55 protein-coding genes and 1 tRNA gene (2 of these 56 cut by a window edge) are annotated in these 57,671 nt (G+C 35.4%); 37 read left to right on the forward strand and 19 right to left on the reverse strand.

What is annotated here, in order from left to right:
- The 11 genes from C7D53_RS19945 to C7D53_RS19990 form a co-directional block, all read left to right on the forward strand.
- Positions 1-369, forward strand: the end of a protein-coding gene (locus tag C7D53_RS19945) for an enoyl-CoA hydratase/isomerase family protein (protein ID WP_106918154.1). 432 nt of this gene lie to the left of the window's left edge; the window shows 369 of its 801 coding nt (coding positions 433-801); its start codon lies beyond the left edge, outside the window; the stop codon is at positions 367-369.
- An 80-nt stretch (positions 370-449) separates the two neighbouring features.
- Positions 450-1,583, forward strand: coding sequence for a 3-hydroxyacyl-CoA dehydrogenase NAD-binding domain-containing protein (locus C7D53_RS19950; RefSeq protein WP_106918155.1), 1,134 nt, complete (start codon positions 450-452; stop codon positions 1,581-1,583).
- Positions 1,584-1,677: 94 nt separating this feature from the next.
- Positions 1,678-1,995: a hypothetical protein gene (locus C7D53_RS19955; RefSeq protein WP_106918156.1), complete on the forward strand. Its 318-nt coding sequence runs from the start codon at positions 1,678-1,680 to the stop codon at positions 1,993-1,995.
- A gap of 5 nt (positions 1,996-2,000) precedes the next feature.
- Positions 2,001-2,414, forward strand: a complete 414-nt coding sequence (locus C7D53_RS19960; RefSeq protein ID WP_106918157.1) for a PaaI family thioesterase — start codon at positions 2,001-2,003, stop codon at positions 2,412-2,414.
- A gap of 110 nt (positions 2,415-2,524) precedes the next feature.
- Positions 2,525-3,730: a 3-oxoadipyl-CoA thiolase gene (pcaF, locus tag C7D53_RS19965; protein ID WP_106918158.1), complete on the forward strand. Its 1,206-nt coding sequence runs from the start codon at positions 2,525-2,527 to the stop codon at positions 3,728-3,730.
- Between the two features lie 102 nt (positions 3,731-3,832).
- Positions 3,833-4,426 (forward strand): acyltransferase, encoded by a 594-nt coding sequence (locus C7D53_RS19970; protein ID WP_106918159.1) that lies wholly within the window; start codon positions 3,833-3,835, stop codon positions 4,424-4,426.
- Positions 4,427-4,443: 17 nt separating this feature from the next.
- A complete protein-coding gene (locus C7D53_RS19975) occupies positions 4,444-5,271 on the forward strand; it encodes an alpha/beta hydrolase (protein WP_106918160.1) in 828 nt (275 codons plus the stop codon).
- Positions 5,272-5,395: 124 nt separating this feature from the next.
- On the forward strand, positions 5,396-7,891 hold the full coding sequence (gene paaZ / locus C7D53_RS19980) for a phenylacetic acid degradation bifunctional protein PaaZ (protein WP_106918161.1): 2,496 nt from the start codon (positions 5,396-5,398) through the stop codon (positions 7,889-7,891).
- A 180-nt stretch (positions 7,892-8,071) separates the two neighbouring features.
- Entirely contained in the window at positions 8,072-8,233 is a 162-nt protein-coding gene (locus C7D53_RS21060; RefSeq protein WP_162926233.1) for a bacteriocin-like protein, read from the forward strand.
- Between the two features lie 157 nt (positions 8,234-8,390).
- On the forward strand, positions 8,391-9,170 hold the full coding sequence (locus C7D53_RS19985; protein ID WP_106918162.1) for a DUF4241 domain-containing protein: 780 nt from the start codon (positions 8,391-8,393) through the stop codon (positions 9,168-9,170).
- Between the two features lie 10 nt (positions 9,171-9,180).
- Positions 9,181-9,885, forward strand: a complete 705-nt coding sequence (locus C7D53_RS19990) for an SMUG2 DNA glycosylase family protein (protein WP_106918163.1) — start codon at positions 9,181-9,183, stop codon at positions 9,883-9,885.
- Between the two features lie 66 nt (positions 9,886-9,951).
- Here the strand turns inward: C7D53_RS19990 and C7D53_RS19995 are convergent, their stop codons facing one another.
- Both C7D53_RS19995 and C7D53_RS20000 read right to left on the reverse strand, forming a co-directional pair.
- Entirely contained in the window at positions 9,952-10,773 is an 822-nt protein-coding gene (locus tag C7D53_RS19995; protein ID WP_106918164.1) for a T9SS type A sorting domain-containing protein, read from the reverse strand.
- A gap of 42 nt (positions 10,774-10,815) precedes the next feature.
- On the reverse strand, positions 10,816-11,364 hold the full coding sequence (locus tag C7D53_RS20000) for a phage tail protein (protein ID WP_106918165.1): 549 nt from the start codon (positions 11,362-11,364) through the stop codon (positions 10,816-10,818).
- Positions 11,365-11,623: 259 nt separating this feature from the next.
- On the opposite strand from C7D53_RS20000, the gene C7D53_RS20005 reads away from it, so the two are divergent.
- The 9 genes from C7D53_RS20005 to C7D53_RS20045 all read left to right on the forward strand — a co-directional run bounded on the left by C7D53_RS20005 (position 11,624) and on the right by C7D53_RS20045 (position 17,461).
- Complete coding sequence (locus C7D53_RS20005) at positions 11,624-12,388, forward strand: enoyl-CoA hydratase/isomerase family protein (RefSeq protein WP_106918166.1); 765 nt, start codon at positions 11,624-11,626, stop codon at positions 12,386-12,388.
- Positions 12,389-12,583: 195 nt separating this feature from the next.
- Positions 12,584-13,201 (forward strand): hypothetical protein, encoded by a 618-nt coding sequence (locus C7D53_RS20010; protein ID WP_106918167.1) that lies wholly within the window; start codon positions 12,584-12,586, stop codon positions 13,199-13,201.
- 72 nt (positions 13,202-13,273) lie between these two features.
- Complete coding sequence (locus C7D53_RS20015; protein ID WP_106918168.1) at positions 13,274-13,564, forward strand: winged helix-turn-helix domain-containing protein; 291 nt, start codon at positions 13,274-13,276, stop codon at positions 13,562-13,564.
- Between the two features lie 63 nt (positions 13,565-13,627).
- Complete coding sequence (locus tag C7D53_RS20020) at positions 13,628-13,918, forward strand: hypothetical protein (RefSeq protein ID WP_106918169.1); 291 nt, start codon at positions 13,628-13,630, stop codon at positions 13,916-13,918.
- A 67-nt stretch (positions 13,919-13,985) separates the two neighbouring features.
- Entirely contained in the window at positions 13,986-14,471 is a 486-nt protein-coding gene (locus C7D53_RS20025; protein ID WP_106918170.1) for a Coq4 family protein, read from the forward strand.
- Positions 14,472-14,478: 7 nt separating this feature from the next.
- On the forward strand, positions 14,479-14,772 hold the full coding sequence (locus C7D53_RS20030; RefSeq protein ID WP_162926234.1) for a hypothetical protein: 294 nt from the start codon (positions 14,479-14,481) through the stop codon (positions 14,770-14,772).
- A gap of 19 nt (positions 14,773-14,791) precedes the next feature.
- Positions 14,792-16,162 carry a DUF4153 domain-containing protein gene (locus C7D53_RS20035; RefSeq protein ID WP_106918172.1) on the forward strand — a complete coding sequence of 457 codons (1,371 nt, stop codon included), beginning with the start codon at positions 14,792-14,794 and terminating at the stop codon, positions 16,160-16,162.
- Positions 16,163-16,351: 189 nt separating this feature from the next.
- Positions 16,352-16,891: a hypothetical protein gene (locus C7D53_RS20040; protein WP_106918173.1), complete on the forward strand. Its 540-nt coding sequence runs from the start codon at positions 16,352-16,354 to the stop codon at positions 16,889-16,891.
- Positions 16,892-16,948: 57 nt separating this feature from the next.
- Positions 16,949-17,461 (forward strand): hypothetical protein, encoded by a 513-nt coding sequence (locus C7D53_RS20045; protein ID WP_106918174.1) that lies wholly within the window; start codon positions 16,949-16,951, stop codon positions 17,459-17,461.
- Positions 17,462-17,520: 59 nt separating this feature from the next.
- Here C7D53_RS20045 and C7D53_RS20050 read toward each other — a convergent pair whose 3' ends face one another.
- From C7D53_RS20050 to C7D53_RS20065, 4 genes are all read right to left on the reverse strand, one after another.
- Positions 17,521-19,173 carry a S8/S53 family peptidase gene (locus tag C7D53_RS20050; protein ID WP_162926235.1) on the reverse strand — a complete coding sequence of 551 codons (1,653 nt, stop codon included), beginning with the start codon at positions 19,171-19,173 and terminating at the stop codon, positions 17,521-17,523.
- Between the two features lie 238 nt (positions 19,174-19,411).
- Complete coding sequence (locus tag C7D53_RS20055) at positions 19,412-20,008, reverse strand: hypothetical protein (RefSeq protein WP_106918176.1); 597 nt, start codon at positions 20,006-20,008, stop codon at positions 19,412-19,414.
- Between the two features lie 11 nt (positions 20,009-20,019).
- Complete coding sequence (dtd, locus tag C7D53_RS20060) at positions 20,020-20,469, reverse strand: D-aminoacyl-tRNA deacylase (RefSeq protein WP_106918177.1); 450 nt, start codon at positions 20,467-20,469, stop codon at positions 20,020-20,022.
- 1 nt (position 20,470) lies between these two features.
- The gene (locus C7D53_RS20065) at positions 20,471-20,926 is read right to left on the reverse strand and encodes a hypothetical protein (RefSeq protein ID WP_106918178.1); all 456 of its coding nucleotides are present in this window, start codon (positions 20,924-20,926) and stop codon (positions 20,471-20,473) included.
- Between the two features lie 110 nt (positions 20,927-21,036).
- On the opposite strand from C7D53_RS20065, the gene greA reads away from it, so the two are divergent.
- The 7 genes from greA to C7D53_RS20100 all read left to right on the forward strand — a co-directional run bounded on the left by greA (position 21,037) and on the right by C7D53_RS20100 (position 26,969).
- Complete coding sequence (gene greA / locus C7D53_RS20070; protein ID WP_076357258.1) at positions 21,037-21,507, forward strand: transcription elongation factor GreA; 471 nt, start codon at positions 21,037-21,039, stop codon at positions 21,505-21,507.
- 56 nt (positions 21,508-21,563) lie between these two features.
- Positions 21,564-21,953, forward strand: coding sequence for an HIT family protein (locus tag C7D53_RS20075; protein WP_106918179.1), 390 nt, complete (start codon positions 21,564-21,566; stop codon positions 21,951-21,953).
- Between the two features lie 69 nt (positions 21,954-22,022).
- Positions 22,023-23,210, forward strand: a complete 1,188-nt coding sequence (clpX, locus tag C7D53_RS20080) for an ATP-dependent Clp protease ATP-binding subunit ClpX (RefSeq protein ID WP_106918180.1) — start codon at positions 22,023-22,025, stop codon at positions 23,208-23,210.
- A gap of 74 nt (positions 23,211-23,284) precedes the next feature.
- Positions 23,285-25,261, forward strand: coding sequence for a T9SS type A sorting domain-containing protein (locus C7D53_RS20085; RefSeq protein WP_106918181.1), 1,977 nt, complete (start codon positions 23,285-23,287; stop codon positions 25,259-25,261).
- Positions 25,262-25,269: 8 nt separating this feature from the next.
- Positions 25,270-25,494: a signal peptidase gene (locus tag C7D53_RS20090; RefSeq protein ID WP_106918182.1), complete on the forward strand. Its 225-nt coding sequence runs from the start codon at positions 25,270-25,272 to the stop codon at positions 25,492-25,494.
- 61 nt (positions 25,495-25,555) lie between these two features.
- A complete protein-coding gene (locus tag C7D53_RS20095; protein ID WP_106918183.1) occupies positions 25,556-26,848 on the forward strand; it encodes a TlpA family protein disulfide reductase in 1,293 nt (430 codons plus the stop codon).
- 47 nt (positions 26,849-26,895) lie between these two features.
- Positions 26,896-26,969, forward strand: a tRNA-Met gene (locus C7D53_RS20100).
- Between the two features lie 330 nt (positions 26,970-27,299).
- Here C7D53_RS20100 and C7D53_RS20105 read toward each other — a convergent pair.
- The 9 genes from C7D53_RS20105 to C7D53_RS20145 form a co-directional block, all read right to left on the reverse strand.
- Positions 27,300-28,598 (reverse strand): HlyD family secretion protein, encoded by a 1,299-nt coding sequence (locus C7D53_RS20105; protein WP_106918184.1) that lies wholly within the window; start codon positions 28,596-28,598, stop codon positions 27,300-27,302.
- A gap of 61 nt (positions 28,599-28,659) precedes the next feature.
- The gene (locus C7D53_RS20110) at positions 28,660-30,852 is read right to left on the reverse strand and encodes a peptidase domain-containing ABC transporter (protein ID WP_106918185.1); all 2,193 of its coding nucleotides are present in this window, start codon (positions 30,850-30,852) and stop codon (positions 28,660-28,662) included.
- Between the two features lie 82 nt (positions 30,853-30,934).
- Entirely contained in the window at positions 30,935-31,099 is a 165-nt protein-coding gene (locus tag C7D53_RS21065) for a bacteriocin-like protein (protein WP_162926236.1), read from the reverse strand.
- A gap of 101 nt (positions 31,100-31,200) precedes the next feature.
- Positions 31,201-32,709, reverse strand: a complete 1,509-nt coding sequence (locus C7D53_RS20115; protein ID WP_106918186.1) for a thioredoxin domain-containing protein — start codon at positions 32,707-32,709, stop codon at positions 31,201-31,203.
- Positions 32,710-33,041: 332 nt separating this feature from the next.
- Positions 33,042-34,157, reverse strand: a complete 1,116-nt coding sequence (gene gwsS, locus C7D53_RS20120; RefSeq protein ID WP_228422452.1) for a grasp-with-spasm system SPASM domain peptide maturase — start codon at positions 34,155-34,157, stop codon at positions 33,042-33,044.
- Between the two features lie 157 nt (positions 34,158-34,314).
- The gene (gene gwsG, locus C7D53_RS20130) at positions 34,315-35,217 is read right to left on the reverse strand and encodes a grasp-with-spasm system ATP-grasp peptide maturase (protein ID WP_106918189.1); all 903 of its coding nucleotides are present in this window, start codon (positions 35,215-35,217) and stop codon (positions 34,315-34,317) included.
- Positions 35,214-36,110, reverse strand: coding sequence for a hypothetical protein (locus C7D53_RS20135; RefSeq protein WP_106918190.1), 897 nt, complete (start codon positions 36,108-36,110; stop codon positions 35,214-35,216). Before C7D53_RS20135 ends, gwsG begins: the two co-directional genes overlap by 4 nt.
- Before the next feature lie 118 nt (positions 36,111-36,228).
- Complete coding sequence (locus tag C7D53_RS20140; RefSeq protein ID WP_106918191.1) at positions 36,229-36,429, reverse strand: TIGR04139 family peptide modification target; 201 nt, start codon at positions 36,427-36,429, stop codon at positions 36,229-36,231.
- A 229-nt stretch (positions 36,430-36,658) separates the two neighbouring features.
- Positions 36,659-38,455, reverse strand: a complete 1,797-nt coding sequence (locus C7D53_RS20145) for a helix-turn-helix domain-containing protein (protein ID WP_106918192.1) — start codon at positions 38,453-38,455, stop codon at positions 36,659-36,661.
- A 206-nt stretch (positions 38,456-38,661) separates the two neighbouring features.
- Between C7D53_RS20145 and C7D53_RS21070 the strand changes: the two genes are divergently transcribed.
- From C7D53_RS21070 to C7D53_RS20160, 4 genes are read left to right on the forward strand one after another with little or no spacing between them, the layout of a single operon-like run.
- Positions 38,662-38,835 carry a hypothetical protein gene (locus C7D53_RS21070; protein WP_162926237.1) on the forward strand — a complete coding sequence of 58 codons (174 nt, stop codon included), beginning with the start codon at positions 38,662-38,664 and terminating at the stop codon, positions 38,833-38,835.
- A gap of 14 nt (positions 38,836-38,849) precedes the next feature.
- Positions 38,850-41,030, forward strand: coding sequence for a prolyl oligopeptidase family serine peptidase (locus tag C7D53_RS20150; protein WP_106918193.1), 2,181 nt, complete (start codon positions 38,850-38,852; stop codon positions 41,028-41,030).
- A gap of 1 nt (position 41,031) precedes the next feature.
- Positions 41,032-43,221 carry a lantibiotic dehydratase family protein gene (locus C7D53_RS20155; protein WP_106918194.1) on the forward strand — a complete coding sequence of 730 codons (2,190 nt, stop codon included), beginning with the start codon at positions 41,032-41,034 and terminating at the stop codon, positions 43,219-43,221.
- Positions 43,218-44,066 (forward strand): thiopeptide-type bacteriocin biosynthesis protein, encoded by an 849-nt coding sequence (locus C7D53_RS20160; protein ID WP_228422454.1) that lies wholly within the window; start codon positions 43,218-43,220, stop codon positions 44,064-44,066. Before C7D53_RS20155 ends, C7D53_RS20160 begins: the two co-directional genes overlap by 4 nt.
- A 584-nt stretch (positions 44,067-44,650) precedes the next feature.
- Here C7D53_RS20160 and C7D53_RS20165 read toward each other — a convergent pair.
- From C7D53_RS20165 to C7D53_RS20180, 4 genes are all read right to left on the reverse strand, one after another.
- Positions 44,651-45,610 (reverse strand): DUF3810 domain-containing protein, encoded by a 960-nt coding sequence (locus C7D53_RS20165; protein ID WP_228422456.1) that lies wholly within the window; start codon positions 45,608-45,610, stop codon positions 44,651-44,653.
- Between the two features lie 91 nt (positions 45,611-45,701).
- The gene (locus C7D53_RS20170; protein ID WP_106918196.1) at positions 45,702-47,471 is read right to left on the reverse strand and encodes an MFS transporter; all 1,770 of its coding nucleotides are present in this window, start codon (positions 47,469-47,471) and stop codon (positions 45,702-45,704) included.
- A gap of 40 nt (positions 47,472-47,511) precedes the next feature.
- Positions 47,512-48,240 carry a lysophospholipid acyltransferase family protein gene (locus C7D53_RS20175; protein ID WP_106918197.1) on the reverse strand — a complete coding sequence of 243 codons (729 nt, stop codon included), beginning with the start codon at positions 48,238-48,240 and terminating at the stop codon, positions 47,512-47,514.
- Between the two features lie 3 nt (positions 48,241-48,243).
- On the reverse strand, positions 48,244-48,702 hold the full coding sequence (locus C7D53_RS20180; protein WP_106918198.1) for a GtrA family protein: 459 nt from the start codon (positions 48,700-48,702) through the stop codon (positions 48,244-48,246).
- A 363-nt stretch (positions 48,703-49,065) separates the two neighbouring features.
- Here C7D53_RS20180 and C7D53_RS20185 point away from each other — a divergent pair, with 363 nt between their 5' ends.
- From C7D53_RS20185 to sov, 6 genes are all read left to right on the forward strand, one after another.
- Entirely contained in the window at positions 49,066-49,329 is a 264-nt protein-coding gene (locus C7D53_RS20185) for a hypothetical protein (RefSeq protein ID WP_106918199.1), read from the forward strand.
- Positions 49,330-49,414: 85 nt separating this feature from the next.
- Positions 49,415-50,266: an ATPase gene (locus C7D53_RS20190; protein WP_106918200.1), complete on the forward strand. Its 852-nt coding sequence runs from the start codon at positions 49,415-49,417 to the stop codon at positions 50,264-50,266.
- Between the two features lie 15 nt (positions 50,267-50,281).
- A complete protein-coding gene (locus C7D53_RS20195) occupies positions 50,282-52,567 on the forward strand; it encodes an NADP-dependent malic enzyme (RefSeq protein ID WP_106918201.1) in 2,286 nt (761 codons plus the stop codon).
- Positions 52,568-52,753: 186 nt separating this feature from the next.
- On the forward strand, positions 52,754-53,356 hold the full coding sequence (locus tag C7D53_RS20200; protein ID WP_162926238.1) for a hypothetical protein: 603 nt from the start codon (positions 52,754-52,756) through the stop codon (positions 53,354-53,356).
- Between the two features lie 265 nt (positions 53,357-53,621).
- Entirely contained in the window at positions 53,622-54,206 is a 585-nt protein-coding gene (gene ruvA / locus C7D53_RS20205) for a Holliday junction branch migration protein RuvA (RefSeq protein WP_106918203.1), read from the forward strand.
- 57 nt (positions 54,207-54,263) lie between these two features.
- A protein-coding gene (gene sov / locus C7D53_RS20210; RefSeq protein ID WP_106918204.1) for a T9SS outer membrane translocon Sov/SprA crosses the window boundary here: on the forward strand, positions 54,264-57,671 show its beginning. The gene runs 3,654 nt beyond the window's last position; 3,408 of the gene's 7,062 nt are visible here — the first part of the coding sequence; its start codon is at positions 54,264-54,266; the stop codon falls past the right edge of the window.

Genomic DNA, 57,671 nt, shown 5'->3' on the forward strand with positions numbered 1-57,671 from the left:
TTAATTCCGGATACAGGAGGAACTTACTTCTTACCGAAACTCTTAGGTAGACAATTGGCGAATTATTTAGCTTTCACCGGTAAAAAATTATCTGCTGAAGAGTCTAAATCTTACGGTCTTGTAGCTGAGGTTTTCACTGAAGAAGAATTTGGGCCAAAATCAATGGAAATCCTTGAAAAAATGGCAAACATGCCAACGGCAGCCCTTAAGCTGACCAAAAAAGCTTTTGCTCAATCTTATACAAACACATTGAAAGAGCAGTTGGAACTTGAGGGAGACCTGCAACAAGAAGCTGCCGAAACAGAAGACTTCCTGGAGGGAGTAAATGCCTTTTTACAGAAAAGAAAACCTAATTATAAAGGAAAATAAAAATTTGTACAATGTAGAAAGTAAAATGTATAATGTACAGTTAAATACTTTTTACATTGTACATTTTACATTGTACAAAAATGAAGAATATTGGAATTATTGGGGCAGGGACCATGGGCGTTGGTATTGCTCAGGTAGCTGCAACAGCAGGATGCAAAGTTGTTTTATTTGACGCTAATGCTCCACAAATTGATAAAGCACTTTCAGGCTTAGAGAAAACACTTCAAAAACTTGTCGAAAAAGACAAAATTTCTCAGGAAAAAGCTACAGAGATCAGAAACAATATTGCTAAAGGTTCAACCCTGCAGGATTTAAAAGATTCTGATCTGGTTATTGAAGCAATCATTGAAAATAAAGACATCAAAACCAAGGTTTTTACAGAACTTGAAACCTATGTTTCTGAAAATTGTATCATTGGTTCCAATACATCATCCATTTCTATCACCTCTCTTGGTGCAGAATTAAAGAAACCCGAGCGTTTCATCGGAATTCACTTCTTCAATCCGGCTCCGTTGATGCCATTAGTGGAAGTAATCCCTTCTTTATTAACAGAAAAAACATTAGCAGAAAAAATCTACAACCTCATGAAAGATTGGGGGAAAACACCTGTTATTGCTAAGGATATTCCCGGATTTATTGTCAACAGAATTGCCCGCCCTTATTATGGTGAGGGATTAAGAATTGTTGAAGAAAATATAGCAACACCGGAACAGGTAGATGAAGCAATGAAAACCCTTGGAAACTTCAAAATGGGGCCTTTTGAATTAATGGACCTTATTGGAGTTGATGTTAACTTTGCAGTAACCACCACTGTTTACAAAGATTATTTCTACGATCCGAAATACAAGCCTTCCCTATTGCAGCAGAGAATGTCTGAAGCGAAACTTCACGGAAGGAAAACAGGAAGAGGATTTTACGATTATAGTGAGGGATCGGTAAAACCGGAAGCTCAAAAAGATGATGCCCTTTATCAGCAGATTTTTTTAAGAATCATTTCAATGTTGATTAATGAAGCGGTAGAAGCTAAAAGATTAGGCGTTGCAAACGATGATGATATCGAATTGGCAATGCAGAAAGGTGTAAATTATCCAAAAGGATTATTAAGCTGGGGGAAAGAAATCGGATATTCAAAAATTTCCGAAACACTACAGAATCTTTACGAAGAATATCAGGAAGAAAGATACAGACAAAGCCCTTTACTTCGTAAACTATAAAATGGATCAATGTATCAGTTTGCCAATACCGTGGCTATGTTAGCTTATCAAAGTGTTGTATTGGTCAACTGTTAGATTGTTAAATTCAAAAATAATGAATATAGAAGAATTCAGGGATGAATTGGAACTAAGGCTTTCCATAGAAAAGCAGTATTTAATTCAGGAGCTTCCTTCCATTGATGATTATCAGGAAAAGCTTGAAATACTGGGAACGTTTAATGAGAAGTACAGATTGCTGATCAAGAGACTGGCAGATGAAAATGGTATTGATCTTAATGCTCCCTATGAAGCCGAAAATAACCCTGTGAGTTCCGAAACTCATCTTTCATATGAACAAATAATTCTTGGTAAAACCATGAATATCTATGATCGGTTAGTTGACGAATTATATGAAGAAATATCAAACGCATAATAGAAATGAATCCAAGACAAGTTGCAGATTATATGTTCAATCAGGATTATTTTTCCCAATGGATGAATATCAAAATGATTGAAGTAAAAGAAAATTATTGCCTGATAGAAATGCCCATCAAAAAGGACATGATCAATGGGCTTAAAACAGTTCACGGAGGGGTTACGTTTGCTTTTGCAGATTCTGCCCTGGCATTTTCCTCCAATAATACTGGAGACGCAGCTGTAGCCTTGAACTGTATCATCAATTTTACCAAGGCAGGAAAAGAGGGTGATGTATTCAGAGCAGAAAGTATTTTAGTAAATGATACAAGAAAAACAGCTGTTTATGACATTAAAATCACCAATCAAAATAATGATCTGATTGCAAAATTTGTCGGGACAGTTTATAAAATTGGAAAGAAAGTAACAGAGCTTTAAGCGCATTGCAGCTAAAGAAATATTAAGTACAAGTTTAAATAAAAATCAATAACCAATATGACAATGTATCAATAATTGTTACACTGTTAAATTGCTACATCAAAATAATTATGAACAACGTATACATCATAGACTATGTAAGAACTCCTATTTCAAAACTACAGGGAGGATTATCAGAAGTAAGAGCAGATGATTTGGCTGCCATTGTTATCAAAGAAGTGGTGGCAAGAAACCCTGAAGTTCCTGTAGAGGAAATTGAAGATGTTATTTTCGGATGTGCAAACCAAGCAGGTGAAGATAACAGAAACGTTGCCAGAATGGGACTTTTATTGGCTGGGCTTCCTTACAAAATTGGAGGAGAAACGGTAAACAGACTTTGTGCTTCAGGAATGTCTGCTGTGGCTAATGCATTCCGTTCCATTGCATCAGGAGAGGGCGAAATTTACATTGCCGGTGGAGTAGAACACATGACGCGTTCTCCTTACGTAATGTCAAAACCAAGCGCAGCTTTCGGAAGAGACAGTCAGATGTATGATACAACTTTCGGATGGCGTTTTGTTAATCCGAAGATGAAAGAAATGTATGGCGTTGATGGGATGGGTGAAACAGCAGAAAACCTGGCTGATATGCATCAGATAAACAGAGAAGATCAGGATAAATTTGCCCTGTGGTCTCAGCAGAAAGCAACAAAAGCTCAGGAAAGCGGAAGACTGGCCGAAGAAATTGTAAAAGTTGAAATTCCACAAAGGAAAGGAGAACCTATCATTTTTGAAAAAGACGAATTTATTAAGCCAACCTCATCTATCGAGGGATTAGGAAAACTTCGTCCGGCTTTCAGAAAAGAAGGAACAGTAACTGCCGGAAATGCTTCAGGAATGAATGACGGTGCTGCCGCTTTAATTTTAGCAAGCGAAGAAGCTGTAAAAAAATATGGATTGAAACCAAAAGCTAAAATTTTAGGATCTTCCGTAGCAGGAGTAGAACCTAGAATTATGGGAATAGGACCTGTAGAAGCTACACAAAAACTTTTAAAAAGATTAAACCTTTCCCTGGATGATATAGATGTTATCGAATTAAACGAAGCCTTTGCTGCACAAGCTTTAGCTGTAACAAGAAGCTTAGGTTTACAGGATGATGACGCAAGAATAAATCCAAATGGCGGAGCTATTGCCATTGGCCATCCACTAGGAGTTTCCGGAGCGAGAATTATTGGTTCAGCGGCGATGGAGCTTCAGAAGCAAGATAAAAAATATGCATTGTGTACCCTTTGTATCGGTGTAGGACAGGGATACGCAATGGTTATTGAAAAAGTATAACTTTTTAAATAATGTAACAATGTAACAGTTTACCAATATAACAATATTGAATCTATTGCTAGACTGCTACATTGTTAAATTGGTATATTAAATTTAAATTTTATGAACATCTACTCATACCACGGGATTCGTCCCATTATAAAGAAATCTGCCTACATTCATCCACAGGCAGTTATTATCGGAAATGTGGAAATTGGTGAAGAAGTCTATATCGGCCCGAATGCCGTTATCCGTGGAGACTGGGGAAAAATTATCATTAAAGACGGAGCCAACGTTCAGGAAAATTGTACCCTGCATGTTTTTCCTAATATAGAAACAATCCTTGAAGAATCTGCACATATTGGCCACGGAGCGATCATTCACTCCGGTCACATCGGAAAAAATTGCTTAATCGGAATGAATTCTGTGGTGATGGACAAAGCCTACATTGGTGACGAAAGCATTGTTGGTGCATTGGCTTTTGTGCCTGCCAACTTTAGATGTGAACCCAGAAAACTGATTGTAGGAAGCCCTGCAAAAGTCATCCGTGATGTATCCGATGAAATGATCCATTGGAAAACTGAGGGAACAAAGCTATATCAGGAATTGGCGAGAGAAGGAAAAGAAGCCATACTTCCTTGTGAACCATTTACAGAATATGTACAGCAAATTCCTACGAAAGTGGTGGATTACAGCATCTGGGATGATATTAAATAATAACTATAAAATTAAACATGATCAAGAAAGTTTTCATATTATGCAGTATTCTGTTTGCTGTTAACTTTACAGTGTCTGCACAGACAGAAACAACGAAACCACTTACCATTGGTGAGGTAAGGACATTAAAATCCAAGGTTTTAAATGAAGAAAGAACATTGAATATTTATCTTCCTCAAGGGTTTGATAAAACTAAATCCTATCCCATTATTTATCTTCTGGACGGAAGTGTGAATGAAGATTTTATCCACGTTTCAGGATTGGTACAGTTCTTTAATCAGATGTATTCAATGCCGGCAACAATTGTGGTGGGAATTGCAAATATAGACAGAAAAAGAGATTTTACTTTTCACACAGATTTGAAGGATCTACAAAAAGATTACCCTACAACAGGGCATTCTGACAAGTTCATCACCTTTCTTGAAAAAGAATTAAAACCCTACATAGAAACTCAGTTTAAAACAACAGATAAATATTTGTTTGGTCAATCATTGGGTGGGCTTCTGGCAACTGAAATTCTACTGAAAAAGCCTGAAATGTTCAATAACTATTTTATCATCAGTCCAAGTTTATGGTGGGATGATGAAAGTTTATTAAAACAAGCTCCTCAATTACTTTCAAAATCTCCGGATACTAAAAAATTCGTTTATGTTTCTGTAGGAAAAGGAGAGCATCCGGTAATGGTAAAAGATGCCGAAGCCTGGTATGATGTTCTTAAAAAATCCAATAAGAAAAACTGGACAATTGAATATAAAATGATGGAAACTGACAATCATGCAACTATTCTTCACAGAAGTTTATACGAAGGATTGGTGAAGATGTTTCCATATCAGGAACCGAAATAAATGTAACAATATAACAATGTGAAAATCTAACAATTATATTATATGATGTTATTCGGAACGAAGTAAGAGTCTCATTAGTAAAATGTTAAATGATACATTGATAAATTAAAGTATAAAATATTTTATGGAAAAACTAAAAAACTATATCTACGGACAATGGGTAGAGGGAACCGGAGCCGGAATTCCTTTATACAATGCCGTAACAGGAGAACAGGTAGCAGTTTCCGATACAGAGGGACTAAACTTTGAACAGGCTCTAGATTATGGTAGGACTGTAGGATACAAAAACCTTTCTTCAATGACGTTTTATGATCGTGGAGAAATGCTGAAAAAGGTAGCGCTTTACCTACTGGAAAGAAAGAAAAAATACTACGAATTATCTTATAAAACAGGGGCTACACATGTTGATTCATGGGTGGATATTGAAGGAGGTTTCGGAACTTTCTTTACCTATTCAGGGTTAGCAAAGAGAATGCTTCCTAATACCCCGTTTTGGGTAGATGGAGATACTCAGAAGATTTCTGCAAACGGAACCCATTTGGGAACTCACATTTTAACACCAAGTGAAGGCGTTTCTGTACAGATCAACGCCTACAACTTTCCTGTTTGGGGAATGTTGGAAAAGTTATCCACATCCTTATTGGCAGGGGTGCCATCTATTGTAAAGCCATCACCTTTTGGTTCTTACCTTACCAATGTGGTATTTCAGGATATGATTGAAAGTGGAGTATTACCTGAAGGTGCTGTACAATTGGTATGCGGAGAACCTGGAAATATTCTGGATTATGTTCAGGATGGAGACTCTGTTTTGTTTACAGGTTCTGCAACTACAGGGAGAAAACTAAAATCTCTACCATCCGTTGCCGGGAATGCTGTTCGTTTCAATATGGAAGCAGACTCTCTGAACTGTTCAATCCTTGGATTAGAAGCCAAGCCGGGAACCCCTGAATTTGATTTATTCATCAAGGAAGTACGTAACGAAATGACCACAAAAGCCGGTCAGAAATGTACAGCCATCAGAAGAATTATTGTTCCGGAACATTTCATTGGTGATGTTCAGAGTGCTTTATCGAAAGCTTTAGACCAAACAAAAATAGGAAACCCATTAAGCAGAGAAACAAGAATGGGATCTTTGGTGGGAAGACAGCAATATGAAGAGGTTTTAAGAAAAGTAAACATTCTAAAATCAGAAACAGAGCTTGTATATGATGGGAAACATGAACTTGTAGATGCATCCTATGAAAACGGAGCATTTATGAGTCCGAAATTATTCCTGAATGATAAGCCTTTCGAAAAAAATATCTCTCACGATGTAGAAGCTTTCGGGCCGGTATCTACATTAATGCCTTATAAAGATGCTGAAGAAGCCGCTGCACTGGCAAAAAGAGGAAAAGGAAGTTTGGTAGGATCCATTATTTCTCATGACGAAAACTTTATTGCAGAAACATCATGGAAAATGGCCTCCCAACACGGAAGAATCTTTGTATTGAACAGAGATAACGCCAAAGAAAGTACAGGACATGGTTCACCACTTCCTACATTAATGCACGGAGGACCTGGTAGAGCCGGGGGCGGAGAAGAAATGGGCGGTTTAAGCGGTCTGCACTTCTTCCTACAAAAAACAGCCATTCAGGGGTCTCCGGATGTACTGAAGGCAATTACCAAAATCTATCAGCAAGGAGCGGAGAAGAAATTCTCAGACAAGCATCCTTTCCAAAAATACTTTGAAGAAGTTGCAGTAGGTGATTCTCTGGAAACAGCAGGAAGAACGGTTACTGATGCAGATATTGTGAACTTCTCCAATGTTTCATGGGATCATTTCTACGCCCATACTGATGCTACAAGCTTAACTGGGACGATCTTTGATAAAACGGTTGCTCACGGATACTTCATTCTTTCAGCAGCGGCAGGATTATTTGTTTCTGGTAAAAAAGGACCTGTTATTGCTAATTATGGATTGGAAGAATGTAGTTTCTTCAAACCGGTATATGCAGGCGATACCATTACGGTTTATCTGACAGCAAAAGAAAAAATCAACAGAGGGGTAAAAGGAAGAAATATCCCGTCAGGAGTTGTAAAATGGCTGGTTGAAGTTGTAAACCAAAGAGATGAGGTTGTTTGTGTAGCTACCATCTTAACATTGGTTGCAAAGCAATCTCCTTTCATTGATCTGAATGTGAAGAATGTTCAAAAGATCTTAAACGGATTAACGGAAAAGACTCCTGCATTATGGGGTAAAATGTCTCCACAGCAAATGATCGAACACCTTGAACAAGGAGTACTGGTAAGCTTAGGAGAACCGGAAGCAGAGAAATGCTTTACTCCGGAAGAGAATGTTGAAAAATACCAGGATTCCCTTTACAACCACAGAAAAATGCCGAAAGACTTTACCGCTCCGTTTTTGCCTCAGGATGGCTCACTTCCGGAACCTACACACAAGAATCTGGACGCAGCAAAACAAGCATTTATTGATAATCTGAAAAGATTTGTGGTGTATTATAAAGAAAACCCACAGGCAGAACACCTGAACTTTGTTTTTGGAAAACTGAACAAAGAAATGTGGGAGCTGATGCACAAAAAGCATTTTACCCATCATTTTGAACAGTTTGGATTGATTTAATTCAAAATAAAAATAGAAGAAAGCAGCATTTTAGAAATAACTTGCTGTTTTTTTATTTGATAAAACTCCAAATTTCTTTATATCAGTTGATTATGAATGTTTTAATAAAAAAAATAGTAACTTTAATAGGCGAAATCCGAAAAGCATATAGAGTAGGAGAGAATATCAAAACTGATTACTATGAAAAACTTAAAAAAACTTACAAGAAACGAATTGAGATCTCTTAAAGGAGCCGGTCCAATCTGGTCTTGTTCTCCTCATTCCTGCCCTCCGGGAGTATGTTGTATCCCCGGAAGATGGCCAGACCTAGCAGCGGCATGTGTTATATGTGCCAGTTCGTAGTTTACCAATTTTAAATATTAACAATACATAAAGCAGCATCTCACCAGATTTGCTGTTTTGTTTTAATAATCTTTTGTTAAATCTCTCAGCTGTATTTGATGACTTTACATTTATTCATTACTTTCATGCTTAAAATCAATCCAAAAAATATTGAACAATGAACAACAACTGGATGCAAAAATGGGAAGAAGTAAAAGACATTCTTATATCTCCCGTAGATGTAGAAGCTTATTTTACTTCAGATGAAATTATGGATCAGAAGATGGAAGTGATGGAAATAGGAAATGTTTCCCTGCCATCAGGAAAAGTAATTGTAAGGGATCCGCTGGTATATTTAAATACAAAAGAGAAACCTTATTTTGTAGAGGTCCCTAAAGGGAATTTTCCGGTAACAATTGCCGTGGTAAAACTAGAGGACTTTGGAGATCGATATGCCGCTGTAAAAGTAGAGTTTACAAAAGAAAAACCTGTTATCTATAGAGAAGCATTAATCGGAATAGAAGAGCTGGACGGTACCAATGAAGGAGAGTTTTTTGGATTTACAGTAGATGCCGGTTTAGCATGTGTTGCAGATCCGGAAGTAGTCCCATATGTAGAGAAATTTATCTCCGAGCTTGATGTAGATAATATTTATGACGATTACTTTGCAGAGCTGTTTGCAAAAAGCTATAAAGAAAATCCAAGAAACCAAAGAGATCTCGGAGACTGGATCAATTGGACGGTTCCCAATACAGAATATCAGATTCCCATATTTGCAAGTGGAATAGGAGATGGAATATATCCGGTTTACTTTGCTTATGATGGGCAGGATAAAATATGCGGACTCTATATTCACTTTATTGATATAGAATTGGAGCTATCCGAAGAGGAAGAATATGATGAAGAGGAAGACGATGATTCTTCAGATCAACCGGATAATTTTGTTGTTATAAAATAAAATACATCCAATGAATAAAACTTTTGCAGACCAGGTGATTACTTTCAATGAAAATTTGAGCTATTCGGGAGATCTTCCTGATGGGTTTGGAGTCTTGAATCCTTATTTGGATAACCCTGAAACAATGGTGGTTATGCAAAAGTTTTATCAAAAATATTACAATGATTCCAACAAAAGAAAGTTCATTGTAGGAATTAACCCCAGCCGTCACGGAGCAGGAGTTACAGGAGTTCCGTTTACCGATACCAAAAGACTAGAAAGTGCCTGTGGAATAAAAATGAAATCCGCTTATACCCATGAAGTGTCGTCAGTTTTTATGTATGACATGATTGAAGATTATGGAGGGGCAGACCTATTCTACAAAGACATTTATATCAATTCACCCTTTCCGCTGGCTATTGTAAGAAAAACAAAGAATGGGTGGCTCAATGCCAATTATTATGATGATAAAGAATTATTTGCAGCCGTAAAAGACTTTATGATAGATACCCTAAAGAAACATATCAGCCTGAACCTGGATACTTCAGAAGTTTTCATTTTGGGTAAAAAGAATGCTGAATTTATTTCAAAACTTAATAAGGAAGCAAAATTATTTGATACCATGACCGTTTTGGAACATCCAAGGTACATTCAGCAGTACAAATCCAAGGAAAAGCAACTCTATATAGACAAATACATTGTAGCACTAAAAACAAAACCCCTAAACATCAGTTAAGGGAATTGTCATTTATGAATTAGAATCTTCAAGGGGGAACAAGCACTTATTTGTGATTTGTTGATATTAGTTTTTAATAACTTTAGTAGATTCAGTTGGTGTTTTGATGTAATAAACTCCTTTTGGAAATTCTGAAACATCCATTTTATTTATGCCTTTCTGGGTTTGGATGCTTTTCAGCAATTTACCATCCTGATTATAAATTTTTGCTTCTGTACCTTTCTCTGTTGTTAAAGAAAGCGGACCATTGGTTGGGTTAGGATAAATAGTAAGTTCTTTTTGAGAAACTTTGGTTTCAGATGTACCCAATACGACACCGCTGTCTTTTACCCATGTGAAGGCATCAACTCCCATGTAATAATAATTACCACCTAATGTTAATTGTAGCTCATCTATAATGATGTTTGAATAATTCATGCCATTCAAGTTAGTAAGATCAATAAGAGTATAGCCATTGGTAGTACCTAATGATGTTGCAAAATTATTGCTTTTTATACTGGAAAACTTTGTAATTCCGTTTAGTTTTCCTGTTACCGTAAGGCTTCCTGTAACATTTTGGTTATTATATTGATTAGCTACAAAGATCCAAAATTTGTTTGTCTTAAATAAATTTGAAGTAGTCCTTATACTGAATGAAGGATTAGCTGTACCTACACCAAGAGTATTATCAATGTATCTGTTGTCAGGTGCTGTTCCATTCCACCCTGTTCCGGGAAAAGTAACAATTTCAAATGTAGACACATGGGAAGTAATATTGAATATCACCCCATTATCTGTGAAGCTATGACTTCCAGTAGATTCTGTCTCAAATTGCTCTGTACTAGTCTGCCCAAATGACAAAATTGAAATGAGTAGACTACAAATGGTTAAAAAAGTAGTGCTTTTCATGATTTCTGATTTTAAATTAGGTTATGGTTATTGTCCAAAGTATTAATCTCGTGGAGGATAAATTCCTTCAACACAGATAATATAGTTTAATCCAAGATAAGGAGGCATATTATTCATAGGTAGATTCTGTCCGGTGAAAGTAATAGACTTACCATTGATGGTCATATCAGGATCAGCGTCTATAAAACTTGGGACCGGTGTAAAGACTCTTCCGTTCGGTGTTCCCGTAATACCAATAGATGATAGAGCTGTTGGTGTTACACTGTTAGAATTTTGATTAGCTACCTTAAGTTGAAAACCAGCTCCAATGCTCGGAAGGTTTGATGTCAAAATAGTAGTTTGTGTTGTTCCTGCTACAATTCCCAATGGATAATTTTCGTTTGAAGATACAGTTCCTGCTCCCAGAGCCATTTTTCCTTTAAGGTTGGGAAGAGCAAATGTTGTTCTGCCATCACCACCATATGTAGTTCCTAAAATTGAAAATACAGCTGAGTAGTTAGCAATGCTAAGTAGCCTTCCGTCACAGAACATCCACCCTCTTGGTGCAAAATTTCCTGCAAATAACTTAATGATTCCAATGTATTCGTCCATAGTAGATAATTTTTAATCTTTAATTGTTTATTTCTTAGTCCAAAGGAACAACTAAAACGAAAACAGCACTAGAGTAGAAAATACCAAATTGAGCATTCCGTATTTCTACGTATAAGGATTTATATACTCCTTGCATTCATCTTCCCTATTCATTTTCAATAATGTGAATTTTTAAACATTTTCTATAGAATTTACCTCCCTTAAGTTTCTCTAAACGCACTGTATTTAGTATTTTTGTAAGAATCCAATAAAAATTAAAATGAACGAATTCGTAGCATCAGAAATTAAAAATAATATTGCCGAAATCACTTTCGGAACCCCAAAAAGCAATGCCCTTCCCGGAGCAATTTTAGAAAAACTGGCTCAAACCATCTTAGAAGAAGGAGCTAAAGATGAGGTAAAGGCTATTCTAGTAAAAAGTGAAGGCGAAAAAGCGTTCTGCGCCGGGGCAAGTTTTGATGAGCTTCTGGCAATTGAAGAATTAGAAGCTTCTACAAAGTTCTTCGGAGGCTTTGCAAAAGTTCTTAATGCCATGAGAAACTGCGGAAAAATTGTTGTGGTAAGAGTTCAGGGAAAAACAACTGGAGGTGGAGTAGGAATTGCATGCGGTGCAGATTACTGCTTTGCTACAAAAGATTCTGCATTAGCACTTACAGAGATTAACCTTGGTATTGGACCTTTTGTAATAGGACCTTACGTAGAAAGAAAGATTGGTAAATCACAATTCTCTGCAATGGCAATTGATGCTGACTTCAGATCTGCTGAATGGGCAGAACAACACAATGTTTATCATTCTGTTTCAGACAATATTCAGGAAATGGATGAAAAGCTGGAGAAATTCTTACAGACATTGGCTTCAAGAAGTAGTGATGCTCTAGCATTAATCAAGAAAGTTTCCTGGGAAGGAACAGATCACTTCAATGAATTGATGCCCACAAGAATTCACATGAGTGCAAGCCTTATTCTGGAAGATTCCGCCAAGAAAAACATTGGAGCAATCAAAGAAAGACTGAGAGCAAAATAATAATCAGATTCTTTTAAATATACAGCCGTTGACTCGTTCAGCGGCTTTTTTTGTAAGTAAGAAACAAGTAAATAGCTTTTGAATACCAGTTTCATTGATGTTTTTCTGAATTAAGAAGAGCATCAGAAGAAATAATTAAAAAAAATATTTGTTGATTAAAAAAAAATTATAACTTTGTAATTCAAAGTTCTTTTTATGGATGTTAAAAATTATCACGAAGACTTATCCCATATTCGTTCCATGATGGAGCGCTCCTCCAGGTTTATTTCATTGAGTGGGCTATCCGGAGTAGCTGCCGGAGTGGTTGCTCTTTTGGGTGCCGGATATGCATACTATGCTATGGAAAGTAAGAAAGTGAGCTATATAAACGGAGCCAGACTTACTTTTACTCCTGATTTAGTTCAGGAACTGGTAGTCATAGGACTTATAGTTTTGGTAATGGCTGTTTTTTGCGGATATATTTTTACAGCCAATAAAAGCAAAAAGAAAGGGTTGAAGATCTGGGATGCCACTACAAAGCGACTTTTGGTTACCTTTGCAGTCCCATTAGCAGCGGGGGGAATCTTCTGTTCAGCACTTATTTTCCACCATTTAATAGTATGGGTTGCTCCAACCACATTGGTTTTCTATGGATTAGGTTTGATAAGTGCTGAAAGATATACATTACCAGACGTAAAATATCTGGGATACTGTGAAGTCACCCTAGGATTGTTTTCCCTGTTTTTTCTAGGTTGGGGACTTGTATTTTGGTCAGTAGGTTTTGGTGTGTTGCACATCGTTTACGGATTGATCATGCACAGAAAATATAAATAAAAATTAACTTTGCAGCTCCTTAGGTTCTATTCTCCGTAATCTGCTCCTAGTAGCTGCTACCTATTACTTATTATGATCAAGATCAGTCAACTCAATAAAGAATTTGAAAGCCGTGTAAGATTGGGCATTATGTCCGTTCTTATGGTCAACGATTGGGTTGATTTTTCGGAGATGAAAGCACTACTGGAAATTACAGATGGTAATTTGGCCAGTCACAGCAATGCCCTGGAGAAAGTAGGATATATTGAAGTGAAGAAAGAATTTGTAGGGAAGAAGCCTAAAACATCTTATCGAGTCACACAAAGCGGTAGGCAGGCATTTACCGATCATCTGGATGCACTGGAAAAATTATTGGGGCGGTAGTCCTATATTTTTTTGAAAATTTACTTTGAAATACAAAGTACTTTATAATATGAAAATTAAAAAATGATGACACAAAAACAAAAAACACTTGCAATTTATGCTCTTCCATTGGCTTTGCTATGCATACCATTGCTGGGGAATGTATTTTCTAAAGAAGTAAACTGGACGACTTCAGATTTCCTGATTGCCGGAGCTCTTCTTTTTACAACCGCTTTTTTGATCAACCTGGTCAGAAGCAGAATAAAAAAACAAAGTCAGAGAATTCTGATCTCTATTTTTATTTTACTGGTATTTGCACTGATTTGGATCGAAATCGCAGTAGGAATTTTCGGAAGCCTGTTTGCGGGAAGCTAACCTCCTTGCCGGCTATTATTTAGCATTCAATAGAATAAAATAAAATCTGTTTTCAAATAATTACATTATGAAAAAAATACGCGTCCAGTTTCTGCTTTTTGTGTATGATAAAACCCAGAAATTATACAGAAAATACTTTAAAAAGAAAAAAAGACAATGGCAGTTTAATGAAAAACAGCTGTTAGAGTTTCAGGAAGACTCATTGGGAAGAAAACTTGGTGAATTTTACCATAAGCATGGATTCTCAATGATCCCGAAGATGGAAAACCATGATGTTCATCACCTGATTACCGGTTGTGGAACTAATTTCGAAGACGAAATTGCCATGCAATATCTATTGCTGGGAAATGGCAAACTAAATGCCCATCTTTTAGCTGCTATCGTTTTGGGAACATTTATTCTGCCTGAATATGTGAAAATTTATATCAAAGCCTACAAAAAAGGACAAAATATGCGTGAATTTCATCAGTGGGACTTTGAAAGCTTATTGTGGCAGAACTTTGATCATCTGAAAGACTTTATTCAACAAAAAGATACGGTTGTACTCCATTAAATATCATATGGAAAATATTAAGTTCAGTTTAACAGGGAAGTATACATTCCTTATCTCATTTGTACTGGGAACATTGTTGTTTCTTACGTTTCTGATTGTTCGTAATGAATTTCTTTTACTGCTTGGCTTTGCCTATGTGATGATTGCCATAATAGTAAATCTGATCATTCTTTTGTATGAATTAGGCATCTACCTTAACGATATTTCTGAAAAAAAAGCTTCCGGAAACTCAGCGCTTCTTTTGCTTTTAAATATTCCCATTGCTTCAATATATCTTCTCATTCTTTTTAGTTTTTTCTAATTATTTAATTCTTTAAAACATGAAAACACATCACTATATATTTCTTACAACAGCCCTATTTGTCATTCTGTTCTATGATCAGGACCTAGGGCTGAATCTTGGTATCTTGGGAATTCTGTACGCAGTTTTGACCTTTTTTAAAACAATTGAAAAAAATAAAACCAGAACATTCTACATTCTTACTGCTACAAGTATCCTCTCAAGTATAGCTTTTGCTTGGTATGGAGACTTTCCATCCTTTCTGGCGGTGGCAAGCTCCCTTCTTTTGCTTGCTTATAAATCGAAAAACAGAAGAATGAAGATCCTTTTTCTTATTCCTGTCTTTATTGTGAACTGCTGTACTTCCATCTGCCGGATCTTTATGCTGGATGATTGGCTTCCCAAAGGAAATGTTTCAGGGTTGTGGCAAAAAATTATGGCTTTCGTACTGATTCCTGTACTGCTTTTATCCGTCTTCTTTGGAATTTACGCAACAGGAAGCAATCACTTTGCGGCCCTGTTTACAGATTATGAACTTGATCTTAATCTTTGGCAGGTGTTATGCCTTACCGTTTTAGGATTTTTCATTGCCTTTAATTACTGGAATCACGCTGTTGAAAAGCTCATATATAAAAACAATCATTTTCTGGATAATGACTTTCAAAAAGAGGTTCAGACTCCAAAGGCAACCTATTCATTCCTTGATCTTGATGCAGAAAGAATAAGTGGAATTGTATCTTTCTTTTCCTTGAATATTTTATTGATCTTTTTCATCGCTACCTATAACTATGAGCAGTTTTATGAAGTTTCTAAAACACCGGTTCAGCTATCAGAGGAAACCCATGAAAGGGTAAACGCCGTGATCCTGTCTATAATAATGGCTATTTTGGTTATTATGTTCTACTTTAAATCTGGTTTTAACTTTGATCCTAAGGCAAAGCTGATGAAAATTTTGGCTAAGATCTGGATCTTCCTTAATGCGGTTTTGATATTATCCGCAGCTGTGAAAAACTATGAATATATTGTTAATTATGCTTTTACTTATAAAAGACTCGGTGTATTTGCCTTTCTACTTCTGTCATTGATTGGGCTTGGACTTACTTATATTAAAATTCAAAAAAGAAAACGTAATGCATTTCTTTTTAATACGATGGTCTGGTATTTTTATATAATTATTTTAGTGTGCAGCTATATCAATTGGGGTGGTTTTATTATTTCTCAGAATATGAAGCGTAAAAACTTTGACGTTAGTTATCATTTTGATACGGTCAACTTTAGTGAAAAGGAACTTTTAAAATATGCGGAAGAAAAAAATGATCTGAAGCTTAAGAAGGCTCTTCAGAACAAGATTAAAAACGAAAAGACAAAAACCCTTCTTTCAAAGATTGGTTATTATGAAACCATCAAATAACAGAAAAATAGGATGAAAAACTTAATCCAATCCCAAAGGTTTAAAGTGAATCACATTTAAATTGATTAAAAACAGTAATGAAAAGATAATTCCGTAAAAAAAGTAAGACCTTTAAAAGAGTTGGAACAATTTTCGCACTTAAAAAGGACTTAACAGAATGCTGTATTCACATTCTTAAAATTAATTATTATGAAAAAAAGCTTATTGTTAATTCCATTGATTATTATTTCATGTAAAAAGGATCCTGCAGTGACGGATGTATCCTCAAAAGATTCTGCAGCGGTAACAGAAATGCCGGATTCTGTTTATAAGACAGATTCTGCTGTATTGAGAACAAGAGATTCAATTATTAACAATGCTCCCGCTACCAAAGAAGTTTTGCGTAAAGGAGTGATGAGAAATGAAAAAGAGGGACAAATTGTAAGAACAGCAGATGCTTCCCAGCTTCCGTTTACATTAGGTGAAGAGTTTACAAAAGATGATCAGGAACTTGTTTTAAAGCTTACCAATTTTGATCAGCCCAATATAAAAGCGAAAATTTCAACCAAGGAAAAAGAATTTAATATCAGGTTCAACCAGATTAAGCTTCCCAACGGAAACTACGATGGGCCTTTCGGAAGAGACATTACTTATGAAGTTCCGGGAAAAGGAGAGGTTTGGTTGATTATCGGGAAAAGTAATATGGCTTCGGGAAATACCAAGGGCCACTTTACAGTAAGTGTAGAGTAGGATTAACCAATTTGGTACAATTTCTGCAAACTATACTCAAAGTTTAAATTTAATATTATGAAAAATATAGTTCTAACAGCAATGGCCGCTTCAGCTGTACTTGTAAGTTGCGGAACCGTACAATCGCTGGTTCAGAATACATTTCCATACACAGCAAATGTTTTAGTTTCAACAGGAGTACCTGCTGACAAGGAAGTTTCTTCTACAGCTACTGCTACCAATGTGCAAACATGGTTTGGAGGAAATAATAATGCAAAAATCAAGGATGTGAGAATTTCTGAAGCCAAGATCTCTGTAGCTTCTCCATCAGGTGGAAATTTAAGCGCATTTAAGTCCGTTAAAATATATGTTTCATCCAATGGAACAGGAGAAAGGCTTATTGCATCACGCTCCAATATGGCCAATAATTCTTCCAGCTTAAATCTGGATTTGAATGATACCGGATTTTTGGATGAAATTGTAAAAAGCTCAGGACTTACCGTAAGAACTGTTTATGAACTGAAAAATCAAACAACTTCAGACATGAACATTAAAGTTGCCCTTAACTTCAGCAGCGTTCCTGCGAAGTAATTTTATAAATGTTTATTAAGAGAAACACCTTTCAGCATGCTGAAAGGTGTTTTTTTACATTATAGCTTAGTGAATTTTTCAACCACTCTTCTTTGTCCCTCATTAATATTGATGATGTACTGACCTGCCGGCAGATGAGAAACATTAATCTTTTCATCCGACGAAACAGTACTTTTTATAACCGATCTTCCATACATATTGAAGATTTCAATATCCAGTTTTTTATTTTCAGTATTTTGAATGGCAATAGAACTGCTGGACGGATTCGGATAGATTTTTACCTCTAGTGGAGCTAGTGTTTTCACAGGAGTCACAAATTTGCTTTCCAATTGTAATATAGCATTTTTTACATTCGGAAGCGGACCTATCTTTTTATTAACATCTGTACCACCCTGAGGAATTCCTGTAGAAACCAAAAGATTTTTCATGGCAGCCGGACTTAAGTATTGTCCCGTAGTCTGACGGTAAAAAGACTGAACCAGCACGGCAGCAGAAGCTACTGTAGGAGTTGCTGAACTCGTTCCACTGAAATAATTATAAGTTCTGTTGTTATCATTGTCATACTTCTGGTAAGAACCATATCCTGCTGCCAGAACACTGCTTCCCCATCCCTGTACATCAACTCTGCTTCCAAATGTACTGAAGCTTTGCTTAGAATGGGTTGTATTAGGAGTTCCGGCCCCTACAATAATAGCACCGCTATTCCCTCTTGCTCTATAGGCTGCATAAAAAGGATCATCCAGATCCTGGTTTCCATTACCTGCCGCTGCAACAATAATAATCCCTGAATCTGTCGCTGCTTTTGTAAGATCCCAAATCACGCTGTCATACTCAGCAGGACAATATTGGCCGTCTTTTCCACCTGTCTGCATTTCATACAAAATGATGTCTCCGGCCTGAGATGCATTGATGGATCTGCTTACCGCCGATGCTCTGTTGTAACCAACAGTTGTCCATTCCATATATCCCTTTATTTCTGAAGCATTATAAACAGCGCCCGTAAGTCCGATATTATCTTTTATAGATCCTAGAATACTTACCACAGCCGTTCCATGATCTCTATAGTTGTTATTTGATAACCCGGAATTAGGTGTGTATCCAGGCTCCAATTGTATAGAATTTTGGTTAGAAAGCATTTCATGAGTTTTATAAAAACCATATTCCACATCGCGGATTTTGATGTTTTGCCCTGTAACTCCTCTTGACCATGCATACTTTGCATTGATTCCCGGATTGTCATTCAGGTAGGTTTGCAGGCTTTCAAGATCGGGAGTAGCTACAAACATATTAACTACAGGAGGTTCAATAGGTGTACCGCTCATTACAGATACATATTCTATTTCAGGAAATCTTTCCAGAGTTTGGATAAGCTTTTGGGCGGCTTCATTATTCTGTAGTGGAAGATTCGCTTTAAATATTCTTTTCAGTTTTTGAACAGACTCTCCGGAGTTTCCATTCATCTTACTGCTTTCCATCATTTCATTGATTTTTTTGTCACTGAAACCAAGATCATAGGTAAATGAAATTCCATTTTCCCGAGCAAATTTTTCCAAATCCGAATTTTTACTGAATGCTGCTTTCTCAGATTCAATATCCTTTGAAAAGCATACATAAATTACATCACTTTGATGATCGCGGCCATATTGCGCCTGACCGAAAGAAAAGAAGAAACAAAACACTAAGAGTGTAGAAAATTTAAATTTTGTTTTCATAATATTTTTGTTAAATGGTTGAGAATAAGTTTGGATAATCTCAAAATTAATAATAAAATAAAAACAAATCACATTTTTGTGAATTTATTTTTCAAACCTTGTGTTTTAGCATTTCACAGATGATTTATTTGAATATGAGAAAGGCAAATGATGCCTTTTTGATTGATTCCATGACAAAAAATACCTTTCAACATCATTGAAAGGTATTCTTAGATTAGGAAAAAATAGAGATCTGATCTTATAAATCATCAAACCAATCTTCTTTATTTTTATGATAGAAAATCTTCTTTTTATTCAATATCTGATATTCAATTCCCATACTGTCTTTACTTACACTAATGAGCTTTGCGCTTCGGATCGGATTGTTATCCGCCATTGCAGGGCTATCCGGTGTAATTTCGAAAATATCTTCAATAATTTTTCTGTAATGGGTTGTATAGACTGGCTTTTCAAGGATTCCTACCTTTTTATACACTGTAACCTGTGGCTTGGATAAAGCCCCGGGACGGCCACTTTCAATCCTGTAAACATCATCCAGCTGAATTCGCTGATAATTGTCGTAAGTTGAGAAATAATTTACAATCATAAAAAAAGGAATCATCATTGGTAAAATGCTCAGAATAATACCCAATACCAAAAGACTAAAGTAAGCCTTAATTACTTTTTTCTTCCAAAACCAAATGATGATAAAAACAGTCATTGCCAACCAAACCCAGTTGATAATTTTATCCGTAAAATATCCGGAATAACTGTATTTATTAAAGATTAAAACAATCTCACTCAGGAAAATTAAGCTGACAACTACATATGCAATTATTATATTTCTGTTTCTCATTTGTTTGTAAATCAGCTTTTTGTAATTGAATCCATAACAATGGTAACGGGGCCGTCATTAATTAAGGAAACCTTCATGTCTGCTCCGAAAATTCCGCTTTCAGTCTTCAGTCCTGATTGTGCTATTTCTGCTTTAAAGTAATCAAACAGAGGGATGGCTTTATCCGGCTTAGCTGCTTTGATGAAAGAGGGGCGATTGCCTTTTTTGTAATCTGCAATCAATGTAAACTGACTGATGCACAGAATCTCTCCTGAAATATCCTTTACCGAAAGATTGAGTTTATCATCTTCATCTCCAAAGATTCTGAGGTTTATTACTTTTTGTACCAGCCAGTCAGCATCTGTCTTTTCATCATTCTCATCAATGCCTACCAGTAGCATTAAGCCTTTACCAATTTCACCAACTATTTTTCCGTCTACTTTTACACTGGCTTCTGAGACTCTTTGTATAACGATCTTCATTTTAGTAATATATATTTAAAACCTTGGTTACAGGATCAAAGTTATAAAGATAGGTTTTAGGAGGAAGAGAAGTTTGGGAACCAGATTGAGGTTCACCGGTTCTTAGGATCCATCTTGTATTGTCCTTGGGACATAAAATCGCGATATTGTCCTTTACCTCAAGTGTTGTATTGTTGTCAGGACATAGATGAGGTGCGTTTCTATCATAGACTTTGAAGCCATTCCCCACACGTACAACAATCAATCCCCTTGTTCCTGCTTGCTGCTCGTTCACATAAACCCAGCCATTATCATAGGTCAGAGCATTGTATGCAGGGAGGTTCAGATTAAGCGTAACGTTAATAGGGTTGTTGGGAAAGCAGCTTACAGTATCTTCTCTGCTCCCGCATGAATTTATAGATAAATTACTGAAAATCAATAAAATGAAAATAGATAGTATCGAAAAAGTTTTTTTCATTTCAATTTAAATTTTTATATATTTGTAAAAATTAAACGATTATAACACGTAAAACATTGTCCGGCAAATGTCGGATTATTTTTTTATACTAAAACTAAATTTTGAAAATTATGGCAAGCTATGTAACAAAGGAGGGCCTAGAGAAAATGAAAGCTGAGCTGGAACAGTTGGAAACTGTGGAGAGACCAAAAATTACTCAGCAGATCGCAGAGGCAAGAGACAAAGGAGATTTGTCTGAAAATGCAGAGTATGATGCGGCTAAAGAGGCTCAGGGGATGCTTGAAATGAGAATTTCTAAGCTGAAAGATGTTATCTCAACTTCTAAAATTATAGACGAAAGCCAATTAGATACTTCAAAAGTTTCAATCCTGACAACGGTGAAGCTTAAAAACAATGCGACTAAACAAGAGCAGGTATTTAAATTGGTACCGGATAATGAAAGTGACCTTAAAACAGGGAAGATTTCTGTAAACACACCGATCGCAAAAGGTCTGTTAGGGAAAGCTATTGGCGAAACGGCAGAAATTACCTTACCAAACGGTAATAAGCTTTCATTCGAAGTATTAGACATTTCTCTATAGTCTGGTAGATCCCTTTTATTTCTAACTTCTAATATATAACCTCTAACTTCTGATAAATGAGCACTATATTCACAAAAATCATCAATGGCGAAATTCCCTCCTATAAAATTGCAGAGGATGAAAACTTTATCGCATTTTTAGACGCAATGCCTTTGGTGAAAGGACACACTTTAGTAGTTCCTAAAAAAGAAGTGGATTTGATTTTTGATCTTGAAAGTGAAGAATACAAAAACCTTTGGGGATTTGCCCAAGAGGTAGCCAAGAAGATCAAAACTGCAGTTCCATGTGTAAGAGTTGGAGTGGCGGTTGTAGGACTTGAAGTTCCTCATGCCCACATTCATCTTATTCCTTTAAACAAGATAGAGGACATGAACTTTAGAAATGAAAGATTAAAATTAACGAACGAAGAATATACAGAGATTCAAAACTCAATTATTAATTCTTAAAACACAGAAAATCGTAAAAAAGAAATTTTTTACGATTTTCTTTAACATATACATATATTATTATCTCATATGAATTCAAACCAGTGTTCTTTCTGCGGCAGAAAAAGAAATGAAGTACAGATGTTGATTTCCGGGCAGAACGGTTTTATTTGTGAAAATTGTATAGAGCAGGCACATACTATTGTAAAAGACAGTGCCTCCAAATCAGGATATTCGCCTGCAGACAATATGGAAGACCTTAAAAAACCAAAAGAAATCAAGGTATTTCTGGACCAATACGTTATTGGTCAGGACCAAGCAAAGAAACAGCTTTCAATTGCTGTATACAACCACTATAAAAGATTGCTTCATGCCCAGGATGAAAACAGGGAGGTAGAGCTTGAAAAGTCAAATATCATTATGATAGGAGAGACAGGGACCGGAAAAACCCTGTTGGCAAAAACTATTGCCAGAGAACTTAATGTTCCTTTCTGTATTGTGGATGCAACTATTTTAACAGAGGCCGGATATGTAGGGGAAGATGTTGAAAGTATCCTTTCAAGACTATTGATGGTAGCGGACTATGATGTGGAAAAAGCAGAAAAAGGAATTGTCTTTATTGACGAAATCGATAAAATTGCCAGAAAATCTGATAATCCAAGTATTACAAGAGACGTTTCCGGAGAAGGAGTGCAGCAGGGGCTGCTGAAGTTATTGGAAGGAAGCATTGTAAATGTTCCGCCTCAAGGAGGAAGAAAGCATCCTGACCAAAAGTATATTCAGGTGAATACCCAAAACATCCTTTTTATTGCAGGAGGTGCTTTTGACGGAATCAAGGAAATTATTGAAAGAAGAATGAACAAGCAGGCGATTGGTTTCAGTTCTGAAAAAATCAATAAGACAGATGAAGAAGAATATGTATTAACAAATATTAATGCAATAGATCTTCGTTCTTTCGGATTAATTCCTGAACTTTTAGGAAGATTTCCAATCATTACTTATCTCGATAAACTTACGAAAGAAACGTTAGTAAGAATTATGAAAGAGCCTAAAAACTCAATCGTAAATCAATTTGTGGAACTTTTCAAAATGGATGGCACAGATTTGGTTATTACAGACGGTGCAATTGAAAGAATTGTAGAAGAAACAATCGAAAAAGGATTAGGAGCAAGAGGTCTAAGAGGGACCACCGAAAAGGTCTTAGAAGACTATATGTTTTCAATAGGAGAGGAAAAAAAGATTGTATTAACAGAAGATAATATTTTGATTAATAGATAAAAAAGTTTTTTTTTAAAGAAAAAAATAATACCTTTGCGGGTGAAGATTGTATTAACACACAAATAATTTATACAATGAGAAAAAGTTTATTTGCTATAGGTCTTTTAGCAATTAGTTACTCTGTTCAGGCGCAGATACTATGTCATGTTGACACTAATGCTAATATGTATGTGAGCGAAAACACCCTAGTTTATAGTGGTGGAGGTGTACAAACAAGAGGTAATGGTCTTTTGGACGTACATGGAAATATCATGATTGTAGGATCTGGTACAGATGCTCTTAAAACAATCGATGCCGGCGGGGCTGATAAAACCGACGGTGGAAATATTGTTCTAAGGCTAAATACTCCTGCTACTTATGCTAGTTCCACGTACGGTCAGTTGTATATCGATGGATTATCCCAGTCCAATATTACAGGTGTCGTAAGTAAGGAATACCTTACCGATAAGCATGGTACAGGTAATTATTTCCAACAAGTTGCCCTTCCTTTCTTTGGAAAGGCTTACAATTCATTATCAACAGAATTAGGTAAAACATTTGGTGTTGTAAGAAACATCCAAAACCCTGGTAATGTAAATAATGATTTGATCTTACAATGGAATAATCTCCAGGCTAAATCTGATCATGTTACAAATTTGGCAACCACAACAAGCAACAGTACGGGATATTATATGTTAGGTTCTAGAAATAACAACCTAAACACAAATACTCCACCTGCATCAGCTACTGTTTACACTTTGAACGGTAAGCCATATGCTGCTCTTGCCACTCCTGTAAATTTACAGAACGGAGGAAATGTTTATTTCGGTCCTAATGGTAATGGAGCAAACAGTTATGGGGAAGCCTATAACTCTTACCTTCAAGATCAGTTTGATCTTCCTAACGGAGAGTGGAACCCTACGTACGGTAAAAATATTTACCAATTCGGAAACCCGTTTTTCACAAACCTAGATCTTTCAAAGATTGGTTTTATTGAAAGCGGAACCGTTACAGATGGTAATAATATTACTAATCTTATGGGGGTTGAGTATACAGCAGGAAATGTTGTTACGTTGGCTAATGGATATACCTACACTACTGGTGCATTAAAGCAAACATTTAATTTAGATGGAACTCCTGTTGGAGATATTGGATTAATCATTAAGCCAATGCAGCCATTTATTATAAAGCTTAGAGATAACTCAGCGCAGACTCTGAACTTTAATACCCTTAGAAGATTTAAGGATGTAGTGAGAGCCAATGGAACTGACTATAATGTAAATGCTGCTAGAGTTAGCAACAAATCAAACGCAACAAGTGTTAAACAGCTTGGTGTTATTGGTCTTGATGCAAGTGGTAATGAAATTGGAAGAACTTACTATGTGGTTTCTCCTACAGCTACTACTGGGCACCAGATTTCTATTGCAACTACAGTGCAGGCAGCTGCAAGTTCAACAAATCCAATTGGTACATTTGAAGAAGCTTTAAATGGTGGATACGACCCTAATTACAATGCTAAATATTGGCTATATATTAATGAAGCCAATGAAAGTAACTTCTTAGGAAAAGATGTATTACTATACAACTTTGATTATAGTAAGCCAGATAAGAAAATTGTTTCTTATAAATTTGAAATTAGAGAAAACGCTAATCTAATTCCTGCCGGGGTACATGCCTTGTCTTCAGGAACAGGATTCTTCTATAAAGCTTCAAACGGTACAGTACAAGAAGCAAAACAAGGAGATGTAATTCCTGTAAGTTCAAAGTCATATAACTTATATTACGGAGCGCCGGATAAAGGTTCTCTTGCAACTAAGGAAACAGGAGCGCTTTCAAGAACGATGGTTGTTTACAACCCTGCAATTAGCAATTATATAGTAAGATTTGATCCAGATTGGAGAAAAGCAGATATTGAAGTTTATGATATGAGTGGTAAACTTATTATCTCTAAAAAATCAGTTGATGCATCTAGGGACTTCGTAATTGAACTTGATGGTTCAGTGAAGAGTTCTTACATTGTAAAAGTGGTTTCGGATAAAGGAGTAATAGTTAATACCAAAATCTTAAAATAAAAATTAATATGAAAACTATAAATAAGCTAGTATTTGCATTCTTTCTCTTCGCCACATTATTGGTAAGGGCAGATATAGATGATATGCCAGTTCCAGGTGGAGGAGGTACCGGAGGACACGGTACCGGAGGTGCACCATCATCACCAATTGATATGTATGTGTACTTACTTTCTATTGTGGCATTTGCATTCATTGCATACTATACAAAAAAGTATAAAAGCGTAAAAGCATAAAATTTTATTAAAATAATATCAAACTCTCTGATTAGTCAGAGAGTTTTTTTATTTTTACTCTATGAAAAAGGTTTATACATTATCTGCAGTTTTAGCTGCATTTGCTCTGCAGGCTCAGTTTACAGTTACAGTTCAGGCCTCCGCAGATTTTAAAGATCAGGATGCTATTCTATATACATTAAACGGTTCAAAAGATATTATTGTTACTAAAGAACAAAGCAAGAACAATACATGGACCTTTAAATATCCCAAAAACTATATGGGGATGATGAAAGTATACTTCCCCGGAACCAATAATACAATTAGCTTTATCTCTGAAAACAAGGATGTAAGTCTTAAGCTTGAAACTCAGAATAATAAAGTAAAGGAGATTGTTTATGTAGATGAAGCAAATGATCTGATGAGTAAGCAGCAGGAAGGCTCACAAAAGAAAGAACTTATTCTGCCGGCTTTGGCTCAGATCAAAGAATATTATAAAGACAATACAGACTTTGGAAAAGCTTTGAAATTGGAAATTGACAGACTTTCAGGGAAAGCGAGTTCAATTGATGCTGCAAAGCATCCATTCATCTCTTATTATAACACCAATTACAGTAAGTTTCTTTCTGCTCCTGTAGATGCTGCTAAAAAAGTAGATCAGGAGGAAATTATCAACTTTCTGGATAAGTCCAATGATATGCTAGAAAGTTCATCGTTGCTAAGGCCTGTATTGGTGGCTTATTTGAACTCTGGAGGTAACGCTAATGTTGGAGCTTCAGTAGATAAACTTTTAGACCGTTTAAAGGTAGAAACACCAAGAGGGCAGACGGTATTATCCGAACTTATTGACATCTTTGATGTATATGACATGGATGAGTTTAAAAATAAATACTTAAGCCAGGCGAAAAATCTTAAATGTACCATAAATGACAGACTTGCTACCACATTAAAATCTAATGCAAATGTGGAAATGGGAGCTGTTTTTCCAAATTATAAGTTCCAGTCTGCTACGAACACTACTGCTAAATCACTTCATGATATAAAAGCAGATAAAAAGGTTATTATTTTCTGGTCATCTACCTGCTCACATTGTGAAAGTGAGCTACCTAAGCTATTGGAAAAATATAATGATTTAAAAACAAAAAATATACAGGTTGTTGCTTTCTCTTTAGATGTTGACAAAAATGCTTATACCAGCAAGATTGCAGCATTTCCTTGGATCAATGATTCAGAATTGAGAGGATGGAACAGTAATTATGTAGATACTTACAATATTCATGCAACACCAACGTATTTTATTTTGGATGCTAACAATAAGATAATCAGCAAACCAGATCATGTTGGTGATGTTTTAGAATATTTTAAGTTAAAATAATTTTGGAGGTAAAGAAATATTTTCTATATTTGCACCACCAAAAAGGAGGCGAGGTAGCTCAGTCGGTTAGAGCGCAGGATTCATAACCCTGAGGTCACGGGTTCAATTCCCGTCTTCGCTACAATAAACCGCAATCATTACTAATGATTGCGGTTTTTATTTTATATTAAATCTTACTTTTCTCTTATTTTAAAGATCAAAAGCTATTAGATGGATTTCATAAAATTTACTCCTCAATAAGTAAATGCGATCCTGTCCTATAGAATTTGGGTATTTCATCACCAACTTTGTCTTATTAGTTTCTGTGCTTTTATGCCTATGTTAATTAATAGGCAGCAGCTCATGGTACTTTCCCTATTTTCAGGTAAAATGAATGATTGAGCAAGATATAAAGAAATCGTCCGCTTCATTACCCAATGAAACGGACGATTTTATTTTTGACTTAATTTTTTTAGGCCTGATAACCCAATAGCTTTCTGATCTGGTAGAAGAATCTTTCAATAAGTCTTAGATCCTGAGTTACGATCTCAGCGCTACCTCTAAGTTCTTTATCAAACGTAAGCGTTTTATTATAACTTGTTTTTAATCCTTTTGGCAATACTACATCTACATAATAGTTTCCTTTATCATCAGGAATAAGGGAAATGTTCTGAACTTTTCCTTCAATGATACCATATTCCTGAAAACGGTAATTGTCAAGTTTAATTAATACTTTCTCTCCAGGTATAATTTTTCCTGAGTTGATTGTAGGAACAGACATTCTGCCTACTAACTTCTCTTTATTCTTTGGCAGGATAGATACCATAGGCTCTCCGGCTTTTACAAACTGATTTTCACCAAAAAATTGCTGAAAACTGGCAACACCATCCGTAGATGAGATCACAAGATAATTTTGTTCCCATTGCTTTAAGGCTTTTCGAAGCTGTTCAAAAAGCTGCAAGGTTTGTGCAGAGTACGTAATCTTTTCTTTTTCATTATTAATAACCGTTACACTCTTGGTCTTGTTAATATTGGAAATACCTTCTTCTGCTTGGGAAATAGAGATATTAAGGTTCTCAAGATTTTGTTGAGCCTGCAGGTATTTGATCTTTTCATTTTCAAGCTCCATTGCAGAAATGACTCCCTGATTGAAAAGCTCCTGTGATCTATTGAAGTTTTTTCTGCTCAGATCATATTTTACAGACTCCAGGTTTTTCTGTTGTTTTAGGGTAGCCATTCTTATTCTGTATTCGGAAATACTTTGATTGCTGGCAAGACTTTCTGGGGCATACGGCTGTAGCCTTGTGAAAAGTTCTTCATCCTGGAAAGCTTTTGCAAAGCTGTTGTATTCACCCTGTAGCTCTCCCAGTTTATATCTTGATGCCTGTGCAAGAGGAAAAGAGTGCAGCTGATTGGGAGAAATGGAATCCACAATTTTCTTAAGCTCCAGAATATCTTTATAATTGGCTGCCGACTGCATCACCATCAATATATCATGCTTCTTTACTTCCTGATGATCTTTAATAAATATTTTTTCTATTTTGGTTGCAATTCTTGCCTCTATTTTCTCCGGAGGATTTTGAGAGGTTACAATAATGGGAGCCGGTACAAATTCCGGATACTTTATGATGTAGCTCATCACAAAAATAAGCAGGATAATAATGAAAATCATGGTATTTCCCCAACGTATCATCCAATGAGGCGGCTGGGTCAAAATATCCTGTACGCTTTCGGAGCGAAGTTCAATATTGTCTAAAATGTCTTGTTTCATTTTTTTAGAATAAAATTTCTACCTAATACTTAAAGGAGAATAAAATTTAAATAAACAGGTCTTAATTTCCTAGTTCGAGCTGGTTTTTTACCAATCTGTAATATTCACCTCTTAAATCAACCAGTTCTGCATGGCTGCCTTCTTCTACAACCTTACCTTTATCCAGTACAATAATCTTATCGGCATGTTTTACTGTAGAAAGCCTGTGAGCAATAACAACTGCTGTTTTGCCTTTAAAGAATTGTTCAAGATTCTCCATAATGACTTTTTCATTATTGGCATCCAATGCTGATGTAGCTTCGTCAAACAAAATATATTCCGGAGACTTGTAAACGGCTCTTGCTATAAAGAGTCTTTGCTTTTGTCCGCCACTTACTCCAACTCCTTCATTTCCGATTTTTGTATTGTAACTTAAAGGAAGGGTTTCTATAAATTCTCTGATGTTTGCAATTTCTACGGCACGTCTTAATTTTTGCTTGTCAATATGGTCCTCACCAATGGCAATGTTATTGGCTATCGTATCATTGAATACGTATCCTTCCTGCATTACTACACCACAATGGTCTCTCCAGAATCTTGGAGAAATATTCTTTAGATTGGTACTCCCGATTTTAATTTCTCCCTGATCAGGATCATAAAACTTCATTAAAAGCTTTAACAGGGTTGTTTTTCCGCTTCCGCTGGCTCCTACAATAGCTGTAGTCTGTCTATAAGGGATAGAAAGGTTTAGATTTTCAAAAACAGGAACATCGGATCCAATATATCTGAAAGACATATCTTTAATTTCAATATCTCTATGAGGGATTTCTGTAGCGTATTGTTCGTTTTTATCTTCTTCGTCCTCCTTATCGTGGATTTCACCAAGTCTTTCAAGGGATATTTTGGCATCCTGAGTTTGCTTGATAAAGTCTATTAACTGTAAAAGTGGGCTGTTCAGCTGTCCAATGATGTATTGTACAGAAAGCATCATCCCTAAGGTTAGGTTTCCACTTAAAACCAGTTTTGCTGAAAGGAAACTCACCAGAATATCTTTCATCTGATTAATGAAGTTTCCTCCTACAGACTGCCATTGCTCTAAGGAGAGAGATTTTATTCTAATTTTAAATAATTTTACCTGAAGAAACTCCCAATCCCATCGTTTCTGCTTTTCAGCGTTATGCATTTTAATTTCCTGCATACCGTTGATAAGCTCAATAACTTTACTTTGTTCCTGGGAAACCTGAGAGAATCTTTTATAATCAAGTTCCTTTCTTTTTTTAAGGAAGAAACTAATCCATCCGATATACAGTGCTGCACCCACAAGATATACGATGAAAAGCCTATAGTCATAAAACAACAGTACAATACTGAAGATAATAAGGTTGACCATAGAAAATAGGGTATTCAGTGAAGAACTCGTAAGGAGTTGCTCTATTCTGTGGTGGTCATTAATCCTCTGCATAATATCTCCCGTCATTCTTGTATCAAAAAAGCTTATAGGAAGTTTCATCAGCTTAATGAAGAAATCGGAAATAATTGAGATATTAATTCTGGCGGAAAGGTGGAGAAGAATCCAGCTTCGAATAACTTCAATACCCATTCTTCCAAAGAATAGCATAATCTGAGCAAGAAGAACCAGATAGATAAAGTTAATATCCTGGTTTTGTATCCCGACGTCTACAATACTTTGGGTAAGAAACGGGAAGACTAATGACAGTAAACTTCCTGCCAATAATCCTACAGCCAGTTGTATAACAAGTGATTTGTATTTAAGAAGATATTTTGAGAGAAAAGAAAAGCTTGCCTTACTTTCCTCGTTATCAAATTCGGTTTGGAAGAATGCAGGGGTTGTTTCCAAAATAAGGGCAATACCTTCTTCTGTATTTTCGTTAGCATTTTCTCCGATCCAGGATTTGATAAATTCTTCCTGGTTATAGGTAATCAGGCCATAGCTGGGATCTGATATGTAGATCTTGTTATTTTTATCGGTTTTATAAACAACAACAAAATGGTTTTTATTCCAGTGTACAATACAAGGTAAAGGAACTTCCTCCACAAGAGATTTGAAGTCAATTTGGACTCCTAATGAACGGAATCCCAGATTTTCTGCAGCATCACTCAGCCCAAGTAGGCTGCTTCCTTCACGGGTAGTTTCAGAAAGGGCACGAATCTGTTGTAGTGAGATGCTTTTACCGTAATATTTACTTACAATTCTAAGACATGTGGGGCCACAGTCTTTGGTGTCTGGTTGCTTATAAAAAGGAAATTTTTTCAAAACTAATAATCATTATAAAATGTCGTCATATTCTGACGACATTTTTACTTTATTCAATATTATAATTCAATGAACTGGTTGGCTAGTAGTAGCACCATTTGTTACATGCATTTATAGCTCCTTCTTTAGGTGGATTTATTTTGGATTCGCAATAGCTTGCTTCACTCTGAATTCTTGCGCATTCCTGAGTGATACCACCTTTCAGGGTTCTTAGGTTCTCTCTTGAGAGTTTTTTTAGATTTTTCATAATACATAGTTTTTTGGTTTTCCTACTCTTTTAATAGCTTTTCGGAGGCCGCTTTTATTTTTCCTAAGATAGTGAAATTTTCGACTTGCTGATATTCATTACTAAAAGTCTTCATCTTCTATTAATTCATCAACAAAGAACACAATATCTTCTCGATCATACTTTTCAGGGTACTGATATCCATTGATAATGAAAACAGGGGTAAAGTTGAGTCCAGCATTACTGTTTTCTGTGGACATTCCAATTAATGCATTCAGGTTTTCAGATGTAGGAACGCCTCCGGACAAGGTATTGATTTTTCCTTCATCCTTTGTTTCAAACCATTCTTCCACCGCATTCAGAAATTCTTTTTCTGTTTTGTTATTGTAGATATGTGCTAAATCTGAGATCAATCGGGTGTATTTTTCCTCTGCTCTGTCCGGCATATAGTTGAATCTCATTTGCAGAGAAACATCATCAGGGTACTTTTCTAAAAGAGTTTCTACCAATTTGTGAGCATCCTTACAGAAGCCGCAATAGGGGTTGGAAACAATTGAAATACGAAGTCTTGCATCCTTTTTACCCACAGAGAAAGTATGGGTATCCTGAAATTCTATTTTTTCCTTTTCTAATAATTGACTTTTGAACAATTCATAATTCCTTTTAAACCTTAGGTTTTTGGCATTTGATTTTTGAAGTTCCTCTTTCTGTTCCAAGATTGAGTTAAAGTAAATAACGGTTGAGAAAATCAATGCCCATAAAATTATGATAAGTAAAAGAGTTCCGATTTCAAAAGGAAGATTTTGAAAGAAAAAACTACTAATGGCCAATTGCCCTACTAGAATAGAGATAATTAAAAGACAAACTCTACAAAATGCTTTTTCAACAAAAGCCTGAATATAAAGAGAGTAGCCAATCGCCAATATTGAAACGATAGTAAATCCTTTTATAATATAAGCAGTTCCCGGCAAGAATAGCCCTAATACGGCAAGTCCTGTAAAATAAATTAACGAAAAATCAGAAAATTTTAAACCTAGAATGCTGGTTTTATCCTGTTTTATAATTTTATCACAAGCATTAACGGTTTGAGCGGCTGTGGGTACACCACATATACTTCCGATTACAGTGGAGCTGTTTCCGAATTTTTGATTAAATATTTCTAACGAGATATAAACCCCTGCCAGTGAAAGAAGATTAAAAACAGCTTCATATATCTGTAGACTTAGAAGTGAATAAATAAGAATTACAGCAAAAATAGCATACAGAATCGGTTTGAAGTTGAATGCCAGTTTATTTTCTGCTTTTTCTGTCTTTTCAAACAGAAGCACAAAATTTGTTGATTTGTTGTAGAGTTCTTCCTGGTTAAGTGTTTTAGCTTTTTCTGAGTAAACTGAGTAACTATTTCCTGATTTCTTTACCAAAGAGAAAGAATTTTCTACAATGGCAATAAATTCTTCAGGAAGCTCATTCCAATATTCCTTGTCTAATTCATATGCATCATTTTTTACTCCCATAAAATTCAAAGTATCGCTAAATGCTAATGCAGATGGGTAATTGGGATGGGAATTAAACTGGAAGACGAACTCCTGTTTATCAAGTTTTAAGTAGTTAATTAGTTTGTCAAAAATCATATTAATATTTTTATCTAAAATACACAGATGTTTTAAATAAACAAAAAAATTTTTCTTTTATTAGTGAGATATATACGGTAGTTGATAGATTTGATTTGACTTTCAATATTTTATTTTACCGTATTTGGCTTGAAAAATATTTTTTGTTGATGTAGAATATATCTTACATTATAAAAAGAGGTGCGCGTTCGTTCCATTTTCCCACAGATGAATATTTAAAAGTTTTCATGGTTAAATTGACATTCATTGTAGCGCATCTGTGGGAGTAAAAGGAACTATATGATAGTATATAGCTAATGATCTGGTGGGGATCAGTATAAATTCTTATGTTTTTAGTACGTTGGCCTTGCTTTAAAAGACCTGTCCATATGATAATGTTTGATTGCTTTTTGTTTCAATGGGTTTTTTGTCCAGTCTTCCCATACACCGGTATAAGGATCATATCCACATTTTAAAGGTTTTGAAATATCAAGCCCCTCCTTATTCTTCCTATTTCTTTCTGTAAATGCTCTGCAGTCTGTACAGACATACCGAAATTCACAATCTTTGCAGCCATCAATATGATCTTTTGTAAGGTTCCAGTACTTTTTGAAACCAGTTTTTGCCAAGGCATCTTCAAGACTTGAGGTATGGATGTTTCCAAAGCTTTCCGGCATTAAGGGACAATTTTTAATATTTCCGTTGATATCAATACCTATTTTTTTATTCAGACAGGAATTGTGATTAATGGCCTCCAATACTTTTGATAGATTGGTATTGAAATATTTAAGGTTTACCTTTCCGCAAGCGGATATTTGAATGTTTTCATGGTTAAAGTTTATGGTAAACCTAAATATTTCATTGTTTTTAAAAGGTTGTTTTTTGCAGTTATAAAAAATAAGACTATCAATTCTTGAAGTAGTTTGGTTCAGAGCTTGAAAAAAAGATTTATCTAAGCCCTCATGAAAAGGAGCAAATATTTCAATACTTTCTAAGACTGAGTCTTTAAATTTATCATCAATATTCTGATACTCTTCTCTTGAAAACTCCCTTTTACTGTAGATTACCAAATGTTTAACACCCAGGTTATCAATAGAATGTTTTATTTTGTCAAGAGTGAGTAGATCATTAATTTCTATAAAAATATTAGAGAGGTCACTATGGTCTTGAAATCTGTGAGAAAGTGGCGGGAAATTTTTGTCCCAATCATTTTCAGTAATAAAACCAAATTCTTCTTCCAACAAGAAACCTAAATATTCATTGATAATTTCTTGAGATTCATCATCATAATTTTTAACAAGATCTTCAAGAGAATTTACTTTCAATTCTTCAATCAGCTCATACAGTTCTAAAGGGTACAGTTCTGATATATTCCTCTGAAGGTCAGAAATAAGTATCCTGGTAACTCCCTTTGTGATGGTAATATTACTGAATAGGTTGAAATATCTCATATCAATCTTGTCAAACATTTATAAGGTTTCAGCTTCACATAGAAATCTGTTTGGTATTTTTCGCAGGAGACCGTTATATTAGGGTGTTTTTTCTCGCGGCTTTTATTTTTTATAACATCAATATATTTAAACGTAAGAGGCAGTTTTTGCTTTTCTTTGGTCATGAAGTTCTTTTTCATAGGTAATCTGCTATTTCTTTTTCCAATGAATAATTACAGGTCACAGAGGGACCCAAAAACTGTCCCACAGTATTAATTTCCAGAAAATAATGCTTGTCTCCACTTTTAATAAAATCCAGAGAACCACAATTCAGATCCAAGGATTGCATGAGTAAACACACTTTTTCTTCAATATCTTTTGGAAGATCATAGGGGACTTTCCTGGTGGGTTTTTTATCATTATATTTTCTGAAATCAACCTTGGTTTGTTCATTATTTTGTGAAAATATTGCCGTTGACCAGATTTTTCCATTCAGATAGAAACTCCTGATTTCAAAATCTTTTTCAATTTTTTCCTGAAAAAAAGTGATAAAAAAGTCTTCATTTTCAGTTTCTTTAACAACAGTTGTGTACATCATACCACTGGAATCCTTGATAATATTTTCCATTCTTGGGTTTCCTCCAATGGTTTTGATGATGGTTTTATCTAAAACTACATCATCTGTATTACTTGCCAGAAAATAAGAGGGAACATCCAAACCTATTTTTTGTGCCTTTTCAAGCACAAGTAACTTATTAACATCACTGTTGCTTTCCTTGTTTATATGTTTTTTTGATTCTAGTGTCTTTTTGATATAATCTTCCAGCCAATGCTGGTATTCATTCATATTAATATTGATAGATTCATTTTTGTACTGTACGTGCCTAAAGTTCAGGCCACCTCTTCTGTACCATACGCTGGTAATCTCGTCAATAAAAAAACAGTTTCTGTGACTTTCGATATAAATCCGTTTTTCCTTTGTCTTAATATCAAAAACTTCATCCTCATTAACGCGAATAAAGCTTTTACCCATTTTTAACAGCCACTTTATAACTTCGGTTGTCGTGATTTCGTGATTTTGAGAGATAATCAGTATCATTTTTCCTTTTTATTCTTTTTAGCAAAATCTTTAATGATAGCTTGGGCGTGCTGTATGCTAGGTAATCCTATACTTTTACGGTTACGATTGACGGTAATAGTGTCTTTTATATTTTCATAACCTTGATATACTCCATACGTATAGGGTTGTTTATGGTGTATATTATTTCGGTCTATCATTGCTGCGTAATCCCGGGGAGGGCAATCACCGGATTTTACATATTCCAGTATTTTGGCTTTAAAATATGGCTGATACTCGTCGTAATCAGCCATATGAAGTAGCACTGGTCCTGATGGCATAAAAAAATCCCCATTCCACAAACCTATTTTCTGCATACTGGGAAAGCCATCATTCTCAAACATCCATTTTAATAGCTTAGCATTTTTTTCATCATTCTTGAAAATATCCGAACTGTTGCCGCTTCTACGGCTATCTTGATCACGCTTGAAAGCAACAGTAAAAGAATCCACCAGTTTTTGATTAAGATTTTTTTTCCATTGAGCAACTGTTTGCTCAACTTCAAGACTGTCTATTCCATATTTTTGATAAAGCCAGTAAAAATCTTTGTTAGTTTTATGATAAGGAGCAATCAGGGTTATTAGTTTTTTTAGATTTTTTTTGCCCCCAAAGTTTATATCTTTTTTGTCTGCAAGTATGATATAATTGGTAAATTCTTCAATACGGTCCTGATTCTTAGGAGGATATTTCCTGAATAGTTTTTTGTATTCCTTAATAGTAATAAGAGTGTCTTTTTTTAGACGGTATAGGCTGTCAATTTCGTTAACCTTATTATAATAGTTGACATAGTTTAAGCTTCTGTTTTTACATGCAGAAAAAATAAAAAAAATGACTACTAGAATATAGGAAGAAGAGTTCCAAATCTTATTTCTCATAAATTTTCCTAGCCGTGGCTAAAATTAATGTTTTGAAACTTTATCAGTACGAGTAACTCAATTGACTGTCAAAAAAAGAGAATAAATAGAGGGATTAACCCTCTATTATTGCTGAATATTAATCTAAGCTTGTGTCTATTTTTAAAGTACTCAGGCGTTTTCCATCTTTCCAAGTTTCTTTATCATAACAAGTCGAACCACAATCTGTTTCCACATAGCTATAGTCTCCAGCTCCCTGGATAGCTTTTAAATCAGTTCTTTGTAATTTTTTGTTTTCCATTGAAGAAAAGTTCCCCTTTAGTCCTTTTAGATTTTTCATTTTTTTAATTTTTAAAATTAATATTTTGCCATTTATATTCCCTGGCTTGGGAGTCGCTGATCAGCTTTTGGTATTTACGTTTTGTACTGTACACATACAAAAAATAAATCTTGTGTTTTTACCTGAAGCAAACATACAGAGGCTGCAATAAATAAAAAAACAAAAGGGCTAAGGATTTATAAATTTGGATATAAATTCATAAATAAAATGGATTGTAAGATATTGTAAATCAGTTATTTTTGTCTGTGATCTGTTTTTCGATCTCTTTTATATAGATGGAGGGTGTAGTACCTGTTTTTTTCTTAAAAGCCATATGAAAAGCCTGTACACTATTATAACCAATCTCTTCGGCAATAGCTGGTAATTTGTAAGAACGAAACTTTTTATCATGCACCAGACGATTGAGCGTATAGTCAATTCGAAGATCATTAATGTAGGAGGTGAAGTTCTTTTCTTTGTAAACATTGATTACTTCAGACAGGTAAGAAGTATTGGTGTTAATGTTTTTTGCCAGTTTTCCTAAGGTGATTCCTTTTGTGAGATATTGTTCTTTATTTTCAAACTTTTTCAAGGCTTCAAGAATAGGTTCAGTGGCTTCTTGTGGAAGGGATTTAGGAAGTTTATTATTTGATTCGGTTGTATCCGTTACTTCAATTAATTCAAATGGTTTACCAATTGGAGATTTAGATTCATTAGAAAAGGAGGTAGGTGTTAAATCTGTATCTTCTTCTTCGGATGATGTATCTGCAATGGTGTAGGGGGCAGGTTTATTTTCTTCTACCGCGCGTATCAGATCCTGGGCAATCTTTCTATGTCTTTTTTCAGCTTTTCTGGCTTTGAAGAATAAAATTACAGCAGTAATAAGCAATAAAATTAAGGCACCAATTAATGTGTAAAATAAATATTTTTTAATTTTCAGGTCCTGAATGATCACCTGTTTTTCCGCCAGAAGTTTAGGAGTATCATATTTTCTTTGAAGCTCTTTTGAAAGGTACCAGTATTCGGAATCTAAGAGCTTGTCTATTGCTAAGAAACGATCAATATAATATAGCTGTTTTTGTTTATCTTCTTTTGTTTTATAATAATCTATAAGATAGGTATATACTTCTCTTTGTTCAGGGAATGTGTAGTTATCTTTTTTTGCAATGGAGTCTACTTTTACAAAATTTTCTGCCGCTTTTTCCTTTTGCTGCAGCCCTGCATAAGCCTGTGCCACATAGAAAAATGAATACGTTATATCTCTTGTATCACCATCTTTCAGAAAAAACTGCTTACTCTTCTGGGAAGATTCAGCTGCTGCTTGAAATTTACCCATCTTTAAATTATAAAAAGTTAGGAGTGATAAATACTGATGATATTTATAAGGATCTGCTTTCTTAAAGGCCTGTAACCCCTCTGTAATTAATATTTTAGCAGAATCCATTTTATTGATCTCAATATAGGTATCCGCTAAGTTTGTTCGTATCTTTTCTATTTCATTTTCATTCAGATAATCAGCATTTACTAAATAGTATCTTAATACTTTGGCGGCTTCAGCATGCTTTCCTACATAACTGTTTAGGTAGGCAATATTGGTTTCTGCCAGTGCAATTTGTCTTTTATTCCCTTTTTGCTTGGCATACTTTAAACCTATTATATAATTATCTAATGCCTGTTTTTGATTATCATATTTAAAAAAAATATTAGCTCTTAATAGATAAATACGGGCGGGATATACATTATCAGAAATCTTTTTGGCAACCATGGCCATGCTGTCGATATACTTAAAAGCGTTTTCCTTATTGGCGTTGATGCATTTATAAGCGTATGCTTCAGCTATTTGAGGGTTGTTTTTTTCTCTTTTAGCCTTATGCAAATAATATTCTGCTATTAGTCCTGCTTCAGCAGACTTTCCTTTATAGTTATAATCGTAAAATTTATTTTCTAAGTCTAAATAAGAAGCTCCCTTAAGAGAATCGTTTATAGGAGTAGATTGTGCATTGGTAATACCAAATACGATAAAAAATAGAAGTTGGAGATATTTCATTTCCTGGTCTTGTGCTTTATTTACCTGTACAAAAATAAAACTTATTTCTTAGAATAGTGAGATTGATTTTGTTAAGTGCAACGTTTGAGGATATAGTTTATTGATATATCACTTGTTCCTAGTGATTTGTAAATTATCATAAAAATTTGATTGGTTTTAGAAAAATATTGTTTTATTTGCATAGTAAGATTATTAAATTTATTACAATGAAAAAAGCAAAACAAACTGAAAAAAAATTATCTCTTAAAAAATTACAACTCACTAAAATTAATAATCCAGGAAAAGTTTTCGGAGGGACTCAAGCCGTTTTTGCATCAGAAGACTGTGAGGATATGGATAATGGTAGCAAACCGAGAACAGGACATGATACAGGAAGATAATAAGTTTTTTTAAAATGAATAAGTTACTTTTTGTTATTACTCTTTTTTTTTTAAAATTGGACGCACAAAATGCCCCTTCCTTTCCAGTTACAGATAAATATTTCGGGACTAATATTGTGGATCCCTACAGAAATCTTGAAGATCTTCGGGATTTAAAAACCACATCATGGATGAAGTTGCAAACAGAGAAGGCGGATGCTATTCTAAATACACTTTCAAACCGTGATTATTATGCAAAGAAAAGATTGGTTCTGGACCAGAGGCAAGGATATATTGTATCCGATTTAAAAATTACAGCCAATGACAGATATTTCTATCTGAAGAAAGGAGCTGATGAAAAAATAGCAAAAGTATATTATAAAGAAGGTCTTAATGGGCAGGAAGTACTGCTATATGACCCTGCTAACTTAAAGGATAATTCATTGATTTCAATCAATGGTTATTCAGTAAATTTAATAAGTCCGAGTTGGGATGGTAATAAACTTGCAATATCTGTAGCCGAAAAAGGAAAAGAAGTTTCTCAGGTTATCGTAATGAATGTTTCCAACAGAAAAATCTATCCTGAAATTATATCGCAAACCAATCCCTCTTCTGTAGGAGGAATAAAATGGCTTGAAGATAATACCGGTTTCTTCTATATCTATTACCCGGTTATTGATATTACCTCTGATTTATTTTCCAGTAATACAGAATCAGTTCTTTATAAAATAGGAGAGGACCCCAACAAGAGAAATGTTGTTTTTTCCAGTATAAATAACCCCGATTTAAAAATAAGTGCAGAAAAGTTTCCTGCCATATTGGCTTTCAATGCTGATGATCCCTATTATATTGGAATACTGGTAGATGTAGAAGATAACAGAAAGACTTTTGTTATCAAAAAAGAAGACCTATTAAAAGGAAAAAAAAACTGGACTACATTATATAATAAGGAAGACAAAGTATTTTATGTAAGATTAGCAGGAGAAGAAATCATTTTTTTATCAGGGTATAATTCTCCAAATTTTAAGCTGTGTAAAACAAGCGTTAAGAATGCTAATTTTAAAAATCCGGAAGTTTTAGTTCCTGAAAAGAAAGATGAAGTTATTAAAAGTTATACAATCACGAAAGACGGTATTTATTTTACAACCACAAAAAATGGGGTAGATGCAAAGCTTTATTTATATAAAGACGGAAAAGAAATGCCCATATCATTACCTTATGTTTCTGGAAATATTAGTTTGCAGTCTAAAGGGAAAAATTTTTCAGACCTATGGATAACCTGCTCCGGCTGGTTAAATGAGGGACAGCGCTTTAAATATAATGTAAAAGAAAATACATTTGTTCCTGAAAACCTGACCCCTCTTATTGAGTATCCTGAATTTAAAGATATTGTTGTAGAAGAGTTAACGGTAAAGTCAAGAGATAATGAAGATATTCCCCTATCATTAATTTATAACAAAAGCACTCTTAATAAAAATGGGACAGCTCCTACTTTAATAGATGCCTATGGAGCCTATGGTATTTCAAGAAGTCCCTTTTATGCTAAAAGCTATTTGCTATGGGCAAATCAGGGAGGTATTGTAGCCGTTGCTCATGTGAGAGGTGGAGGAGAAAAAGGAGAAGAGTGGCACCTGGGAGGCTATAAAGAAACCAAACCTAATTCCTGGAAAGATCTAATTGATTGTACAGAATATTTAATAAAAGAAAAATACACCTCAAAAGATAAAACAGCTATCTGGGGAACCAGTGCAGGTGGAATTACAGTTGGCAGAGCAATGACGGAAAGGCCAGATCTATATAAAGCCGCCATTGTTGAAGTGGGAATGACAAATATGCTTAGATTTGAAAATACACCCAATGGAGAAGGCAATATAAAAGAATTCGGTACAGCTAAAAATCCGGAAGAATTTAAAAACCTATTGGAAATGGACGCTTATCACCATATTAAAAAAGGGACAAAATATCCTGCTACTTTAATAACCGGAGGAATTAATGATAATCGGGTGATTGTATGGCAACCCACTAAATTTGCAGCCAAATTAATGGCTGGTAACGCTTCAAGCAATCCTGTTTTATTAAAAATAGACTATGAGGGCGGTCATGGAAGTAATATTCCTATGGCACAAAGATACGCAGGCTTAGGTGATATCTTTGCTTTCGCATTTTGGCAATTGGGGCATCCTGATTATCAGCCTAAAGAAAATCCTAAAAAGTAAAATGTCCCGCTTTCCCTATCAGTTCTTTGAACAGTATATTTTCCGCTCCCCATTATTTCCTCTTAATGTTTTTCTTGAGAAGATGGGTAATGAAAAAATTTCAGAGGAAGACCTGAAGAAGATCTGCTCTGATCCTATTTACCTTGAAGCAGTTTATCTGGCTTCTCCCTATCTATATGGAGAAATTGAAAAGTGGATGAAAGGAGGAAAGCCTTTATCAACAAAGAAACAGGCGAAACTAAAGCAGACCATTTTGAAATACTATAATCGGATGAGTGCCAGATGTACACCATTCGGATTGTTTGCAGGAGTTGGACTGGGAGTATTTCAAGAAAACGCTCATGATGAGCTTGAGAGGACATGCGTAAGAGATACAAAACTGGATATGCACTTTCTGGTGGCATTATCTCAGCACTTAGCAAAAATACCTGAAATACATAAAAAATTACTGTATTTCCCCAATACAAGTATTTACCATGTTGGGCGAAGGATTCGATATGTAGAATATGAATATCTTGAAGGGAAAAGACAGTATATAATTTCGTCAATTGACAGATCGAATGAACTTGATGAAATTTTGAATAAAACCCAAAACGGAAAGACTCCGGATGAACTCATACAGGTCTTGAACCGAGGTGAAATTACAGAACTCGAAGCCGCAGAATTTATCCACGAGCTTATTGAAAATCAAATTTTGGTAAGCCAATTGGAGCCTAATGTTTCCGGAGATGACTTTTTAAATATCATTATTAAAATCTTAACAGAGCTTGAGTTAGAAACAGAAGCTCATACTTTGAAAGCTATACGAAGAAAGCTTGAAGAGCTGGATAAGAAGATTGGCAATTCAACACAACCGTATAAAGAAACCGAAGACTTACTAAGTTCACTTAAGGTAGACTATGAAAAGAAATTCCTGTTTCAAACAGACTTGTATTTTGAAAATAGCTTTAAGCTTCCCATACATTGGAAAAAAACACTAAAAACAGCGATTGCATTTTTTAATAAAATCAACATCCCAAGTAGAGAATCGGATTTTGAAAGGTTCAAGAATGCCTTTCGAGAAAAATTTGATACAAAAGAAGTTGCCCTTTCTTACGTTATGGATACCGAAATCGGGATAGGCTACCAACAGGGAAAGACGGCCAGAGCCTTACATCCTTATTTGGAAGATCTGGTCATTCCTCAGCTACCAGATAAAAAAAGACTACATTTTAATTTGAATGCTGTACAGGTTATTTTAAATAGCAAAATTCAAGAATGCTTACAGGAAAATCAATATTCTATTGAACTTTTTGATGAAGATTTTAAAGGTTTTGAAGAAAACTGGACTGATTTGCCGGATACCCTGTCAGTTATGGCTGAAATATATACCGATAAAGGTCAGGAAAAATTACATGTATACAGAGGGGGAGGAAGCTCTGCCGCAGAGCTGTATGCCAGATTCTGTTCCGGAAAATCAGATATCAGTAGCTATACAAGGAGCATCACAGAGAAAGAAAAAAGACTTAATCCTGATATTATTTTAGCCGAAATAGTTCATCTTCCTGAAGCCAGAATAGGAAATGTAATCCGCCGCCCGGTTCTTAGAGAATACGAGATCCCTTATCTGGCAGCTTCTACATTACCAAAAGAAAAGCAAATTGCTATAGATGATCTGTCTATTTCTCTCAAAAATGACAAGATTATTCTACGTTCCCAAAAACATAATCAAGAAGTAAGACCTTATCTTACCAATGCCCATAATTATTCATCAGATTCACTGCCTGTTTATCATTTTCTTTCTGACCTTTATTTCCAGACTCATTGTCCGGATCTTGGTTTTGATTGGGGTGATCTGGCACGTATCTATCATTTTTTGCCCAGGGTGGAATATAAAAATATTATTTTGGTAAAGGCGAGATGGCAGATCAGAAAAGAAGATATAGACCCCTTTTTATTTAAAACAGAAAAGATAGATTTATTTTTATCCACTTTTAAAATTTGGAGAAATAAAAGGAAAATACCTCAATGGGTACAGCTCACAAAGCTGGATAATACATTGATATTAAATCTGGAGAATTATGATTCTGTAAAACTATTCATAGATACTGTAGAAATAAAGAAGTCAGTAACGATTGAGGAATTTCTTCATCACGAAAAGACTGATTTTTCCTATCAGTTCGTATTTTCTTTTTATAAAAACGATAAATGATGAAAGCTGTAAGAGAGTTTATTCCGGGAAGTGAATGGCTGTATATTAAAATTTATACGGGAATCAAAACAGCAGATATTATTCTGGAAGAAGCTGTAGACCCATTGTTGCATAACTTTCAGGAAGAGAATTGGATCAAAAAGTGGTTTTTTATCCGCTACAATGATCCCAGACCCCATCTTCGGGTTCGGCTTGAACTCTCAGATTCTTCTCATTTCAATAAGATATTTGCTTTAATAAAGGACTGCTTAAAGGAATATATTGCTTCAGGAGAAATTTCAGGAATGATATTGGATACTTATCAGCGGGAGATTGAAAGATACGGTAATGATACTATTGAGCAGGCTGAGTTTTTATTCTGGAAGAGCAGTAGCAGCATCCTGAATGAGTATATTCATTTTGATGATGAAGATAAAATAATCATATCACTTTTTTATATCGATACTTTATTGGAATGCATTGGTTTACCGTTGCTGATGAAATTCGATTGGATAAAAAAAGATAACTTGGCTTTCAAGCAGGAATTTAATGCAGATAAAAGACTCAACAGCCGGCTGGATAAAAAATACAGAACATTTATTTTAAAGTATTCTGAATTTTTGGAGTCGGATGAGTATCTGGCTTTCAGACAGGATATTATAACAGAGGTTCGTGAGTCTGAAAAAGAATTGAAACATGTCATGGAACATTATCAGGGGGCTGTTCATGATTTTTTTCAAAGTATATTTCATATGCACATTAACAGAATGTTTGTCTCGAATCAGCGATTATTTGAAATGATTGTTTATGATTACTTGTTTCGATATTATAAATCACTTGTTTTTAAAAACAGGCTGTCCTTATAAAAGAAATATTCTGTTTCAAATCCCCCAAATTGTTTTTTTTGCATCATCATATCTTGCTCAATCCATCATTTTGAAAGTTGACGGGTAAAAAAATAGTCTTTCTGTCATTTTTTTGGATAATTATGAACAGTATTCTGGATTCCCTTTCATGGTCTTGTTTGGAGTTAAAAAATAGCTTTATACATGGCGATTTCTTAAGATTTAAATAGTAGAGATATCTTCATTTTGCATCTTGATAACTCCAATTTTCTACTTGGGCAAAATGGAGAATAACTGGAATATTTTAAATTTAAACAATTGTTTAGATTTGTAGGGAATTAACAGCTTAACTATAATTTGGTTGTTATTTTACTACCTGATGTGAGGGTTGACTATGATTCGTAATATTATAATGCGAACTCAAAGAAACTTAAAAAATCATAAAGTTTTCATAAAGTTTCAAAAAAGAAATAAAATGTTTTTGTATTTATAAAATATGTCGTACTTTTACATCGCCTTGAATGAGGGAACAAGTCAAGGTAATAAATTTTTTTTCATCATTTGTGTTTTTAGAATCGTATCGCCTGATACGATTCTTTTTTTGTTTATTTTTCGTAGTTTAAAAGGAGATCTATAAAGTAAGAGTAGGTGACTGAACCTTCCTGTTGATTACTTTGTAAGAAGAGATTATTGGTGAACCCAAATAGTTCATCAAGCCATCCCTGATGTTTAAAGATGAAGTTTCTTTCATAAGCACGGTCTCTTTTCATTGCCGGAGAGTAATTCTTAATCACGGATTTTACAAATTCAGGATCTTCATCCACAATAAATCGTAAAAGGCTTTTTAAGGTGAAATATTCTGTACTGTACCTTAAGTCTAAATTCGTGGAATTTATCCCCATCAGGTACCCTACAAAATTGGCTTCCTGCTCCCGGGCAAAACCAAGTTGATGGGAACTTTCATGGGCTGTTGTGAAAGGGATAAAAGTAGAGGGCAGCTCAGAATTGTATTGCGCTTCTGCTGTAAATGGATTATAGTAGCCTAAAATACCAGTATAGCTCATTACACTTTTAAATAAACTATGCTTTATGGAAAGAACCTGTGGTGCTTTTTTATCAGAAATATTGAACGGAAGCTTAGTTTGCTGTCTTAATATTTCCTGTTGTACAGATTTCAGATCAGTAACAACGAATATTCCATTATGATCTTCATGTACAGATTGTCGGGTGGCTTTACACTTTTCAAGATAATGGAGTGCTAGTCTTTTTGCTTTTCCTATTTCAGGCTTTTCCTGAGTTGAAAGTTTATGAATAATGGGGGTCTGAAAATAAAGCATTCCCCAAAATACCTGATACGTAAAATAAAAGATATTTGCGATCATTAGGATTCTGATGAGGGATGGCTGTCTGTTTTTTCTTTTAAATAGGGTAATAAGGCTGTATACAAGGGTTATTCCCAGCAGCACATAGATAATATCCCCCATGGAAAACGGAAGCCAGTTAAACAGCCTCTGGTGCGGTTCTTTCTGAATTTCAAAAAACCATTCAAAAAAGGAAACCATCATAGGAGACTTTGAAAAACAGTAAAACAAAAGAAATTGGGCAAGTAATAAACCTGCCCAAAACCTCTTCTTCTTATATAGATGTAATATATTTTTAGTGTGCACCTTCAGATTCTAAAACGTCAACGTTAATACCTTGTCTAAATAAAGATTTTTTTGCCAAATAAGCAAATAAAGTAATGTACACGAAGCACAGTACAGGAATTACGTAAGAGCTGTGGATTCCGATAATGTCGGAAAGTTTACCCTGAAGTGGCGGAATAATACCTCCTCCCAGAATCATCATCACTAAGAATGCAGATCCTTGTGCAGTATATTTTCCTAAACCGGTAATGGCTAATGTGAAAATAGATGGCCACATAATACTGCAGGCAAGACCTCCGGAAAGGAAAGCGTAGATAGCAACATTTCCTGTCGTCAATAATCCTGTAATCATAGCTGCAGTTCCAAATAATCCGAAGATAATCAATGTTACAGCAGGTTTATTTTTACTGATTAAGAATAGTATAACCTGAATGGCTACGCAGATTGCATAGAAGTACAGATGAGACATATCTTTTTGTGCAATCGTATTGATACCAATAATTACCGAAAAAGCGATAAAAGGAACAATGATGGTTGCAATGGTTTGTTGTTGCTTATTTAGGTTAAAAACAGCAATAGCACCCGTCCATCTTCCAATCATTAAACTTCCCCAATACATGGAAATATAAGGAGCCAGGTCAGATGACTGATGTCCACCGAATTCCGGCAGGCTTAAAAGCTCTCCCAGATTACTTCCAATAGCAACTTCTACCCCTACATAGGCAAGAATGGCAATCATACCAAGAACAAGCTGCGGATATTTCATGGCACCCCAGCCTTCAGCGTTTTTCTTTGCACTTGAATTGGCAAATACAAGACAAACAATTACAGCAAGCAAAGCACCTCCAAGATAGATCATTCTCTTTTTCTCTAATGGATGCTTTATTGTTTCCAGCTCAGTCTTTGTTTTAACAATTTGTGCCTGATAGGAATCAATTGTTGCAGCATTGGTTTCCTTTTTCACACTGCTTTCAAGTACAGTTATCTGATGGCTTAATGTCTCAATGCTTTTAGCCTCTTCAGAATTATAGCTGCTAAATACAGGGATAAAGAAAAGAATAACAAGGGCAGTCATTGCTATAAGTGTTTTTCTTGCCTTACCTGCTTTTTCCATAGGCTCAGTAGAGATCCCATCAGGAAGTTTCTTTGAAAAATAAAAGATCCCGGCAGCTATTAAGAACAATGCACCTACAGCAGTATAAAGCAAGATTACCTTATCAAGAGCCAAATGCTTGATTTGGTCATCGTCTACTGTGGCAGTAGTTCCAAAAAGAGCCAGTCCAACAATAATAGGCCCGATGGATGTACCAAACGAGTTAATTCCTCCTGCAAGGTTCTGTCGGCTTGCTCCGGTTTTAGGGTCTCCTAGCAGAACTGCAAAAGGGTTTGCTGCGGTTTGCTGGATCGAAAAACCCAGTGCTACTACAAATAAACCGATAAGCATTCCATAATATACATTGCTTTTAACAGCAATAATCATGATGGCTGCACCTAGGGCAGAGAGCAGTAGCCCGTAGACAATACTCTTTTTATATCCCCACTTACCAATAATATCAATTCCTTTTATGGTACTGAATATGAAAAGCAGTAAGGCTCCCAGAAAATAAGCGGTATAAAATGCAAAATCTATTAACTGAGACTGAAACTGGTCAAGAGAAAAATAGTTTTTACAAAAAGGGATGAAGATACTATTGCCGGCAGCAATAAAACCCCAGAAAAAAAATACAAGTACAAGTGTGTACAATGCCGGGTAATTAGTCGGCTGGTTGGTTTTTGACATATTTTATTGAAAATTTCGCAAACAAATATAACTATTTCTTTTAAATGGAATGCTCTATCAAGGTTTTTTTAATTACTTGATAAGCCTCTGCTTTTAAGTCTTTTGGAGAATCTGTAGGCTCTATAATTCCATTGAAATAGACCTTTACTCTTCCGGGATAGCCCTTGGAGTTTTCAAAAGGAAACATTTCCTTAAGTCCTATAAAAGTGTAAACTGCAATAGGAGAGTTGTGTTTTGAAGACAGCATAAATGCACCATCTTTAAATTCATCCAGAATAATAGAGGTGTCATCGGGGACTCCTCCCTCGGGGAAGATCGCTATGCTGTTGCCCTCTTCCATTTTTTCTGCACATCTTCGGTATACATCCGCACGGCTTCGGGCGCTGGACCTGTCTACCATTACACATATCCTTTTATAAATCGTTCCGAAGATAGGAATCTTTACCAGTTCCATTTTGCCTACAAAGCAAATCGGATGATCCGGAAATACAATGCAGGTAAGCATAATATCCATGATGGAAGTATGGTTCGAAATAAAAACATACTCTTTGTTTTTGTCTTTCTCTTCTTCAGAAAGCTTGATGAGGTCATACCTGAACCCCATGCCGTAAAACATGCCGAAGCACCAGAGTCTGATGAATTTATAAGCGAATTTATAATGCTTTTTACTGAAAGATAAAATATAAACGGGGATTCCAAGGGTTATTGTTAAAAAAAATGCTAACAACAACAGCCAAAATCGCCACAGATAATTTAAAATTTTTGCCACAGTTTAACCGTTAAAAATTACTTTCTTCTTTACTGAATAATTAAGAATGGAAACCAATAGAATTGCTGCAATTTTACTGATCATTTCCGGACTCAAGGTATAAAAAAATAAATTGATATTATCCTTAAATACAAAACTGTAAAATATTTGGAAGAAGCCTAAGCTTAGCAAAGTCGAAATAAAGGAAACCATCATAAAGTAAGCAAACTCTTTTTTCTTAGAATGCTTTCCTCTTTCAAAAACGAACCAGATGCTTAGAAAATAATTGGTGATAATTCCGCAACTGGTAGAGAAAATGTTACTTAAAGGATAGTGAATACCATGAAAATTGGTCTCGTTCTCAAAGAAGTGAGGGAGGTAGGTGCTGAATATCTTGAAGCTGCCAATTTCAACAATAGCACTTAGTCCTCCTGCAATAATGAAGAACAAAACCTGTTTCTGGCGTATGAGTATTTCTTTCATTTAATTTATATAAAACCTGAATATGTTGCATATTGTAATGGTGATTAGAATGTTTTATAGACAAAACAATGGTTAATCTAATGTATCTCGTGTATTAATAATGCTTTTCAGCTATTCATGATTGGGATACTTTACAATATGGATATGCAAATTTATAACTATATGTTAAACACTGAAAAAAGTTGTTAAAATATTTTTTTAAATAAAAATTATTTCTAATTTTAATCAACAGAATGATGTTACTTTAACCTGATAATAAATTCATTTTCAAATCCTTGTGATAATGGTTTTTTCTATCTTGTAATGCGTGCTTGAAAGCATACTACTCCAACATTTTACGGTTTAATCGATAATAATATTTGTATGAAACGTCAAAACAAATACAGAAAATTCCAGCTTCAACAGAAAAATATTGAGGTTTTGGAGAAAGAAAACTCCCGCTTCAAACGAGTGTATTCTGAATACGAAAATATGTCCAATGAACTTTGGAATCTTGAAAACTCCAATGGAGAACCTGTGCCCGATGATTTCATCAACGCGATGGTATTACAGGCCTCTTATCTGGAAGACGAAATAGAAGACTGGCTTCTGCAATTCAACGAAAATAAAACCAAAATAAAGCAATAATGATTTTAAACAGCTTTCAGGTTGTTTTTAAATGCTAATTGAAGATAAATTCATAATTTAGCCCCCTTAAATAAAAATCTAAAATATGGTTGCTATTGTAGATAGTGGTTCTACTAAATCGGATTGGGTAATTCTTGATGACTTTAAGAAAGTTTTTTTGAAAACGGAAACCATCGGCTTTAATCCGAATTTTATAAACAGAGAACTTATTGCTCCTGAAATACAGAAAAACAGCAACCTTATATTAGTTAAAAATTCAATTACCAAAGTTTTTTTCTATGGTTCCGGATGTGGTGTGAAAAAAAACTGCGAAACCATCGAAGAAGAGCTTAAAAAAGTATTTGGAAAAGCTGAAATTATTGTAAAAGAAGACTTAATGGCCGCTGCATATGCTGCATATAGCGGAAAGCCGGCTATTGTATGTATTCTGGGTACCGGATCAAACTCCTGTTATTTTGATGGTGAGAACCTGAAGATAGAATTACCATCCCTTGGATTCCTAATTGGGGATGAAGGAAGTGGAAGTGCAATAGGAAAGCAGCTGGTACGAAGATATTTTATGAAAAAACTGCCGGCAGATCTTCATACCGAGTTTGAGGCAGATTACAAGCTTACCATAGAAGATGCATTGAAAAACATGTATCATGCCCCAAGACCAAATGCTTATTTGGCGAATTTCAATAAATTTGTTATCGAAAGAAAAGACCATCCTTATTTTAAGGATATGGTTTTCGAGGAAATGAAAAGTTTCTTTGAATATCAGGTTCTTCCTTATCAGGAAGCAAGGGATGCCGAGATCAATTTCATTGGCTCCATTGCTTATTATTATGAAAATATTCTACGTTCTGTAGCAGCAGAACTTAATTTAAATGTGGGACATGTAGTTCAGAAACCAATTGAAAGTTTAGTAGATTACCACATTAAATATATACTCTAACAAAAAATAAAACGTATGTCAAGTAACAACAATCGCGACGAAAAGAATTTTAGTCAGGCCGCGTTAGATTATCATAAAGCAGAACCTAAAGGAAAAATAGAAGTTATACCATCCAAGCCACACTCTTCCCAAAGAGATTTGTCATTGGCATACTCTCCGGGAGTAGCGGTACCTTGTATGGAAATTCATGACAAGCCTGAAACTGTATACGATTATACAGGAAAAGGAAATCTGGTTGCTGTAATTTCTAATGGTACAGCTGTACTTGGACTAGGAGATATTGGTGCAGAAGCTTCAAAACCAGTAATGGAAGGAAAAGGACTTTTGTTCAAGATTTTTGCAGATATCAACGTTTTCGATATTGAAATCGATGAAAAGGATCCGGATAAATTTATTGAGATCGTGAAGGGTATTGCTCCAACGTTTGGAGGAATTAACCTGGAAGATATCAAGGCTCCTGAAGCATTTTATATAGAACAAAAATTAAAGGAAGAATTAAATATTCCTTTGATGCACGATGACCAGCACGGAACAGCAATTATTTCTGCAGCAGCATTAATCAACTCATTACAAATCGCCAATAAAAAAATTGACGAGGTAAAGATGGTGGTAAATGGTGCGGGAGCAGCAGCAATTGCATGTACAAAGCTTTATATTTCATTAGGATTGAAAAAAGAAAACGTCCTGATGTGTGATAGTAAAGGGGTGATCAATCATAAGAGAGAGAACCTTACTCCTGAAAAATTAGACTTTATTGCCCAAACAGATATTGAAACATTAGAAGATGCCGTAAAAGGATCTGATGTTTTTGTGGGATTATCTAAAGGAAATGTAATGACTCCGGAAATGCTACAAAGCATGAACGAGAACCCTATTGTATTTGCCTTGGCTAACCCAGATCCTGAAATTGCTTATGATTTAGCTCTTTCTACCCGTAAGGATGTAATCATGGCAACAGGAAGAAGTGATTATCCTAACCAGGTAAATAATGTATTGGGATTCCCGTATATTTTCCGTGGTGCATTGGATGTTCAGGCTACAGGAATCAATGAAGAAATGAAATTGGCAGCTGTACATGCTATTGCAGATTTGGCAAAAGAACCTGTTCCGGAAGCGGTAATCTTAGCATACAACGTTCAGAGCTTACAATTCGGAAGAGACTATTTCATTCCAAAGCCATTTGATAACAGATTGATCACTAAAGTATCAAGCGCTGTAGCAAAAGCGGCAATGGAAAGTGGTGTGGCAAGAAAAAATATTGCAGACTTTGAAGAGTATGAGCACCAGCTTTTAGACAGAATGGGAAGAGATGAAAGATTGGTAAGAATGATGCAGAGCCGTGCAAAATCCAATCCGAAAAGAATTACCCTTGGAAATGCTGAAGAATATAACGTATTAAAGGCTGCTCAGATTCTTTACGAAGAAGGAATTGCTTTCCCAAGTCTTTTAGGAGACAAAAAATACATCAAGGAACAAATGGAACGTTACGGAATCAATCTGGATGTTCCAATTATTGATCCAAGTGATGACGATCAGAAAGAAAACAGAAAAAAATACAGAGAAACCCTTTGGAAACTTCGTCAGAGAAAAGGTATGAACGAGTACAAAGCAAAGAGATATGTTCGTCAGAGAGACTATTTCGGGCCTTTGATGCTTAAGCATGGAGATACTGATGGTCTTATCGTTGGATTCTCTAAAAACTATACATCTGTATTACGTCCTATTTTAGAAGTTATTGAAAAAGACAAAGGAGTAGATAAAGTAGCGGCAATGATGATGATCCTGTCTGAAAAGAAGCCTATTTTCTTCGCAGATACATCCATCAATCAAAACCCGACCTCTGAAGATCTTGTGAATATTGCTAAAATGGCAGAATTTACAGTGAAATCTTTTGCCATTGAACCTAGAATCGCAATGCTTGGCTTTGAAAACTTCGCAGCAATCTCTGAGACTTCCAAAAAAGTTGCTAAAGCAGTGAGTATTCTTCACGAGAAATATCCTAAAATGATTGTAGATGGTGAAATTCAACCGGATTTTGCTATGAATGCTGATCATTTAAGTGATTATCCTTTCTCAAAACTAGGTACAACTCCGGCCAATACATTCATCTTCCCGAATCTGGAAAGTGCAAACTTATCCTACAAAATTTTGAGAGGAATGAAAGTAGCACAGGTAATCGGGCCAATCCTAATGGGATTAAAGCAGCCGGTACACGTTCTTCAAATGCGTTCAAGCGTAGATGAAATTGTAAACTTGGCTACAATTGCTGTTCTTGACGCTCAGAGAAGAGAGAAAAAGTAATCAACTTACCAACATATTATAAAAAAGCATCTTACCTAAGATGCTTTTTTTTGTTCTATAGAAGTATTGTAGGACGTTTTTCTGCTAACTTTATCATAATTAGTTCCATTTGCGTGTTTTTTTTAACTTTAACATCAGCAGTATGAATATAATTATCCATTCAGCCAATGAATTAATCTCAAAGGAATGAACAAAAAACTAATACCACTTTTGACCTTATTATTGATGAGCCTTATAACGCTGGGTTGTAAGAATTACTATTACTTAAAACATACCCCACCTAAGGTTGATAAAGATGAGGGAAGGGCAATTCATCATCTTAAGTTTTCAAATGAAAATATGCAGTTGGTTACCTATGGAGATTATCAGATAAATACCGTGAATAAAAAGTACATCTTCTTTACCACAAAAAATATAGATCAGATTCTTATATCCAATTTCAAAAAGAAATTCAGCGAGCAGTTTTTATTTATGTATACCAATATGAGTGTTTATAATAACCTGTTGGGGTTTTATTATGCAGGATCGTCTTTGGATGAAGTGATGAAAAGCTATGATAAGAAACCGGATATTGATTTGACAAATGGTATTTTATATACTTATGATTCCGGGGCATTTGATGTAGTGGATATTTACAAAAAATGTGATGGAGGGGTCATCAGGTTTATTAACCTTAATAATCCGGATGAAAACGATCCTCAAAATAAAAAATTTCATCGGGAAGTCAATAAAGTGTTCTTTGAGCTTAATGCAGATTTATGGGATAAAAGCACGGTGGATTTTCAATAGTAAGTTAATAATCCGTGGGAAATTTTAGTACAGCATAAAATAGGAAATTGTAAAGGGAGAGGATAGGGAATGGGACGGAAATGACAATCATTCTGATTTTAACGAAATGACAAAAAAAAGGCAATCTTTCCTCAGAAAAAATAACAATCAGATGGAATTATCAAATGCAATTAAATATCCATAGCTGTTAAAAACAATTTATTTTGACCTTTAATGCTGTATTTGGAGGTTAAATTTTTATATTTGGGAGTTTCAAAAATTAATAATGATATTTTCTTTACAAGGTACTGTTCAAGAACTTACACCTACCTATACCGTAATCAACGTACAGGGCGTTGGCTATTACGTGGGGATCAGCTTAATGACCTCACAGACACTGGTTTTAAATCAGCAAACCTTTCTATTTATTCAACAGATCATTCGTGAGGATGCTCACCTGCTGTTCGGTTTTAACACTCGTTCAGAAAAAGAAATGTTTAATCTGTTAATAAGCGTTAATGGAGTAGGGGCTGTATCTGCCCTTATTTTGCTATCCACCCTAAGCCTTGATGAGATTGCTTCAGCCATCCTTTCCGGTAATGGCACATTGATTCAGAAAGCCAAGGGAATTGGGACGAAAACTGCAGAAAGAATCATTGTAGATCTTAAAGATAAAGTACAGAAATTCAGTGGTCCGGCAGAGAATATTTCATTGTTGGTAGATAATAAAATCAAGGAAGAATCGTTATCTGCATTAGAAGTTTTAGGAATTCCTAAACGGACGAGTGAAAAGATGGCGGATAGAATTTTAAAACAAAATCCAAGTATCTCGGTTGAAGAATTGGTTAAACAAATTTTAAAAAACATTTAACATTTGGTGGCGAATAATAAGCATCTTAACATATTTTTGTTCCTATCGTTCCTGTTCATGTCTGTCAGCACCTTTGCACAACAGGTAAAAGACACAGCGATCATAAGAAAACAATATGAAGTGGCAGACCCTACGAGGTACGAGGCCTATTACGATATAAAAACCGGGATGTACTATGTATATCCTAAAATTGGGAATACAATTACCGGCCCTCCCACTGCCATGTCTCCGGAAGAGTATAAAGAATATATGCTTGCTACTCAAACCAAGGCATACTACAAGGAAAAATCGGAAAAATATAATCTCCTTTTTAGAAAAGACAAATCTGATGCCAGAAAAAAGGGACTCATCCCTTCTCTGATGATCAATAACAAATTGTTTGAAACCATATTTGGAGGAAACAAAATTGAGATCATTCCTTCAGGATACGCATCCATTGACTTCGCAGGACTTTACCAGAAAATAGATAACCCGCTGATCCTTCCACAGAATAGGACCAGCTTTACTTTTGATATTGACCAGAGAATTCAGCTGGGATTATTGGGTAAAGTAGGAGAAAATCTTCAATTGAAAGCCAATTATGATACCCAAAGTGGTTTCGCGTTTGAAAACAGAATGAACCTCGTTTGGCAGGCAAAAGGAAGTTGGAAAGATCTTCAGAGTAAAGGTCTTGGAAATGTAGATAAACCTAACGAAGGAGGAGAAGATAAAATCATCAAAAGAGTTGAATTTGGTAACGTAAATATGCCGCTTTCAACAAGTTTGATTCGTGGTTCACAATCATTGTTTGGGGTAAAGACAGAATTCCAGTTGGGTAAAACCTTTGGAACAGTTGTTCTTTCCCAGCAACAGGGTGAAGCCAGAAATATTGTAGTACAGGGCGGAGGTGTTATGAATAACTTTAAGGTCAACGCCAATGACTATGAAGAGAACCAACACTACTTTTTAGGGCATTACTTTTTGGATAAATATGATAACTCGTTGCTTAATTATCCACAGATCAATTCCACCATTAATATTACCAGATTAGAAGTTTGGGTACTGGATCAGGGAAATAGTAATCTGGCCTACCAAAAGAGTATTATTGGTATTAGAGACCTGGGAGAAGGAGTTGGAGGACTACCTGATAACTCTCAGAATGATTTGTATAATCAGGTTTCCACCACAGCGGGAACCAGAGAAGCAGGTAAAAATTATGATGCTGTTTTTCAGGGACAGACTTTTCCGGGAAGTACAGAGCCCTATAGAAACGGGGAACATTATATCTTTAATACCAAAGCTAGAAAACTGAATTCTAACGAATATATATTTCAACCACAGCTAGGATATCTTTCATTAAATCAAAAACTGAATGATCAGCAGCTTTTGGCTGTTTCTTATTCATATACGGTAAATGGAAGTAACAAAGTATACAAAGTAGGGGAATTCTCCGAAGAAAGCCCTGTCTTGATTACTAAAGTACTAAGAGTAAATAACAGTGTAGATCCGGCTTCTCCAATGTGGAAGCTAATGATGAAGAATATCTATTCTTTGGATGCAGGTCAGGTATCTCCGGACGGATTTATTCTTAACGTCTATTACAGGGATCAAAAAACAGGAGGTAAGGTCAATTATCTTCCGGATGTTCCTGCTGTTAAAGATCAGAACTTATTAAAGCTATTCAACTGGGACCGTCTTAATATGAATGGAGATATTCAGAATAATAAAGACGGAACAAAAGGTGACGGTATCTTTGACTTTGTCAACGGGATTACAGTCAGGCCGGAGAACGGAAGAATCATCTTTACCAAAGTACAGCCTTTTGGAGATTATATGCAGAGTTTGGTGGGGAATGATCCAAAGTATGTTTTCCATGATTTGTATGATAAAATAAAACAACCCGCAAACCAAACTACTATCCCTCAATGGTACACCATAGAAGGTCGTTATAAAGGAGTTCAGGGACAAGGGATTTCTCTTGGTGCTGTAAACGTTCCACAAGGATCTGTAAAGGTTTCTGCAAACGGAGTGCAGCTTTCTGAAGGAGTGGATTATACCGTGGATTACATGTTGGGAACGGTAACAATCATTAATGAAAATGTAAAACAGTCCGGACAGGCTATTAATATCGCCCTGGAAAACCAATTGACATTTGATACCCAGAGAAAGAGATTCTTGGGATTAAACTTGGAAAGAAGATTCAACGAGAACTTTATTTTAGGGGGAACGGTGATCAACTATTCAGAGTCTCCGCTTACACAGAAAGTAAACTTTGGACAGGAAGCTGTTAATAACACCATGGCAGGGATCAACTTGATGTATAACAATCAGGCACCTTTCCTAACCAGGTTTACAGATAAACTTCCATTGGTGAAAACTGAGGCTCCATCCAATATCAACTTTAAGATGGAAGGGGCATACCTTATTCCGGGATTGAATAAAGCAACCAATAGCCAGTCTTACATTGATGATTTTGAGCAGACAACCTCTAAGATCTCCTTAAAGGAACCGGCAGCATGGAGCTTGGCATCAAGACCTGAAAAAAATACATTGCCACCGTTCAATATACCGCCAGCCAGCGATGACCTAACGAGTGGTTACGGAAGAGGATTGTTATCATGGTATAACATTGACCCAAGATTCTGGGGAGTGGGAGGTAAGGCACCAACAGGAGTTACTCCGCAGTCGGTATCCAACCATGCCTCAAGAAGAGTTCAGTACTCTGAAATTTATAATAACAGAGATTTTGTAGCAGGAGAACAAACCTATACCAATACATTTGATATATCCTATTTCCCAAGTGAAAAAGGACCTTATAACGTAAACCCGGGAACAGAACAGGCAGCCAGCAGATGGGCGGGTATCATGAGACCTATCAGTGTTCCGAACTTTGTGAGTTCAAACATTGAATATGTAGAATTCTGGATGATGGACCCTTATGCAGACGGTAATAATTTGGGAACCAATGCAAGACTTTTGCTACACTTAGGAAATGTATCTGAAGATATTCTTAAGGATGGAAAAATGTTGTATGAAAATGGTCTTCCCGCACCAGGATCATCACCGTCAACTACCAATTCAACTTGGGGTGTACAGCCAAAGCAACCTCCTATTTTATATGCATTCTCTACAGAAGGAGAAGGCAGAAAGTCACAGGATGTTGGGTATGATGGTTTAAGTTCAGACCAGGAAGCAATGAAATTTGGAAATACATTTGTAAATCCGGTAACCAATATTGTTGACCCTGCAGTGGATGACTTTGTGTTTTATCTGTCAGATAAATTTACAGGAACTCAGGCAGCTTCGCTTGTTCAACGATACAAATATTTCAGAAATCCGGACGGAAACTCAGAAGCAAACTCTTTAAATGTTTCTTCACAGACTCCGGATGCCGAAGATATCAACAGAGATTATAATCTTGATCAAATTGAAAGCTACAACCAATATGAGGTGAAGCTTGATCAGCCAAGTTTAGCATTAGGGGTT

The organism is Chryseobacterium aurantiacum (assembly GCF_003020585.1).
Lineage (GTDB): Bacteria > Bacteroidota > Bacteroidia > Flavobacteriales > Weeksellaceae > Chryseobacterium > Chryseobacterium aurantiacum.

What these genes read in the sequence shown, in the direction of transcription:
- C7D53_RS19950 (WP_106918155.1), top strand. Translation starts at nt 450, where the DNA reads ATGAAGAATATTGGAATTATTGGGGCAGGGACCATGGGCGTTGGTATT.
- C7D53_RS19955 (WP_106918156.1), top strand. Translation starts at nt 1,678, where the DNA reads ATGAATATAGAAGAATTCAGGGATGAATTGGAACTAAGGCTTTCCATA.
- C7D53_RS19960 (WP_106918157.1), top strand. Translation starts at nt 2,001, where the DNA reads ATGAATCCAAGACAAGTTGCAGATTATATGTTCAATCAGGATTATTTT.
- pcaF (WP_106918158.1), top strand. Translation starts at nt 2,525, where the DNA reads ATGAACAACGTATACATCATAGACTATGTAAGAACTCCTATTTCAAAA.
- C7D53_RS19970 (WP_106918159.1), top strand. Translation starts at nt 3,833, where the DNA reads ATGAACATCTACTCATACCACGGGATTCGTCCCATTATAAAGAAATCT.
- C7D53_RS19975 (WP_106918160.1), top strand. Translation starts at nt 4,444, where the DNA reads ATGATCAAGAAAGTTTTCATATTATGCAGTATTCTGTTTGCTGTTAAC.
- paaZ (WP_106918161.1), top strand. Translation starts at nt 5,396, where the DNA reads ATGGAAAAACTAAAAAACTATATCTACGGACAATGGGTAGAGGGAACC.
- C7D53_RS21060 (WP_162926233.1), top strand. Translation starts at nt 8,072, where the DNA reads ATGAAAAACTTAAAAAAACTTACAAGAAACGAATTGAGATCTCTTAAA.
- C7D53_RS19985 (WP_106918162.1), top strand. Translation starts at nt 8,391, where the DNA reads ATGAACAACAACTGGATGCAAAAATGGGAAGAAGTAAAAGACATTCTT.
- C7D53_RS19990 (WP_106918163.1), top strand. Translation starts at nt 9,181, where the DNA reads ATGAATAAAACTTTTGCAGACCAGGTGATTACTTTCAATGAAAATTTG.
- C7D53_RS19995 (WP_106918164.1), bottom strand. Translation starts at nt 10,773, where the DNA reads ATGAAAAGCACTACTTTTTTAACCATTTGTAGTCTACTCATTTCAATT.
- C7D53_RS20000 (WP_106918165.1), bottom strand. Translation starts at nt 11,364, where the DNA reads ATGGACGAATACATTGGAATCATTAAGTTATTTGCAGGAAATTTTGCA.
- C7D53_RS20005 (WP_106918166.1), top strand. Translation starts at nt 11,624, where the DNA reads ATGAACGAATTCGTAGCATCAGAAATTAAAAATAATATTGCCGAAATC.
- C7D53_RS20010 (WP_106918167.1), top strand. Translation starts at nt 12,584, where the DNA reads ATGGATGTTAAAAATTATCACGAAGACTTATCCCATATTCGTTCCATG.
- C7D53_RS20015 (WP_106918168.1), top strand. Translation starts at nt 13,274, where the DNA reads ATGATCAAGATCAGTCAACTCAATAAAGAATTTGAAAGCCGTGTAAGA.
- C7D53_RS20020 (WP_106918169.1), top strand. Translation starts at nt 13,628, where the DNA reads ATGATGACACAAAAACAAAAAACACTTGCAATTTATGCTCTTCCATTG.
- C7D53_RS20025 (WP_106918170.1), top strand. Translation starts at nt 13,986, where the DNA reads ATGAAAAAAATACGCGTCCAGTTTCTGCTTTTTGTGTATGATAAAACC.
- C7D53_RS20030 (WP_162926234.1), top strand. Translation starts at nt 14,479, where the DNA reads ATGGAAAATATTAAGTTCAGTTTAACAGGGAAGTATACATTCCTTATC.
- C7D53_RS20035 (WP_106918172.1), top strand. Translation starts at nt 14,792, where the DNA reads ATGAAAACACATCACTATATATTTCTTACAACAGCCCTATTTGTCATT.
- C7D53_RS20040 (WP_106918173.1), top strand. Translation starts at nt 16,352, where the DNA reads ATGAAAAAAAGCTTATTGTTAATTCCATTGATTATTATTTCATGTAAA.
- C7D53_RS20045 (WP_106918174.1), top strand. Translation starts at nt 16,949, where the DNA reads ATGAAAAATATAGTTCTAACAGCAATGGCCGCTTCAGCTGTACTTGTA.
- C7D53_RS20050 (WP_162926235.1), bottom strand. Translation starts at nt 19,173, where the DNA reads ATGAAAACAAAATTTAAATTTTCTACACTCTTAGTGTTTTGTTTCTTC.
- C7D53_RS20055 (WP_106918176.1), bottom strand. Translation starts at nt 20,008, where the DNA reads ATGAGAAACAGAAATATAATAATTGCATATGTAGTTGTCAGCTTAATT.
- dtd (WP_106918177.1), bottom strand. Translation starts at nt 20,469, where the DNA reads ATGAAGATCGTTATACAAAGAGTCTCAGAAGCCAGTGTAAAAGTAGAC.
- C7D53_RS20065 (WP_106918178.1), bottom strand. Translation starts at nt 20,926, where the DNA reads ATGAAAAAAACTTTTTCGATACTATCTATTTTCATTTTATTGATTTTC.
- greA (WP_076357258.1), top strand. Translation starts at nt 21,037, where the DNA reads ATGGCAAGCTATGTAACAAAGGAGGGCCTAGAGAAAATGAAAGCTGAG.
- C7D53_RS20075 (WP_106918179.1), top strand. Translation starts at nt 21,564, where the DNA reads ATGAGCACTATATTCACAAAAATCATCAATGGCGAAATTCCCTCCTAT.
- clpX (WP_106918180.1), top strand. Translation starts at nt 22,023, where the DNA reads ATGAATTCAAACCAGTGTTCTTTCTGCGGCAGAAAAAGAAATGAAGTA.
- C7D53_RS20085 (WP_106918181.1), top strand. Translation starts at nt 23,285, where the DNA reads ATGAGAAAAAGTTTATTTGCTATAGGTCTTTTAGCAATTAGTTACTCT.
- C7D53_RS20090 (WP_106918182.1), top strand. Translation starts at nt 25,270, where the DNA reads ATGAAAACTATAAATAAGCTAGTATTTGCATTCTTTCTCTTCGCCACA.
- C7D53_RS20095 (WP_106918183.1), top strand. Translation starts at nt 25,556, where the DNA reads ATGAAAAAGGTTTATACATTATCTGCAGTTTTAGCTGCATTTGCTCTG.
- C7D53_RS20105 (WP_106918184.1), bottom strand. Translation starts at nt 28,598, where the DNA reads ATGAAACAAGACATTTTAGACAATATTGAACTTCGCTCCGAAAGCGTA.
- C7D53_RS21065 (WP_162926236.1), bottom strand. Translation starts at nt 31,099, where the DNA reads ATGAAAAATCTAAAAAAACTCTCAAGAGAGAACCTAAGAACCCTGAAA.
- C7D53_RS20115 (WP_106918186.1), bottom strand. Translation starts at nt 32,709, where the DNA reads ATGATTTTTGACAAACTAATTAACTACTTAAAACTTGATAAACAGGAG.
- gwsS (WP_228422452.1), bottom strand. Translation starts at nt 34,157, where the DNA reads ATGTTTGACAAGATTGATATGAGATATTTCAACCTATTCAGTAATATT.
- gwsG (WP_106918189.1), bottom strand. Translation starts at nt 35,217, where the DNA reads ATGATACTGATTATCTCTCAAAATCACGAAATCACGACAACCGAAGTT.
- C7D53_RS20135 (WP_106918190.1), bottom strand. Translation starts at nt 36,110, where the DNA reads ATGAGAAATAAGATTTGGAACTCTTCTTCCTATATTCTAGTAGTCATT.
- C7D53_RS20140 (WP_106918191.1), bottom strand. Translation starts at nt 36,429, where the DNA reads ATGAAAAATCTAAAAGGACTAAAGGGGAACTTTTCTTCAATGGAAAAC.
- C7D53_RS20145 (WP_106918192.1), bottom strand. Translation starts at nt 38,455, where the DNA reads ATGAAATATCTCCAACTTCTATTTTTTATCGTATTTGGTATTACCAAT.
- C7D53_RS21070 (WP_162926237.1), top strand. Translation starts at nt 38,662, where the DNA reads ATGAAAAAAGCAAAACAAACTGAAAAAAAATTATCTCTTAAAAAATTA.
- C7D53_RS20150 (WP_106918193.1), top strand. Translation starts at nt 38,850, where the DNA reads ATGAATAAGTTACTTTTTGTTATTACTCTTTTTTTTTTAAAATTGGAC.
- C7D53_RS20155 (WP_106918194.1), top strand. Translation starts at nt 41,032, where the DNA reads ATGTCCCGCTTTCCCTATCAGTTCTTTGAACAGTATATTTTCCGCTCC.
- C7D53_RS20160 (WP_228422454.1), top strand. Translation starts at nt 43,218, where the DNA reads ATGATGAAAGCTGTAAGAGAGTTTATTCCGGGAAGTGAATGGCTGTAT.
- C7D53_RS20165 (WP_228422456.1), bottom strand. Translation starts at nt 45,610, where the DNA reads ATGATGGTTTCCTTTTTTGAATGGTTTTTTGAAATTCAGAAAGAACCG.
- C7D53_RS20170 (WP_106918196.1), bottom strand. Translation starts at nt 47,471, where the DNA reads ATGTCAAAAACCAACCAGCCGACTAATTACCCGGCATTGTACACACTT.
- C7D53_RS20180 (WP_106918198.1), bottom strand. Translation starts at nt 48,702, where the DNA reads ATGAAAGAAATACTCATACGCCAGAAACAGGTTTTGTTCTTCATTATT.
- C7D53_RS20185 (WP_106918199.1), top strand. Translation starts at nt 49,066, where the DNA reads ATGAAACGTCAAAACAAATACAGAAAATTCCAGCTTCAACAGAAAAAT.
- C7D53_RS20190 (WP_106918200.1), top strand. Translation starts at nt 49,415, where the DNA reads ATGGTTGCTATTGTAGATAGTGGTTCTACTAAATCGGATTGGGTAATT.
- C7D53_RS20195 (WP_106918201.1), top strand. Translation starts at nt 50,282, where the DNA reads ATGTCAAGTAACAACAATCGCGACGAAAAGAATTTTAGTCAGGCCGCG.
- C7D53_RS20200 (WP_162926238.1), top strand. Translation starts at nt 52,754, where the DNA reads ATGAACAAAAAACTAATACCACTTTTGACCTTATTATTGATGAGCCTT.
- ruvA (WP_106918203.1), top strand. Translation starts at nt 53,622, where the DNA reads ATGATATTTTCTTTACAAGGTACTGTTCAAGAACTTACACCTACCTAT.